The sequence below is a fragment of the Nitrosomonas limosa genome (assembly GCF_054188085.1).
Genome location: NZ_CM135180.1, coordinates 403,700 through 461,370 on the forward strand (window position 1 = coordinate 403,700; position 57,671 = coordinate 461,370).

The 57,671-nt window shown below is 48.0% G+C and carries 54 protein-coding genes and 3 tRNA genes (1 of these 57 cut by a window edge); 30 read left to right on the forward strand and 27 right to left on the reverse strand.

All coding sequences use genetic code 11. The features are described 5' to 3' along the window. The 10 genes from ACV7NC_RS01755 to djlA form a co-directional block, all read left to right on the forward strand. Positions 1–150, forward strand: the final stretch of a protein-coding gene (locus ACV7NC_RS01755) for an alanine/glycine:cation symporter family protein (protein ID WP_458153723.1). 1,299 nt of this gene lie to the left of the window's left edge; the window shows 150 of its 1,449 coding nt (coding positions 1,300–1,449); its start codon lies beyond the left edge, outside the window; its stop codon occupies positions 148–150. A gap of 169 nt (positions 151–319) precedes the next feature. Next, positions 320–1,132: an ABC transporter ATP-binding protein gene (locus tag ACV7NC_RS01760; protein WP_458153725.1), complete on the forward strand. Its 813-nt coding sequence runs from the start codon at positions 320–322 to the stop codon at positions 1,130–1,132. Further along, positions 1,125–1,922 (forward strand): lipid asymmetry maintenance ABC transporter permease subunit MlaE, encoded by a 798-nt coding sequence (mlaE, locus tag ACV7NC_RS01765; protein WP_458153726.1) that lies wholly within the window; start codon positions 1,125–1,127, stop codon positions 1,920–1,922. Before ACV7NC_RS01760 ends, mlaE begins: the two co-directional genes overlap by 8 nt. Beyond that, positions 1,922–2,389 (forward strand): outer membrane lipid asymmetry maintenance protein MlaD, encoded by a 468-nt coding sequence (gene mlaD / locus ACV7NC_RS01770; protein ID WP_458153727.1) that lies wholly within the window; start codon positions 1,922–1,924, stop codon positions 2,387–2,389. Before mlaE ends, mlaD begins: the two co-directional genes overlap by 1 nt. A gap of 229 nt (positions 2,390–2,618) precedes the next feature. Further along, positions 2,619–3,239 (forward strand): MlaC/ttg2D family ABC transporter substrate-binding protein, encoded by a 621-nt coding sequence (locus ACV7NC_RS01775; protein ID WP_458153728.1) that lies wholly within the window; start codon positions 2,619–2,621, stop codon positions 3,237–3,239. A 10-nt stretch (positions 3,240–3,249) separates the two neighbouring features. After that, on the forward strand, positions 3,250–3,588 hold the full coding sequence (locus tag ACV7NC_RS01780; protein ID WP_458153729.1) for an STAS domain-containing protein: 339 nt from the start codon (positions 3,250–3,252) through the stop codon (positions 3,586–3,588). A 56-nt stretch (positions 3,589–3,644) separates the two neighbouring features. Then, positions 3,645–4,553, forward strand: a complete 909-nt coding sequence (locus ACV7NC_RS01785) for an ABC transporter ATP-binding protein (RefSeq protein ID WP_458153730.1) — start codon at positions 3,645–3,647, stop codon at positions 4,551–4,553. A 4-nt stretch (positions 4,554–4,557) separates the two neighbouring features. Beyond that, positions 4,558–5,313, forward strand: coding sequence for an ABC transporter permease (locus ACV7NC_RS01790; protein ID WP_458153731.1), 756 nt, complete (start codon positions 4,558–4,560; stop codon positions 5,311–5,313). A gap of 47 nt (positions 5,314–5,360) precedes the next feature. Beyond that, a complete protein-coding gene (locus tag ACV7NC_RS01795; RefSeq protein ID WP_458153732.1) occupies positions 5,361–5,606 on the forward strand; it encodes a BolA family protein in 246 nt (81 codons plus the stop codon). 87 nt (positions 5,607–5,693) lie between these two features. Beyond that, positions 5,694–6,470 (forward strand): co-chaperone DjlA, encoded by a 777-nt coding sequence (djlA, locus tag ACV7NC_RS01800; protein ID WP_458153733.1) that lies wholly within the window; start codon positions 5,694–5,696, stop codon positions 6,468–6,470. A gap of 511 nt (positions 6,471–6,981) precedes the next feature. Here djlA and ACV7NC_RS01805 read toward each other — a convergent pair. From ACV7NC_RS01805 to ACV7NC_RS01840, 8 genes are all read right to left on the reverse strand, one after another. After that, a complete protein-coding gene (locus ACV7NC_RS01805) occupies positions 6,982–9,207 on the reverse strand; it encodes a hypothetical protein (protein WP_458153734.1) in 2,226 nt (741 codons plus the stop codon). Between the two features lie 339 nt (positions 9,208–9,546). After that, a complete protein-coding gene (locus ACV7NC_RS01810) occupies positions 9,547–9,900 on the reverse strand; it encodes a hypothetical protein (RefSeq protein ID WP_458153735.1) in 354 nt (117 codons plus the stop codon). 99 nt (positions 9,901–9,999) lie between these two features. Further along, positions 10,000–10,209, reverse strand: coding sequence for a hypothetical protein (locus ACV7NC_RS01815; protein WP_458153736.1), 210 nt, complete (start codon positions 10,207–10,209; stop codon positions 10,000–10,002). Continuing rightward, on the reverse strand, positions 10,209–10,778 hold the full coding sequence (locus ACV7NC_RS01820) for a zeta toxin family protein (protein WP_458153738.1): 570 nt from the start codon (positions 10,776–10,778) through the stop codon (positions 10,209–10,211). Before ACV7NC_RS01820 ends, ACV7NC_RS01815 begins: the two co-directional genes overlap by 1 nt. A gap of 179 nt (positions 10,779–10,957) precedes the next feature. After that, positions 10,958–11,116, reverse strand: a complete 159-nt coding sequence (locus tag ACV7NC_RS01825) for a hypothetical protein (protein ID WP_458153739.1) — start codon at positions 11,114–11,116, stop codon at positions 10,958–10,960. Positions 11,117–11,421: 305 nt separating this feature from the next. Continuing rightward, entirely contained in the window at positions 11,422–12,165 is a 744-nt protein-coding gene (locus ACV7NC_RS01830) for an abortive infection family protein (protein WP_458153740.1), read from the reverse strand. 75 nt (positions 12,166–12,240) lie between these two features. Next, positions 12,241–12,726 carry a DUF1643 domain-containing protein gene (locus tag ACV7NC_RS01835; protein ID WP_458154814.1) on the reverse strand — a complete coding sequence of 162 codons (486 nt, stop codon included), beginning with the start codon at positions 12,724–12,726 and terminating at the stop codon, positions 12,241–12,243. A 192-nt stretch (positions 12,727–12,918) separates the two neighbouring features. Further along, positions 12,919–16,314: a M20/M25/M40 family metallo-hydrolase gene (locus tag ACV7NC_RS01840; RefSeq protein ID WP_458153741.1), complete on the reverse strand. Its 3,396-nt coding sequence runs from the start codon at positions 16,312–16,314 to the stop codon at positions 12,919–12,921. A gap of 215 nt (positions 16,315–16,529) precedes the next feature. Here ACV7NC_RS01840 and ACV7NC_RS01845 point away from each other — a divergent pair, with 215 nt between their 5' ends. Then, entirely contained in the window at positions 16,530–17,567 is a 1,038-nt protein-coding gene (locus ACV7NC_RS01845) for a TolB family protein (protein ID WP_458153742.1), read from the forward strand. Between the two features lie 17 nt (positions 17,568–17,584). Then, positions 17,585–18,766, forward strand: a complete 1,182-nt coding sequence (locus ACV7NC_RS01850) for a hypothetical protein (protein ID WP_458153744.1) — start codon at positions 17,585–17,587, stop codon at positions 18,764–18,766. Positions 18,767–18,794: 28 nt separating this feature from the next. Here ACV7NC_RS01850 and ACV7NC_RS01855 read toward each other — a convergent pair whose 3' ends face one another. Both ACV7NC_RS01855 and ACV7NC_RS01860 read right to left on the reverse strand, forming a co-directional pair. Beyond that, the gene (locus ACV7NC_RS01855; RefSeq protein WP_458153745.1) at positions 18,795–20,255 is read right to left on the reverse strand and encodes a type IV pilus assembly protein FimV; all 1,461 of its coding nucleotides are present in this window, start codon (positions 20,253–20,255) and stop codon (positions 18,795–18,797) included. 19 nt (positions 20,256–20,274) lie between these two features. Next, on the reverse strand, positions 20,275–20,721 hold the full coding sequence (locus tag ACV7NC_RS01860; RefSeq protein WP_458153746.1) for a DUF4124 domain-containing protein: 447 nt from the start codon (positions 20,719–20,721) through the stop codon (positions 20,275–20,277). Positions 20,722–20,891: 170 nt separating this feature from the next. On the opposite strand from ACV7NC_RS01860, the gene guaB reads away from it, so the two are divergent. The 5 genes from guaB to ACV7NC_RS01885 all read left to right on the forward strand — a co-directional run bounded on the left by guaB (position 20,892) and on the right by ACV7NC_RS01885 (position 28,724). Continuing rightward, positions 20,892–22,355, forward strand: a complete 1,464-nt coding sequence (gene guaB / locus ACV7NC_RS01865; protein ID WP_458153748.1) for an IMP dehydrogenase — start codon at positions 20,892–20,894, stop codon at positions 22,353–22,355. 12 nt (positions 22,356–22,367) lie between these two features. Continuing rightward, the gene (gene guaA / locus ACV7NC_RS01870) at positions 22,368–23,930 is read left to right on the forward strand and encodes a glutamine-hydrolyzing GMP synthase (RefSeq protein ID WP_458153749.1); all 1,563 of its coding nucleotides are present in this window, start codon (positions 22,368–22,370) and stop codon (positions 23,928–23,930) included. Beyond that, on the forward strand, positions 23,931–24,320 hold the full coding sequence (locus tag ACV7NC_RS01875) for a hypothetical protein (protein WP_458153750.1): 390 nt from the start codon (positions 23,931–23,933) through the stop codon (positions 24,318–24,320). A 131-nt stretch (positions 24,321–24,451) separates the two neighbouring features. Next, positions 24,452–25,228: a Hachiman antiphage defense system protein HamA gene (locus ACV7NC_RS01880; RefSeq protein WP_458153751.1), complete on the forward strand. Its 777-nt coding sequence runs from the start codon at positions 24,452–24,454 to the stop codon at positions 25,226–25,228. After that, entirely contained in the window at positions 25,212–28,724 is a 3,513-nt protein-coding gene (locus tag ACV7NC_RS01885; RefSeq protein WP_458153752.1) for a DEAD/DEAH box helicase, read from the forward strand. Before ACV7NC_RS01880 ends, ACV7NC_RS01885 begins: the two co-directional genes overlap by 17 nt. A gap of 160 nt (positions 28,725–28,884) precedes the next feature. Here the strand turns inward: ACV7NC_RS01885 and ACV7NC_RS01890 are convergent, their stop codons facing one another. From ACV7NC_RS01890 to ACV7NC_RS01905, 4 genes are all read right to left on the reverse strand, one after another. Further along, a complete protein-coding gene (locus tag ACV7NC_RS01890; RefSeq protein ID WP_458153753.1) occupies positions 28,885–31,785 on the reverse strand; it encodes an aconitate hydratase in 2,901 nt (966 codons plus the stop codon). A 175-nt stretch (positions 31,786–31,960) separates the two neighbouring features. After that, positions 31,961–32,036: transfer RNA gene (locus ACV7NC_RS01895), tRNA-His, on the reverse strand. Positions 32,037–32,086: 50 nt separating this feature from the next. Continuing rightward, a tRNA-Arg gene (locus tag ACV7NC_RS01900) sits at positions 32,087–32,163 on the reverse strand. Positions 32,164–32,199: 36 nt separating this feature from the next. After that, positions 32,200–32,276: transfer RNA gene (locus ACV7NC_RS01905), tRNA-Pro, on the reverse strand. Between the two features lie 261 nt (positions 32,277–32,537). Here ACV7NC_RS01905 and dksA point away from each other — a divergent pair. Further along, a complete protein-coding gene (gene dksA / locus ACV7NC_RS01910) occupies positions 32,538–32,963 on the forward strand; it encodes an RNA polymerase-binding protein DksA (RefSeq protein ID WP_458153754.1) in 426 nt (141 codons plus the stop codon). 77 nt (positions 32,964–33,040) lie between these two features. Here the strand turns inward: dksA and pnp are convergent, their stop codons facing one another. From pnp to hemJ, 3 genes are all read right to left on the reverse strand, one after another. Next, complete coding sequence (gene pnp, locus ACV7NC_RS01915) at positions 33,041–35,185, reverse strand: polyribonucleotide nucleotidyltransferase (protein ID WP_458153755.1); 2,145 nt, start codon at positions 35,183–35,185, stop codon at positions 33,041–33,043. A gap of 115 nt (positions 35,186–35,300) precedes the next feature. Further along, positions 35,301–35,570: a 30S ribosomal protein S15 gene (gene rpsO, locus ACV7NC_RS01920; RefSeq protein WP_458153756.1), complete on the reverse strand. Its 270-nt coding sequence runs from the start codon at positions 35,568–35,570 to the stop codon at positions 35,301–35,303. 182 nt (positions 35,571–35,752) lie between these two features. Continuing rightward, on the reverse strand, positions 35,753–36,196 hold the full coding sequence (gene hemJ / locus ACV7NC_RS01925; RefSeq protein WP_458153757.1) for a protoporphyrinogen oxidase HemJ: 444 nt from the start codon (positions 36,194–36,196) through the stop codon (positions 35,753–35,755). A 114-nt stretch (positions 36,197–36,310) separates the two neighbouring features. Here hemJ and ACV7NC_RS01930 point away from each other — a divergent pair, with 114 nt between their 5' ends. After that, positions 36,311–37,819 carry a carboxypeptidase M32 gene (locus ACV7NC_RS01930; protein ID WP_458153758.1) on the forward strand — a complete coding sequence of 503 codons (1,509 nt, stop codon included), beginning with the start codon at positions 36,311–36,313 and terminating at the stop codon, positions 37,817–37,819. A gap of 9 nt (positions 37,820–37,828) precedes the next feature. Here the strand turns inward: ACV7NC_RS01930 and pbpG are convergent, their stop codons facing one another. The 5 genes from pbpG to flgA form a co-directional block, all read right to left on the reverse strand. After that, complete coding sequence (gene pbpG, locus ACV7NC_RS01935) at positions 37,829–38,656, reverse strand: D-alanyl-D-alanine endopeptidase (protein ID WP_458153759.1); 828 nt, start codon at positions 38,654–38,656, stop codon at positions 37,829–37,831. A gap of 344 nt (positions 38,657–39,000) precedes the next feature. Then, entirely contained in the window at positions 39,001–39,228 is a 228-nt protein-coding gene (locus ACV7NC_RS01940; RefSeq protein WP_458153760.1) for a hypothetical protein, read from the reverse strand. 201 nt (positions 39,229–39,429) lie between these two features. Beyond that, the gene (locus ACV7NC_RS01945) at positions 39,430–39,864 is read right to left on the reverse strand and encodes an Mth938-like domain-containing protein (protein ID WP_458153761.1); all 435 of its coding nucleotides are present in this window, start codon (positions 39,862–39,864) and stop codon (positions 39,430–39,432) included. Positions 39,865–39,878: 14 nt separating this feature from the next. After that, positions 39,879–40,172: an acyl carrier protein gene (locus ACV7NC_RS01950; protein ID WP_458153762.1), complete on the reverse strand. Its 294-nt coding sequence runs from the start codon at positions 40,170–40,172 to the stop codon at positions 39,879–39,881. Positions 40,173–40,428: 256 nt separating this feature from the next. Further along, positions 40,429–41,151, reverse strand: coding sequence for a flagellar basal body P-ring formation chaperone FlgA (flgA, locus tag ACV7NC_RS01955; protein ID WP_458153764.1), 723 nt, complete (start codon positions 41,149–41,151; stop codon positions 40,429–40,431). Between the two features lie 220 nt (positions 41,152–41,371). Between flgA and flgB the strand changes: the two genes are divergently transcribed. The 11 genes from flgB to flgL all read left to right on the forward strand — a co-directional run bounded on the left by flgB (position 41,372) and on the right by flgL (position 51,901). After that, positions 41,372–41,785 carry a flagellar basal body rod protein FlgB gene (gene flgB, locus ACV7NC_RS01960; RefSeq protein WP_458153765.1) on the forward strand — a complete coding sequence of 138 codons (414 nt, stop codon included), beginning with the start codon at positions 41,372–41,374 and terminating at the stop codon, positions 41,783–41,785. Between the two features lie 3 nt (positions 41,786–41,788). Then, a complete protein-coding gene (gene flgC / locus ACV7NC_RS01965; RefSeq protein WP_292923652.1) occupies positions 41,789–42,193 on the forward strand; it encodes a flagellar basal body rod protein FlgC in 405 nt (134 codons plus the stop codon). A gap of 11 nt (positions 42,194–42,204) precedes the next feature. After that, positions 42,205–42,873 (forward strand): flagellar hook assembly protein FlgD, encoded by a 669-nt coding sequence (locus ACV7NC_RS01970; RefSeq protein WP_458153766.1) that lies wholly within the window; start codon positions 42,205–42,207, stop codon positions 42,871–42,873. 12 nt (positions 42,874–42,885) lie between these two features. Next, the gene (flgE, locus tag ACV7NC_RS01975; RefSeq protein WP_458153767.1) at positions 42,886–44,169 is read left to right on the forward strand and encodes a flagellar hook protein FlgE; all 1,284 of its coding nucleotides are present in this window, start codon (positions 42,886–42,888) and stop codon (positions 44,167–44,169) included. Positions 44,170–44,218: 49 nt separating this feature from the next. Continuing rightward, positions 44,219–44,965 carry a flagellar basal-body rod protein FlgF gene (flgF, locus tag ACV7NC_RS01980; protein WP_458153769.1) on the forward strand — a complete coding sequence of 249 codons (747 nt, stop codon included), beginning with the start codon at positions 44,219–44,221 and terminating at the stop codon, positions 44,963–44,965. A 26-nt stretch (positions 44,966–44,991) separates the two neighbouring features. Continuing rightward, positions 44,992–45,780 carry a flagellar basal-body rod protein FlgG gene (gene flgG, locus ACV7NC_RS01985; RefSeq protein ID WP_458153770.1) on the forward strand — a complete coding sequence of 263 codons (789 nt, stop codon included), beginning with the start codon at positions 44,992–44,994 and terminating at the stop codon, positions 45,778–45,780. Between the two features lie 98 nt (positions 45,781–45,878). Next, on the forward strand, positions 45,879–46,511 hold the full coding sequence (locus tag ACV7NC_RS01990; RefSeq protein WP_458153771.1) for a flagellar basal body L-ring protein FlgH: 633 nt from the start codon (positions 45,879–45,881) through the stop codon (positions 46,509–46,511). Between the two features lie 39 nt (positions 46,512–46,550). After that, positions 46,551–47,660 (forward strand): flagellar basal body P-ring protein FlgI, encoded by a 1,110-nt coding sequence (locus ACV7NC_RS01995; RefSeq protein WP_458154816.1) that lies wholly within the window; start codon positions 46,551–46,553, stop codon positions 47,658–47,660. 18 nt (positions 47,661–47,678) lie between these two features. Continuing rightward, positions 47,679–48,686: a flagellar assembly peptidoglycan hydrolase FlgJ gene (gene flgJ, locus ACV7NC_RS02000; protein ID WP_458153772.1), complete on the forward strand. Its 1,008-nt coding sequence runs from the start codon at positions 47,679–47,681 to the stop codon at positions 48,684–48,686. Between the two features lie 79 nt (positions 48,687–48,765). Further along, on the forward strand, positions 48,766–50,667 hold the full coding sequence (gene flgK / locus ACV7NC_RS02005; protein WP_458153773.1) for a flagellar hook-associated protein FlgK: 1,902 nt from the start codon (positions 48,766–48,768) through the stop codon (positions 50,665–50,667). Between the two features lie 25 nt (positions 50,668–50,692). After that, a complete protein-coding gene (flgL, locus tag ACV7NC_RS02010; RefSeq protein ID WP_458153774.1) occupies positions 50,693–51,901 on the forward strand; it encodes a flagellar hook-associated protein FlgL in 1,209 nt (402 codons plus the stop codon). Between the two features lie 11 nt (positions 51,902–51,912). Here flgL and purD read toward each other — a convergent pair whose 3' ends face one another. The 5 genes from purD to ACV7NC_RS02035 all read right to left on the reverse strand — a co-directional run bounded on the left by purD (position 51,913) and on the right by ACV7NC_RS02035 (position 57,366). Further along, complete coding sequence (gene purD / locus ACV7NC_RS02015) at positions 51,913–53,223, reverse strand: phosphoribosylamine--glycine ligase (RefSeq protein WP_458153775.1); 1,311 nt, start codon at positions 53,221–53,223, stop codon at positions 51,913–51,915. Between the two features lie 14 nt (positions 53,224–53,237). Beyond that, positions 53,238–54,797 (reverse strand): bifunctional phosphoribosylaminoimidazolecarboxamide formyltransferase/IMP cyclohydrolase, encoded by a 1,560-nt coding sequence (gene purH, locus ACV7NC_RS02020; protein WP_458153776.1) that lies wholly within the window; start codon positions 54,795–54,797, stop codon positions 53,238–53,240. Continuing rightward, positions 54,794–55,036, reverse strand: coding sequence for a helix-turn-helix domain-containing protein (locus tag ACV7NC_RS02025; RefSeq protein WP_458153777.1), 243 nt, complete (start codon positions 55,034–55,036; stop codon positions 54,794–54,796). The genes purH and ACV7NC_RS02025 overlap by 4 nt, the downstream gene beginning before the upstream one ends. A 7-nt stretch (positions 55,037–55,043) precedes the next feature. Continuing rightward, entirely contained in the window at positions 55,044–56,048 is a 1,005-nt protein-coding gene (gene dusB, locus ACV7NC_RS02030; protein ID WP_458153778.1) for a tRNA dihydrouridine synthase DusB, read from the reverse strand. Positions 56,049–56,193: 145 nt separating this feature from the next. After that, positions 56,194–57,366 (reverse strand): FAD-dependent monooxygenase, encoded by a 1,173-nt coding sequence (locus tag ACV7NC_RS02035; RefSeq protein ID WP_458153779.1) that lies wholly within the window; start codon positions 57,364–57,366, stop codon positions 56,194–56,196. Between the last annotated feature and the right edge of the window lie 305 nt (positions 57,367–57,671).

Here is a 57,671-nt window from a genome sequence, read left to right on the forward strand (position 1 = left end):
AATATTATTCTGTTTACCGATGCGATGGTATTTGCGATGGCGGTCCCGAATATCATCGGCTTATATATGCTGGCGCCGGAGATCAAAAAAGATCTGAGGATATATTTACAACAATTGAAGCAAAAAACACAAAAATTACCCGAAAGATGAATATACCGCGATATCCTGACTAAAACTGGATTAAAATTGACAGCAGTAGCATTAGGCATATTTTATGCCTAGCCTGATAAAACCTTTCAAGACTAATCATTAATTCTAAGTAAGTAATCGTTTTATTCTTACGCATCTTCCGGGAAAAATCCATTGACTGTGCAGCATCATGGCATCTGAAAATTTAATCGAGATCAACGGGTTGAATTTCTCCTACGATACCCGCGCAATTCTAAAAGGCATCAATATGACCATGAAGCGCGGTCAAGTGGTTGCCATCATGGGCGGCAGCGGATCGGGAAAAACGACTCTGTTGCGGTTGATCGGCGGCGTGATGCAACCGTCGTCGGGATATGTCAATTTTGCCGGGCAAGTGGTACACGAGCTGGATCGCGATGCGCTGTTTAAACTGCGCCGCAAGATGGGGATGTTGTTTCAGTTTGGCGCGCTGTTTACCGATTTGTCGGTATTCGATAATGTTGCTTTCCAGATGCGTGAACATACCGATTTACCGGAATCGATGATTCGGGATTTGGTATTGATGAAATTGAACGCAGTCGGTTTGCGCGGTGCGCATCATTTAATGCCGAACGAATTGTCGGGTGGCATGGCGCGGCGGGTAGCGCTGGCGCGCTCGATCGCACTGGATCCAATGCTGATCATGTACGATGAACCGTTCACCGGACTGGATCCGATCTCTTTGAGCGTAATCGGTAACCTGATCCGCCGTTTGACCGATGCACTGGGGATGACTTCGATCGTGGTGACGCACGATGTGCAGGAATCGTTAAAAATCGTGGATTACGTCTACTTCATTGCGGATGGTGTGATCGCAGCCGAAGGAACGCCGGAGGAAGTGCGCGAATCGGTGGCGCCGTTTGTGCATCAGTTTGTGCACGGCGAGGAAGACGGGCCGGTGCCGTTTCATTACCCGGCGCAATCTTACCGGAAAGACTTGAATCTGGAGAGTGCTCTTGCCTAGACGGATTGTCACCGGTATCCGCAATATTGGCCATCGGACCATCGAAAGCATCTGGCGACTTGGTGTTGCCAGCCGTTTTTTCTTGCTGGTGCTGCTCAAATCCGGCACCAGTTTCCGCCGCTTCAATTTGGTGATCCGGGAGTTGTATTTTACCGGAGTGTTATCGCTCATCATTATCGTGGTATCCGGTTTGTTTGTCGGGATGGTATTGGGGCTGCAGGGGTACGAGACGTTGCAGAAGTACGGCTCGGAATCCGCAGTCGGCACCTTGGTGGCGTTGTCACTGGTGCGGGAGCTGGGACCGGTGGTCGCCGCATTGCTATTCGCCAGCCGCGCGGGTTCTGCGATTACTGCTGAGATCGGTCTGATGAAAGCCACCGAGCAATTGGCTGCGATGGGCATGATGGCGGTCGATCCGGTTGCGCGGGTGGTAGCGCCGCGGTTCTGGGCAGGCGTGATCTCGATGCCATTTCTGGCGGCTATTTTTTCGGTGATGGGGGTTTACGGCGGTTATTTGGTCACTGTCGTTTTCATCGGTGTCGATGAAGGTTCGTATTGGTCGCAAATGCAAAGCGCAGTCGATTTTCGCATCGATATTCTTAACGGTTTTATTAAAAGCTGTTTTTTTGGTGTCGCGGTGACAGCCATCGCGGTATTCGAGGGTTATGATGCGCCGCCGACGGCGGAAGGCGTATCGGGAGCCACTACGCGTACCGTGGTGACTTCGTCATTGGTAATTTTAGGACTGGATTTTATATTGACCGCTTTCATGTTTAGAGGAGTTAGTTAATGCAGCGGACAACAATGGATTTGTGGGTGGGGTTGTTTGTCGTGATGGGCATCGTCGCACTGATGATCTTGAGCCTTAAAGTCGGCAATCTGAATGTTTATAATCCCTCGCACAGTTATACGATTTCCGGAAATTTTGAAAACATCGGCGGCCTGAAAGTGCGCGCGCCGGTTAAAAGCGCCGGAGTTGTGGTCGGACGTGTCACCGATATTCAGTTCAGCACGCAAACATACGATGCGGTCGTGACCATGAGCATGGATAGCCGCTTTCAATTTCCCAAAGATACCTTTGCCAGCATTTTGACCTCGGGGCTGCTGGGGGAGCAGTATATTGGCCTGGCAGCGGGCGGTGATGAGGCGATGCTTCAAGAAGGTGATAAAATCATGAAAACCAACTCGGCCATGGTGCTTGAGGAATTAATCGGACGTTTTCTATTTAACAAAGCAGCGGAAGACGATTCTTTTTAAGCAAACTGATTAATTGCTTGCGCAAGCGATCTGTTGCGTTGGGTGGTGCTCAGAAACTCATCTATCATATTGATATGTTTCGTTTCTTGTGCTCCATCCGCTCTGCATAGCATCTTGCTCAGCGAATTAATCAGCATTTCCTTAATCATCCGGCAAGCGAACGGATATTTGTTATTTTTATTCTGATTGGTTTAGTATTGCAAACAATTTATAACTTGGTGAGGGGACAATGAAAAGAATAATTGGAGTTATTGGGTTGATTTTTTCGTGCCTGCTGATTTCTCCGGTATGGTCGATGGAAATGGCGCCGGATAGGCTTGTCGATCAAACGGTGAAAGAAGTTATCGATATCATTAATAAAGATGCGGATCTGAAGAATGGCAACAAAGAAAAAATGCTCGATCTGATCGAGACCAAGATTCTGCCGCATTTCAATTTTACGCGCATGACGCAACTGGCGATGGGGCAGCACTGGACCAAGGCCGTGCCGGAACAGCAAAACAAACTGGTGGATGAATTCCGCACGTTGCTGGTGCGCACTTATTCCAATGCGTTGACGAGCTATTCAGATGAAATCATCAAAGTCAAACCATTGCCGGCATTAGGCGATAAAACCGAAACGATGGTACGCACGGTGGTTATTCAAGGCAATGGCAAAGAGCCGGTACCAATCGATTACAGCATGGAGAAAAAGCCTGATGGCTGGAAAGTGTACGATGTAACGGTTGCCGGCGTCAGTCTGGTGACCAATTATCGCGGCACGTTTAATAGCCAGGTTCGCAAGGGCGGTGTTGAAGGGTTGTTAAAGGCGCTTTCCGATAAGAACAAGTCGCTGGAAGGCAAAAAATAAATTCACATCGATGAACGATTCGAAAATCCCGGCTCCTGCTATTTTGCGCGAAGGCGGCCGCATTGTATTGCAAGGGCCGGTAACGATCGATCATGTCGCGGATCTTACTCGCCGGGGGATTGCATTGTTTGACAGTCAATCCCTGACGGTCGATTTGGCAAATGTAACCGACGTCGATTCCACGATTATTAGCATGCTGCTGGAGTGGTTACGCGCGGCTCAAAAAAACAAGCGGTCGTTGCAGTTTATTCACTTGCCAGAGAATCTCAGAAGCCTTATTCAATTATACGGAGTTGCGGAACTGATTCCGGCGATTTCAACCGAAACGCCGGTACCCGTCATTGCCTGATCCGGTAACATCCGGTTATTGCTACCGCAACAGTACATTCTTGCTTGATTCGTCCCATGTTACCCGCCCTGGAAGTTCAGCACGTCAATAAGCATTTCGGTCAGATTCATGCGTTAGCCGATGTGAATCTGAGCATCTATCCCGGAGAATTTTTTGCATTGCTGGGTCCGAATGGCGCCGGAAAAACCACCCTGATCAGTATCATTGCCGGGTTGACGCTGGTGGATAGCGGCGCCGTGAAAGTCATGGGGCGTGATGTATTGACCGATTACCAGCAAGCACGGTTGAATCTGGGCATCGTGCCGCAGGAATTGGTGTTCGATCCGTTTTTCACAGTGCGCGAAATCTTGCTGATCCAGTCCGGTTATTATGGTATTCGCAACAACGGGCGCTGGGTCGATGAAATCATCGAACGCCTTGATCTGAGCGATAAAGCCAATGCCAATATGCGTGCTTTGTCCGGTGGCATGAAACGCCGCGTACTGGTGGCGCAAGCGCTGGTGCATAAACCGCCGGTGATCATACTGGACGAACCGACCGCCGGTGTTGATGTAGAATTGCGCCAGACATTGTGGGAGTTCGTCAAGCAGCTCAACCGGGATGGGCACACCATCGTATTGACCACGCACTATTTGGAAGAAGCGGAAACATTGTGCAATCGTGTGGCGATGTTGAAGCAAGGCTGCATCGTCGCGCTTGATAACACGCACAATCTGATTGGTAAAATGACAGCAGGCAATTCGCTGCGGCTGCGATTGTCGCAGGATATTTTGCCGGAAGGGTTGCGCGATCGACTGCTGAAGCACGAAGCTGGCATCCATGAATTGCGCATTGATCATTACGCGCACATCGAAACTGTTTTGGCGGCATTGCGAGCCGCGAATATCGAAATCGTCGAAATGCATTTGCAACAGCCGGATCTCGAGGATGTGTTTATCAACATCATGAGAGGAAATAAGAATTAGTGAAATGACAGGATTCTTCACATTGTTTTACAAGGAATTGCTGCGCTTCTGGAAAGTCGGCTTCCAAACCATCGTGGCGCCGATGGTATCGACGTTATTGTATTTGCTGGTGTTTTTTCACGTGCTGGAAACGCATGTGGAAGTGTACCCGGACATTGCTTATACGCATTTTCTGATTCCCGGCTTGGTGATGATGGCGATCATCCAGAATGCCTTTGCCAATTCATCGTCCAGCATGATTCAATCGAAAATCAGCGGCAATATCGTGTTTATCCTGTTATCGCCACTGTCGTACCACATGATTTTCCTGGCGTATGTCCTTGCCTCGGTCGTCAGGGGCATTCTGGTCGGTTTAGGTGTGTATATCGTTACTTGGGTATTTTTTGATATTCCTTTGCTACTGCCGGTTTGGTCGATCGTTTTCATGCTGCTCGGCAGCGGCATTCTGGGCGTTTTAGGATTGATCGCCGGAATCTGGGCGGATAAATTCGATCAATTGGCCGCTTTCCAAAATTTCATTATCATGCCGCTGACGTTTTTATCAGGCGTGTTTTACACCATCCATTCGTTGCCGTCCGGTTGGCAATATTTGTCGCACCTCAATCCGTTCTTTTACATGATCGACGGCTTCCGCTACGGCTTTCTGGGCATTTCGGATATCTCGCCTTATATTAGTCTGGCAATTGTGGCATCATGCTTGATCGCCATTTCCCTACTGGCGATACGGATGCTTAAAACCGGCTACAAATTAAGACATTAACCGGCGAATATCACTTTGTCTGCAACCCATCTATAAGGAGAACAACCATGCTGACCGCAGAGAATTTAAAAACCTATATCGAATCGTCATTACCGTGTGAACATGTACAAGTCGAAGGCGATGACGGCCGTCATTTTCACGCGCTGATTGTCAGCGCGCAGTTTCAAGGAAAAAGCATGCTTCAACAGCATCAATTGGTTTATAAATCACTCGGAGACCGGATGAAGCAAGATATTCACGCGCTATCGATGAAAACGCTGACCCCGGAACAATGGGCCAAACAATCGCAGTAATCGGACCTGCGGCAACCTGCCGCACAAGCCGGGTTTTGGTTTTGATCCAATTTACAATCATCGTCTTACCGCTCATCTGAATTAACCATGTTCAAGATACTGGGTGCGCTTTCAGGGTTTTTGGTGCTGGGTTTTATCGGTCTGATTATCGGCCTGATTGCTGGCAGTTTCATTGACCGGTTGCTGGCTTATGGCCCCGGTGGAGTGAATCCATTCAACGCGACGCGCCGCCAATCGGTCTTTCTGGAGACCGTATTTATCCTGATGGGAAAATTGGCCAAGGCCGACGGGCGTGTTTCCGAAAGCGAAATTTCCCACGTCGAACAATTCATGCAAAAACTGCGCATGACCCAGGAACATCGACTCAAAGCGATTGCTTTGTTCAAGCAGGGTGCAGCCAAGGATTACGATATCCACCCGCAGCTCAACGAATTTTCAGCGGCTTGCGGTTACTCGCCCGAGCTAAAGCAGATGCTGCTGGTGTATCTGATTATCATGGGGCTATCTGACGGCAGTTTGAATTCAGCGGAAGAAGAATTGCTGCGAGCTATCGCCGGCCGCTTGGGCTATCATCCGGCGGCATTCGAGCAATTGCTCGACATGGTGATGAATCAAATGCACTTTGCCGCTGGCAACGCCGGCTCCGCGAACGCACTGGAAGATGCCTACCGGGCCCTGGGTGTCAGTAAAGACAGCAGTGATGAAGAAATCAAACGCGCCTACCGCAAGCTAATGAGCCAATACCATCCGGATAAATTGATGGGGCAGGGCGTGCCGGAAGACATGATCGCGGTAGCCACCGAACAAGCCAAGGAAGTCCAAATTGCCTACGACTTAATCAAAAAAAGCCGAAATTTGAAGTAACCGGCGGCTCCGCCAATACAGGCAACGGGATCGCCGCATCAATAGTAAGCATCGGAATCAATTTGATATTTATTGATCTGCATCAAAGAATTCCATTTAAATTTATTTCAGAATGCAGCTTCCACTAAAACTTTTTTTCTTGGAGGAAATTATGCATATGCTAGACGAAGTGGATGTTGTCGCTTTTAAAAAATTAGGCATTAATTTAGTGATCATTGGTGCAGTAGCAGTCGCCTTGATCTTCGTATCGATGTACTTTTCTTAGGCAATTTAAATTTCGGCTTAATGGCTCTTAAGTCCTGAAATTTCATTAAACCGCCTCGCCACCAAGGGCGAGGCAACAAACCTTCCTATCGGATTCCTACTATACAAGAACACGGATTAATGCGTGTGAGCTTGCCTAAACGTATCCTGCTGGTTTCTCAGAATGCTCGCATGATCAATTGAGGGCTGTCACAAATTTGCTTAAAAATTCAGCAAATCAGCGACAGCCCCTGTGTTTCAACTCATACTAAACTGCAGCTCTCGACAATACAAACGCACGAACGGCGCTGGCGTCGTAACCGAGTTCGCTGGTCCAGCCGTCGGTTGCCATTGCATCGACATACAGATTTTCGCTGAAGCCAGCGACCGGGCAGCCGTCGATCGCGCAGCCCGGTGGCAAGTTGTCATTCAGCAAATTCGATACCGCGCGGCTGGTTGAGAACGAGCCGGTACCGACCGGATCCCACCCGCCGGGAGTTGGCAATTGCAGCACCGAATTGGCGCCGCGAACCACGCCGAAGTGATATTTCGCGAATCCATGCGGATGTTTCGCCTGCCATGTCATCGTGACAGAATCTTTGGCGGCATAATTCAACACGCCGCAGCAAGGATCCGCTGCCGCAGCGCCGATGGTTGGTGCATCGATACCGGCAAAGCAGTGATTGTTATCGACGTGCAGCGTTACAATCATGCTATTGCCAACCACCAAACCGAGGGGCGCTGCAGCGGTGGTATAAATCGTGCCGGTCAGATCGGGCACATCCGGCACCACGTACTGAATGCCCAAAGCTGCGATATTGACGAGCTGACCGTTGGCATTGAACAAATCCAGCTTGAGTTGATATTTGCCACCGTTATCCGTTCCAACGGTATTGCCATTGGCATCGTAAGTCATGCCAGCCGCCAGTTCCTGCGTCGGGAATTTCGCATTGCCGAAATGCTCGACGATCTCGCTGATATGCGGCGGTGCATCCCAAACTCCTTCGGGCGCGACCGATGGGTAGGGAATTTCAAACAGATTGGGCACCATGTGGCCGGTACCGTCATCAGCGCTCTTCGGTCCGAGCAAATACGGTGTCCACGCCGGCATCGGTCCGGTCGGCGTATTCACGTCGTGGCGGTAGTAATGATAAACCGCGCTGGTCAGCGGCGCGAAATCGCCGCTATCGCCCTTGCGCCAGGAAATCCGGTAATACTTCACGCCGAGCGCTTCCAATGCATTGGAAAACTCCAGGCGCGGCCGCAGCAAACCGCCCCACGGCGCACCGCTATCGGTCAAACCGCGATTGTCATCGTTGGTGCTGCCTTGCAGCGCCGGTGCGGTGCCGTAAATGTGGCTTAGCGCATGCGCGCCGATGGCAAGAAACGCCACCCAATTAGCAGGGCCGATGACCGGCGGGCAAGGCGAACAAATTTGCGCCAGCGGATGCTTGGTGTAGAGCGTGACTTCAGTGCCGCACACGTAATCCCAATGCGTATGGCACGAAACCGGTTTCGGTTCGTAAATCGTCACATCCAGAAAACCGAACAAACGCTGACGCGCTTTGAAATACAGATCGGGAATGTCGGTATCGTTGCAACTGCGGAAAAACACCGTTTGAAATTTTCCGCAAGCATCGGTGGTCGTGGTCGCGACTTTTTGCTTGGTGACCAGCAGCGGGAAGAAGCGGCAGAGCAACGGGCGGATAATGAACGCATGGTCGATCAGCGCCTGCTGGAATTGCAACCGGCTGCCGGCTTTAGCGATGTATTTCAATTCCGTCGCATTCGCGATTTGATCGAACGCATCGGCGGTGTCTTCCGCCGGAACGGCTTCCTGCGCGGCGCCGGAAGCCGCCAGCATCATGCGCCGCTCAAATGGCGCGGGATCGGGGCCCGGGCCTGGCCACGGAAACGGCTCAGGGGGACGCGGCAGATCAATAACCGGCGGCCAAGGGCGCGGCCGGACGATCACCTCGCGTAACCGGTCGATAATGGCATCCGGCAGCTTCGGAATCAAAATATGCAACGGATCAACCTCAAAGACCTCGACCGTCGCATTGCACACCGGATATTCCACCGCCGTGCCGCCGACGGTAATCCGTTTCATCAATTTTCCGTGCACGAAACATGCGCGTAAAAACCAGCAGTGCCAAATATCCGGAAATACACGGAATCTCAGTTCTTTGATCGGATCTTTGGGATCGACAAGCAAAAACTGCTGCTGCGCGCCGCGGCGCATCAAATCATCGTATCCGGCGTCTTTATCCTCGGATGCCGGACCAACGAGGATACGCACCCGGTCTTTACTCGCCGTCACGGGTATGCGCAATGCCGCTTTACCGCCCTCTTTAGCCGGAGCGGATGTCAGCATTCGTCCATCCGCCGAGAATGCATACGCAAAAACTTCAGGGGGTTTGGTGTCGCCTTTAGCGTCAATCAATTCAGTGACGACGACAAGTTCGTAGAATCTGGGATTGTCTTTTATGGCCATGATGTTCTCCTTATCAACGTAGTGTGGGCAGGCTAAGTGCTAACAGCCTGTAGAGAATCAGAATTTGGAGCAAACGACAGATTTAAACGCTGCTGGCCGGTTTCGCCGATTGCAGCAAAACTAGCCTAACAGAATTAACCGCACACGAATGTGACATTTCGCACTACGGCTTAAAGAATTTTATCAAATTGATCTGATAGTACTTTGATGTGGCTCAATATTTTGAGATTAGGTTATTCACAACGTTAAGGAAACCAGTGCCGGAGTGCGTAGTGCGGAGGGAATCCCAACAACATACTGTCCGGAAATCCGGTTGACAGTGGGTTAGGGAGGAAACTATTAACACACACTGGCTCCCATTATCGTTTGGTTTGCAATGTCGATTGCGAATGAGCATTCGTACTCTTTTCCATCCTCGGAGCGAAGGCACTGCATTGCTCCCACGGTCTTTATCGTGGCCCCGTTGCCGGCACATTCGTCAGGTTTTGGGGCGACTTTCATTGCGTTGTATAAGTCTCGCGCGGCAGCGCCGGACAACGTGAGGTGTAAATGCGTGTCCTTGGCCTCGGATGGCGGCGGATCAATCACTGTTTTACCCGCGATGCGGTATTGGCCGGAAAGCGACTGGTACTGCCAGGCAGCAACCGGCAAGGCAGCAAGCAGCAAGAGTACGGTAATAACGCTTCGTTTCATGTGATCCCTCATGTGGAGCTAACCGGACTGCGTCATGCTTCGCCAAATTTAGCAAGAGCTCTGAGCCTCCGATGATGTATAAGAAGGAGGCGAAGTAATTTAAAAGCTTTTGTCAGTCTCGCAACTGGCAGGATTTTCCGATACCTTCGGCGCATCCTCGCCGATCATCACCGGCTTGCCATCACGACAGACTACGGCATACTGACCCAAGCGGCGTTTCTTTTCAAGCGCCTGTGTTACGGCCTTTTGCAGCGAGCTTAGGATTACTTGACCTTTTTCGGAGAGCTTTGCTTTTGACGTTATTTTCATTACATGACTTCCATTAATAACTGCTGATAATAAATTTCATGGAGAATATTACGACTATTGCCAGTTTGTTCAAACACGGGAATTGGTATTTCACCATCATTCATAAAACAAATGCAATGATCAACTGTGTAGCTGAATACTTGGAGCAGATTGCCAAGGCTTCGCGGGAAACGCCGCTCGATGTCGCGTAACGGGATATTGTGACCGCCATGCGCAACTCTTTCCGCGACACGCATTTCCGATATTCTGGCGCTGGGCAAAGCAAGATAGATCAACTCCACTTGCCAACCATCATGCTGCAGCCGATTGATCAAGCGTAGATAACTACGACCTGAAAGCGTGGTTTCGAATGCAAAATTCTCGCGGCGGCTGATGTTTTCTTCGATCTCGTTCAAAAAGATACGGCTTGCCGCAATCAGTCCGCGTTCCGGCGCCAGCGGAGAAAGCCCCGCCGCGATCAAATCGGCATTAACAAAATGAGAACAGTCTGCCACCCTGGACAAATATTCCAGTGCGAATGTGGTTTTACCCGCGCCGTTAGGGCCGGCAATGATCCAGCAGGTGGGCATTACACAATCTCCCCATGTTGTTTTTGTGCCCGTATAAGTTCAATGATCGTGATAGTCATGCAGTTTATAAGAGTGAGCCGTGGATGACGGATATAATTTTGTCAATCTGTGGCTTGAATGCAAGTTTCTTGCAGTAATTTTGCTGCTATATCCTGGTACCGTGGGTTTTTCATGGCTTGCTAGAGTGCTTTGACAATGGGTTCCGGTTCTGTCAGTGGGCAATAGTGCGTAATGAACGCCGCTTTTTCTTCCTTTGATAGCCCCAACAATCCTTCAAAAAAACACGAACTGTTCTTAATCAGAATTTCCTCGGTATCGGTGACAAGACCCTCAGCCATTTCTCCGTCAGTGCTGCCAGACCACAGTCGCAAGAAAAGCGTAACATCGTTGAAATTCTGGCATTTCTTGGCTTTGGCTGCGGTGTGATGGTAGATATTTCACCATTGCTCGGCATCTTCTTGATGCACCTGAAGCGAGTTTTTTACCAAGCATTCATAAACTTCCGGGCATGTGCTCGATGCCGGGAGGGCAGGAATTGACTGGATTAGAAAAGCCAAGAGAAAAAAGCGGAGGAATCGCATGAGGTTAATGTGGAGTTGAGGTGACTGCGCAGCAATTTCGGAGGTCGCCTGCGAAAGCAGAGTTAGGTTGTAGTTTCACTTCGTGCTTCCCAAGTGGCGAGCAAATAGATAGCAAGCGCGCCCGCTAAATTAACTGCCAGTTCTGCATGCCGGGATGCTGGTTTTACACCGATCTTTCCTTTGCCATGAGAGTCGCTGAGGCGATTGCGAAGAGCTCCAAGCCCTTCAACCACGGCGGTGCAGTCACCAAGTATTTGTTTGAATACTTGCTCGGTATGTTGAGAAGGCGCAAGGTTTAGGCGCTCAGCGGTTTGACGGTACAACTTGTTGATATCAGGGCTATCTTCATACGGCACTGCGGCTTCTTCCAAGATATGTTTGCAAACCGACTCCAGAAGCGTTCGAGCCATAGTAATGGCACCCTCTGGATCAGAAGCGCGCCTTTCTAGTGCCTTTGACCAAGCAGCTTGAACGTTTGCGGCATCAAATTTCTCGATTGCTATGGAAACAACTTGATCAGATGGTGCAGTACCGCCGCGTTCAAGAAGCTCAAGCATGGGACGAAACTCATTCCAGAGGTATGTTCGCCGTTCAGCGTATGTTCCGAACTTGCGCTTAATGAACTGCCAGAACTGGGCGAGGCTGCGGCACGTGCGAAGGAATCTTGGAATGTGTGGTTCTAATGCCGCTTGAGAAAGAACTACCTGACGGAGGCGCATAAATTCCGCATCGTCCTCCGTGCCCCCTGTTGCCTGAGATACTAGGAGGTTTTGCAGTGCCTCAGTCTGGTCAAATAGCTCGTGCATGTCCATGCAACCTAACGTTCAGCTTGTGAGGTGCGGAGCCGATTCATCGGCAGAGCGTCCCTCTCGAAGCGCTTGCTAGGTACGAAATGGTAGAATGAAACCATCATAAATAACCCTTGAAGGATGCCTACTTGTTTGGAGCAGTGTTTTCCCTTTTTTGGCACGAACAATGTCCAAAATTCGTTTTTGGCGCCGTATAAAACCATTTTTCTTGCCCCAAGCAATTAGGACTATTTCTGACTCATCAAATGCTCTGTTAATTGCATGATCATTTCTTTCGCCAATCTGATCGTCAGTGCCAATGAAGTCTTTGGTTTGTATAAAGGCGAATTGATTCACAACTATCAGACGCTCGATTCCATTGAACTCGACAAACCCTTTCTCAAAGACTACTCGCTCAAGTACTTGGACAGATCTGTCAGCTATCTCATCAGATGCATAGCTTGGATTTTGCATAACTGCACATACAGTTCTCGGGTTGTTCGAAGCCGCGTCTTTTCTTGCTTCCAACCGATACCTAAAAATGGGCTTCTCCTCGGAAGAAAAGTCCGTGCTTATCATCAAATTCGGGCGATGTAGGTAAGTTTGTTTCACGGAACACCTAACGCAATATATAAGACATTTTATCCAATAATATTGCCGATAATGCCATATAGGCACGGAGAAAAACTAATATTTCATAGACTAACACTCTATTATTTATGCTGCCAAGGCTCAACCGGCAACTCGGTTGCAGCTCTGGCAATCTAGCTGTTAACGCTCCACCAACACAACCTCGGTTTCCAAAACCGCATCATCTCTTCGATATTTCAATTCCACTTTGTCTCCCGCTTTCAGAGACCGCAAAATCGCCGCGTACGATGCCAAGCCGCTAACCGGTTGCCCGGCCAGTTGAAACAGAATGTCGCCCGGTTGCAATCCGGCTTGTTGCGCCGGGGAGCCGGGGAGGGTGTTGTCGATGCGCACGCCTTCGCCCTGAAAAGTAAAATCCGGCACTGTGCCGAGACTGGCGGTGCGTTTTTCTTTGGGCTTGTCGGATTCTACAGGGGCTGGGACTGACGATAGCGTCACCGTGAGCGGTTCGATACGGTTGGCGAGGTATTCGCTGGCTTCTTTCAGAATGGCGGCGACTTTGACCAGTCCGGCGGTGTCGATTTTATCGGCGGTATCGCCGGGGGCGTGGTAGTCCTCGTGCGCGCTGGCGAAGAATTGCACGGCGGGCACGCCGGCCTGGATGAATGCAGCCTGGTCGCTGGAGCCGAAGTCGTCTTGTACGGGGTTGACCGGAATGCCGGTGACGAAGCTCGCGCCGCGGAAGATGTGCACCAGCTCACGCGCAGTGCCGGTGCCGAATACCGTGACCGGGTTGTTTTCCAGCCGCCCGACGGTGTCCAGATTCAACATCGCGATAATTTTCTCAACCGGGAATTTTTCGCTGCTGCGGACATAATGTTTGGAACCGAGCAAATTGGCTTCTTCACCGGTGAATGCGACGAAAATAACGGTGCGCTCCGGTTGCCATTTCGGCACGATCTGGCGCGCGAGTTCCAGCATCACGGCGATGCCGCTGGCGTTGTCGTCTGCGCCGTGATGGATTTTGCCTTGATGCGCAGCGCGCACGTCCGGCCAGCCGGTGCCGAGGTGGTCGTAATGCGCGCCGATCACCAGACTTTGCCCGGCGAGTTGCGGGTTGGTGCCGGGCAGAATGCCGACGACGTTACGCAAAGCGATGTTGCCTTTCGGCAGACCGACATCCTGTTGCCAGGTCTGGAAAAAACTGCCGCTGTCGCCGCCCGGCAGCAGGCCGATTTGTTGAAAATGCTTGGCGATGTAAGTGGCGGCTTCGTCCAGTTCCGGCGTACCGAGTTCGCGGCCTTTGTACGATTCATGCGCCAGGTGATTGATATCGTCCATCATGCGGCTTTCGGAAAATACCGGCGGCAGTTCCGCCAATGCCCGGCGTGGCTTGGTGATGCCGGCATGCGCCGCATGGGCGGCGTCGACCTTAAATCCGTCTTTTTGCGCCACCGACTGCGACAGCGGCGATTGCAGAACCGGCCATTGGCCTTTGTCGATATTGGTCAGCTCATCGCCTTTGAACACTAAATAGCTGTATTTGCGGTAGTGCGGCAGTTTGATGGCAAGCTCGGTGACTGCTTGCGGCGTGTCGGCGGCGGCCCACAGCAAGGTTTTATCGGGATGGGCGGATTGCCGCGCGCTTAACACGATCGCATGACCGTTCTGCGGGTAGCGTTTATGGTTGAGCTGTAATTGGCCGGATTGATACGACACATCGCGTTCGGCAAGATTTCTCAAGATGTTGTTCGCAAACCGGTTTTGCCAACCGAGAATCCAGACAGTACGATTATCGGGGAGTGTCTTTAATTGATCGTCGGTGACGATTTCCAGCGGGCTTGCCTGGGTTTTCTGCCAATTGGCCGCCAACGTGCGGTAAGCTTCCAGCACAGTCTTTTGCTCTCTCGCTGGTAAGATCAGCAACGGTTTTTCCGCGCCGAATCCCTGCGACAGCGCCGAAGGAATCTCGCGGCTATCCAGGCGGCGGAACACATCGAAACGCGAATCGAGGTCGATGCGCACCGGCCGGTTGGCGAATTCCAACTCGAACGTTTGTTTTTTCTGTTCGAGGCCGATGTGCGATTCGACGGCCATATCTTCGCCGTGCAAAGTGATGGTTAATGGTATTTGCAAGCGATACGGTTCGCCCGCTTGAGTTTGCTCGACGGTCAGCGTGAGTTTATAACCATCGGCGTGCGGTTCGGTCTCGGCGCTTCGCAAAACAAGATCCGGCGCACCGGCGCGATGCACCCATTGTTCGAACTGCTGTGACAAATCTTTGCCGGTGACGGTGTTGAACGTGGCGAGCAAATCGGCAAATGTGGCTTGTTGGAATTTGAATTGCTGATAAAACCGCCGCAGCACTTTGGTGAAGGTATCGTCACCCAATTCCAGCCGCAACATGTGGAAAAATAGCATGGTCTTACCGTAACCGACCGCTTCCGAGCTGGCGCTGTGACGCGACACGAAACGAATGATCGGGAAATCTTTTTCGTGGTTGACGAAATCCGCGTATTTTTGCAGCACGTCGCGACGGTATTCCTCGCCTTTGCCACGCTGTTCGTTAACCAGATGATCGGCCAGATACGCGGTCAATCCTTCCGCCCAATTGCCTTTGGTGTAATCGACGAAGACGCCGTTACCCCAGTAATTGTGCAGAATTTCGTGCGGGTACGACGAATGCAAGATGAACGGCAGACGGATCACCTTGGAGCCGAGCAGCGTGAACGACGGCATGCCGTAGCCGCTTTCCCAGAAATTCTCGACCAACGCGAACTTGCTGTAAGGGTAGGGGCCGATCAGCTTGTTGTACATCGCGATGTACTGCGCGGTTGCGTCCAGGTACCGCTGCGCCAGCGGTTGATCGGCGCTCCGCAGATACACCAGTGCATTGACCGCACCGGCGGATTGCGTGTACCGGTGGAATTTAGCCGCGATCAAGTAGATATCGTCCTGTGGCTGTTTTTCCTCCCAAACGATATGCTGTGCTTCACTGGTTCCGTTTTCGCGCACGAGCGATCCCTGACTGACCACATCCCAACCGGCAGGCACCTGAATATCCAGATGAAACGACACCAAAGCATTGCCAAATTGCGGATACCATGCGCTGGCGCTCGCCAGAAACACGCCTTCCGGCGAAATCACGCCCGGTGTCGAGCCGAAACTGCGCGAATATTCCTGCCCTGGGCCTTGCACGGCATGATGGATCTGGCCGCCGTATTGCAGCGTGAATGCTTGTTGGCCGGGCGGCAGCGTGATCGCATACTGACGCACCGAAATCGGACGGGATTTGAGTGCAATCTCGTCGTCATCCACTTCGATAGTCGCATCCTGCACGCCAGTGACCGTTAGCGCAGCATGCAAATAAAAAGCCAGTTTTACCGGTTCGCCTACATTATGAACCTGCTCAGGAATTTGAATCCGATCCTTGACGCGGATCTCAGAGGAATCCGGCGACAACTGGATTTGCATGGTGTGGTGGAAGGTGGAGGCGGTGGCGGAGACGATCCGGGCTCCGAACAATAAGGAGAAAAAAAGAAAAAACGCCGTGACGAGTTTTGAGGGGGTGTGCATTCTTTTGGTAATCCGGAAGATAAGTTTTTGATTGGGAATTTGCGTCGATACAAAGTCTATTACTGTCAGCGATCTATAATAGCGTATGTTTACTTTCCTTTTGCGGGTGTGTTTAAATGCTTTTCATCATTTGTACAAACTTCTTTTAAATTTCTATGAAACTAATCAAACAGAATTTTACAATTTTTTCACTTAGTGGTTTTTTATTGCCATGTATGCTTCTAACTGCTTCTTTAGTTAATGCCAGTGATTTCATCACCGACGAACATCAGCTCTCCGTCAAGGAGAAACGCGCCGGGGAAGCGTATTACCGCGCGGATTCGAAGTGGATGATTTATCAGGCGGAGGTGGCGGATGAGAATCCGTTTTACCAGATTTTTCTGAAAAATATCGAATCCGGGTCGGTGACGCGGGTATCGCCGGGCAGCGGCAAGACCACGTGCGCGTGGGTGCATCCGGCACAGGAAAAAGTGCTGTTCTCGTCGACGCACGACGATGCGCAAGCCAAAGCCAAGATGATCGAGGAAATCGAACGCCGTAAAGCCGGTGAGCAGAAGTCGTATGCATGGGATTACGATGAATATTACGATATTTACGAAACCGATTTCGATGGCAAAAATATACGGAATCTGACCAATACGCTGGGTTACGATGCCGAAGCATCGTGGTCGCCGGACGGTAAATTGATCGCGTTTGCTTCCAATCGCCGCGCGTATAGCGGCGAGTTATCCGAAGAAGAACAAGCGCTGTTCAAAGCCAATCCGGCATCGATGATCGATATTTACATCATGGACGCGGACGGTTCCAACGTGAAGCGATTGACGCACACCAAAAGTTACGACGGCGGGCCGTTTTTCAGTCCCGATGGCAAACGCATCGTGTGGCGGCGTTTCTCGGACAGCGGACGGGAGGCGGAAATTTTCACGATGAATATCGACGGCAGCGATCAGAAGCAGATTACCCGCTTGAACGTGATGTCCTGGGCGCCGTTTTATCATCCGTCCGGCAAATACATTATCTTTGCTACCAATTTGCACGGTCATCGCAATTTTGAACTGTATATCGTCGATACCGACGGCACCAAAGAGCCAGTGCGCGTGACCGACAAGGATGGTTTCGACGGCTTGCCGGTTTTTACGCCGGACGGCAATTACATCACTTGGACCAGCGACCGCACGCCGGGCAAGAAAGGGCTGCTATTTCATGGCAAGTGGAATCATCAAAAAGCGCTGGAGAGTCTTTCATTACAATGATTTAGAGTAATCAGAAAATGCCTCGCAATATGGACTTATTTACCGACGAGACCTCTGAGGTCAATCAACAACCACAGACAAGTCCTCCGACTTCGCTCAAGCTTACGGTGCAGGACAATCCGTTGTCACCAGCCCAGCAACAATTCAATAAGCTGCTGGAACGTATTGAAAAATTGAAAAAACAACTGAATGCGTTGCAGCAGATGTGTGACGCTCACCGGCCGGTCTATTTGCAGAAGATGACGCCGCTTCGACAACAATACCATGAATTAATGCGGAAAATGGTGCTCTGGCTGGATCAGCGGCTGCAACGCAAAGGATGGACTGCGGCGCAGAAACGGACGGCTGTCATGATTCTTTGCGATTTGAGTTTTCAGTTGGCGGTGCAAGGCGATGTGGAGATGAAGGCATTTCATGACAAACATAGCGCTGAAAATTTCGACGAGAAAGAACGGGCTGCTGCTAGTGAGTTGCACGATGCGATGAAAGAAATGTTCGGTGAATCATTCTTTGATGAGGAATCGATGGATTCATTCGAAGATGTTTTCAGGGCGGGCATGGAACGTGCGCGGGAAATAGAAGCTGCCGAGCAAGAGGCGCATCAAGACCGGAAACGGAAAAAGAAACCGAATGCCGCTCAACTAAAGGCGCAGGCTGAGCAAGCGGATGCACAATCCACTTTGCGCATGATTTTCCGGCAATTAGCGAGCGTTTTACATCCGGATCGTGAAACGGATCCGGAGCAACGTGCCCGGAAAAACACGCTGATGAGCGAAGCTAATGCGGCTTATGAGCGCTCTGATTTGATCGAGCTATTGAAAATTCAATTACGCATTGAGCTAACCAGCACCGACGCAATCGCCAAAATGGCGGAAGAAAAACTGAGTCCGCTGACGTTATTGCTGAAGCAACAGATGCACGGTTTGCAAAATGAACTACACAATGCTCGCCAAAAGGCGCGGCAAGAATTCGGACTCGATCGTAATGAAATTGTGAATGTTTATAACTTGAGCCGCAAGATGATAGTCAGCGCCAGTGTTCTTGAGCGCGAATTGGATTCCATGGAGTACGATTTTCAGCACATTAATGACGACAAATATTTCAAGCGCTGGCTGAAAAGTCAGGAACGATCAATGGCCGACTTGCATGCTGAGACCATGCTTTCCGGTTGGCCGTTTGATCCATTTGAGCAGGAATAATCACCGGAAAGGAGGCGCACACACGGCATCATTCAGCCGCCGATGCGTCCGAGAAAAACTTTTCCTTACGTTTTTGCTCGTCAAAATAAAGCGGTTCGCTGGGTTCCAGTTTGTTACCCAAGCTTTGGATTTGCATCCAGATATCCGGATATTGGTTGAGGCGTTTGAAGCGGCGCGCGTTTTTCTTGAAATCCCGCTTATTGTTGGCTTTATAGAGCAATTCAAATAATAGCAACCAGCCCGGAATATTCTGCTGGTTAGTTGCCAATTGTTTTTGCAGCGTCTGAACGGCCTCGTCGGTTTTATCCTCTGCGATCAGGGCGCGCGCCTCCGCTATAACCTGACCGTCCGGAGCGGGTGGGTTTTCCGGCGATTGTCCGGTATTTTCGCTTTCGCGCAGAAAAAGCGCTTCATAACGTCGGCGTTCATCGGTGTCGAGAATGGTGACAATGTCGGAAGCGTGTGCGTGTCTTTCCTTGATCTTGCGATAACTTCGCAGCATGATCAGAACAATCAATATTGTCAGCAGGATTCCAATAAGTAAGATGTTATCCGCCGAAATCATGTCTTCCAAAGCGATATCGGGGGCTTCCTCCGAGCTGATATTCGGCGCATGCTGCGTACTGTCGAGTTGCTGAGAGGGTGCAATATCATCGTGTGCGATACTTTCGTGAGGATCCGCTTCCGCTGCAATGGTTGGCTCTGTGGCGGGCGGTATCACTTCTGCTAAGAGTTCATTTTCAGTTGGAGAACCAACATTTTCCGGCGGCAGGCTGGACTGTTCGACCGGTGGTGCAATTTCACCAGAGATTAGCCCAGTTTCCTGTACGGGCTCAGAGTCAGAATTATCGTTGGGCGGTGCCTCGGTTGCAGCGGTGGTGGGTGAATTGCCGACGTGCAGGTTTTTTGCCTCCAGCAGCGTTTGAAATTCTCTGAATCGGGCTTCCATCGATCCTATGTGCTGGATAAGTGTGCTCAGTTCATGGGATTCCGTTTCGGCTTCATGATCGAGCCGCGCAATCATTTGCGTTAATTGCGGGTCATGATCTGTCTTGTCAATCGCAAGTGGTGGAGCGGTTTGCGGTTGAGGTTTTGGTGATTTTTTTACTGGTGATGTTCTGTGCGATTTTTTTTCGGTTTTCGCATAAGCCCCAATGGTTCTCAAATCCGGAAAGTGAATAATGGTACCGGCTGCCAGCGGTTGATAACTGCTGCCGGGAAAATGCTGCGGATTGGTCCGGATGATGGCGCGGATCAAATTGTTCCGGGCTGCGGAGTCTTGAGGATAGATCAGCCGCGCGGTTTCGCGGATATCCTCACCGGGGAGTATCTGCCACATTATTCCCGGTCTGGCAGGGTTTTGTGTGGCAGTTTTTGGTGTATCGGATGCGATACGGTGATTGTCAGAATCGGAAAGAGCTGCTTCGGCACACACGCCTGTGAGTAAAAGGAGAGCGGCAAATAGCAATTTGCCGATAGGAGCAGTCATCTAGTCGGTTGTTATCTTATTATTTACAATACTTTGCGATTGCTTTATTGGCATCGTCAATTCTTCTTTGTCTCAAATCATCATCGACATAAACAACACCACCGGCGCCATCGGGGATCGTCAAGCGAGGGGAATCCGCGTACATTCGCAGTTGCGTTTGAGCTTCAATACATTTTTTCTTGTCTTCTGCAGATTTAGCTTGCTGCTTGGTTTCTTCTTCGCGCCGTTCTTGCCGGCGCTTGTCGAATTCTTCTCTTTCATCGGATACATTCTTTGTTTGACCATGACCGCCAGACATCGGTGAAGAATTGATTTTCAGTCGTTTACCTTCAGCCTTCACATCGGGTGGCGGTGGCCGGTCGGTATATTGCGTCTTGCCGTGTTCGTCGACCCATTTGTAAATTTGCGCATCGGCTGTTGCAGCAATTAACAATAGTATAAATCCTAACCACACTAAAACTTTCATTGCATGCTCCAAAAACGAATAATCCGCGTCCATCGGTATTGCATTTATGCAACTTAAAGATTTTGCACATTTAATCATAATCCACGGAAATATGCTGTATTCTTAGTGGATTTGACGCTAAATTCGCCGTCGAATTTGGCTATAATGTCACTTTGCCAAGGATTGTTATCATGCAATTGATTCAAAAAGCGCTCACCTTTGATGATGTTCTGTTGATTCCAGCCCATTCGACGGTTTTGCCGCGTGACGTCAGTCTGGCAACGCAATTGACCCGCACCATCACGCTTAATATTCCGTTAGTGTCCGCTGCCATGGATACCGTTACCGAAGCGCCGCTGGCCATCGCGCTGGCGCAGGAAGGCGGTATGGGGATTATCCATAAAAATATGTCGATCGAAGCTCAGGCGGCGCATGTGGCGCAAGTCAAGCGATTCGAGAGCGGCGTCGTGAAAGATCCGATTACGATTCAGCAAAACATGACTGTCCGCGAAGTGCTGGAGCTGATACGTCGGCATAAAATCTCTGGATTGCCGGTGGTGAATGGAAATAAGGTTGTCGGTATCGTGACTAACCGGGATTTACGTTTTGAAACCAATCTCGATCAGGCGATTAAGCATATCATGACACCCAAAAAGCGGTTGGTTACGGTCAAAGAGGACACGCCGCGTCATGAAGTGCTGGCACTGTTGCATAAACACCGATTGGAACGGGTATTGGTGGTCAACGATCAGTTCGAGTTGTGCGGATTGATTACGGTTAAAGACATCGTTAAAACATCGGAATACCCGCTTGCTTGCAAGGATGAGCAAGAACGCTTGCGGGTCGGCGCAGCGGTCGGCGTCGGCGAGGGTAGCGAAGAACGTGCGTTGGCACTGGCGGAAGCGGGCGTTGATGTGATTGTGGTCGATACCGCGCATGGTCATTCGCAAAGCGTGCTGGATCGGGTTGCGTGGGTTAAAAAGAATCTGCCGTCGGTGCAAGTGATTGGCGGGAATGTGGCCACTGCGATGGCTGCGAGGGCTTTAGTCGATCACGGCGCGGATGCGGTGAAAGTCGGTATTGGTCCCGGTTCTATTTGTACCACGCGCATTGTGGCGGGTGTCGGAATTCCGCAAATCACCGCTATTCATGACGTTTCCGAAGCGTTAAAGGGATCTGGCGTTCCGATGATTGCCGACGGCGGCATCCGCTATTCCGGGGATATTGCCAAAGCACTGGCGGCAGGCGCCAATTCGGTGATGCTCGGTGGTTTGTTTGCTGGAACGACAGAGGCGCCGGGCGAGATTGAATTGTTTCAAGGAAGGTCGTACAAAAGCTACCGTGGCATGGGGTCACTGTCTGCGATGCAGCAAGGTTCCAGTGATCGTTATTTTCAGGATAAAGAACAAAAAAATAACGACAAATTGGTTCCTGAAGGCGTGGAAGGCCGGGTGCCTTTCAAGGGCAATATGTCGGCGGTTATTCATCAATTGATGGGCGGCGTGCGCTCCAGCATGGGATATCTGGGTTGCGAATCGATAGCTGCAATGCACGAGCGTGCGGAATTTGTCGAAATCACTTCCGCCGGTATACGGGAATCACACGTTTACGATGTGCAGATCACCAAAGAAGCGCCAAACTATCACGTCAAATAATTATTCTTCATCATGCATCAGAAAATTCTGATTCTGGACTTCGGTTCTCAGTACACGCAGCTGATTGCCCGTCGCGTGCGCGAAACCAATGTGTATTGCGAACTGCATCCATATGATACCGACCCGGAATTTATCAAGGCTTTCGCACCCAAAGGTATTATCCTATCAGGCGGGCCCGCATCGGTCATTGAAGCGGAAACACCACGAGCGCCACAAATTGTTTTCGAACTCGGCGTACCGGTGTTGGGCATTTGCTATGGCATGCAGACAATGGCTGCGCAGTTGGGAGGTACGGTCGAAAATGCTTTAGTGCGCGAATTCGGTTATGCCGAGTTGCAGACGACGCAACAGGGTGCTTTATTTAGGGATATTAAAGATCGCACGAATCAGGATGGCGAGAACATTCTGGAAGTGTGGATGAGCCACGGTGATGCGGTCGTTGCTTTGCCCGATGGATTTGAAGTGATGGCTTTTAATGCGGCCACACCGATCGCAGCAATGGCGGATGATAATCGCCGGTTTTACGGTATCCAATTCCATCCTGAAGTAACGCATACGTTGCAAGGCAAAGCGATGATCGATTGTTTTGTGCACGATATCTGCGATTTGGGGCGCGATTGGAACATGCCGGACTATGTCGAAGAAGCCATCGGCAGGATTCGTGCAACCGTCGGTAACGAACGGGTGATCCTGGGGCTGTCCGGCGGCGTTGATTCATCCGTTGCGGCGGCGTTGATACATCGTGCCATCGGCGATCAATTGACGTGCGTATTCGTTGACAATGGTCTATTACGGGCCAATGAAGCAAAGCAAGTCATGGAGACTTTTGCTAGCAATCTTGCTGTCAAAGTCATACACGTTGATGCCAGTTATGATTTCTTCCTGAATCTCAAAGGTATTAGCGATCCGGAGATGAAGCGCAAAATTATCGGACGGGAATTTGTCGAAGTATTTCAACGAGAATCTGAAAAAATCGGCGACGCAAAATGGCTCGCGCAAGGTACGATTTATCCCGACGTGATCGAATCTGCAGGCGGTAAAACCAAAAAAGCACACACTATCAAATCGCACCATAATGTCGGTGGCCTCCCGGAAACATTGCATCTGAAACTGCTCGAGCCTTTACGGGAGCTATTTAAAGACGAAGTCCGTGAATTAGGACTGGTGCTCGGTTTGCCACGTGACATGGTTTTCCGTCACCCGTTTCCAGGGCCTGGGTTGGGGGTACGTATCCTGGGTGAAGTGAAATTCGAATATGCCGAGCTGTTGCGTCATGCCGATCAGATTTTTATCGAGGAATTGCAACGTTCCGGATGGTATGAAAAAACCTCGCAGGCATTTGCCGTATTCTTACCGGTTAAATCCGTCGGTGTGATGGGGGATGGCCGCACTTATGAGTACGTCATCGCTTTGAGGGCGGTGCAAACTCAGGATTTCATGACCGCTAACTGGGCCGAATTGCCATATTCGTTACTCAGTAAAGTTTCCAATCGCATCATCAACGAAATCCGCGGGATCAATCGCGTGGTTTACGATATTTCCGGTAAACCACCAGCGACGATTGAGTGGGAATGATTGCGCGTCTGGCATCGGCTGGCACCTGATTGCACGAAAACACCCGTAAGCCCCGTCACTGCTGGATTTTTTGTATTTTTTGGCAACCAGAAGCTGGTTGAAATCACTCACGAGGACTTGCGAGCGTTGACCGATGCCATCTCGTGGAACGCGGCGCACCGGCTACAAGCCGTCCATTCCCGTGAGGTGATCCTGCAGGTGGTCTATCGGTGGGCCATCGAGCGAGCCCAGAAGGTCGGCTTCGGCCATCAAATTGAATGGTCCGTCTGGCTGTCCGATCTGCCATATGTCCGGGCATCCGCGCCTGACCTGGCCGACACGAAGAAGGTGCTTCGCAAGCGACGAGAAAGCCGAAGGTTATCGCAAGGACGGTCCTGTGTCGGTCGCTAAGTTCGAGCTGGGCGAAGGCGACGAGCCAGAGCAACGTGAGGCGAGGATGTTGCGGCAGCGACAGGCCTGCGACGTGATCGAACAACTCCTTGCTCGGATCGAAAAAGAACTTTAAGGGAGTGTGAAACGTGGTGCATTTCAACGACTGGTGCCTCTCGGTAGACACGCCGGTAGGGAACCATTTCTGCAGGGTAATAACCGCGCAGGGGGCAAACCTTCCGACTGCGATCCAGGCAACTGCGGCCATTGTGCCGACGCACTATGCATCGGAAGAGCAAGTCGCGCGAGCACTGGCACGGCTTGGCAAACCGGAAGCGGCTGCGCTAATTCAGGGCAAGCTTCCGACTACAAAGGCGATCCGTTCCGGAGATCTCGGAGAGATTTACGCTACTGAATGGATCGATGCGCATAGCGGAGGTTATCGCGCTCCGATCAAGCGGCTGCGATGGAAAGACCATCGCAATATGGCAATGCGTGGCGACGACGTTATCGGCATCCTTCAAGACCCTCAGACTCAACGTCTTCACTTTCTTAAGACGGAGGCAAAGAGCCGCGTCGCACTGACCGCTCAAGTCCTTACCGAGGCGAGGGCCGGTCTGGACAAGGATGGCGGCCTGCCATCCGCGCATGCGCTGTCCTTCATTTCGGCGCGCCTGTTCGAATTGAACCAACTACCGCTCGCTGACGCGATTGATGACGTGTTGTTGAAGCACGGCATTCCGCCGCAGAACGTCCGCCATCTGCTTTTCACCTTTTCTGGCAACGCACCGGATGTGTTATTAGCAGCGTCTCTTCAGGCCTATCCTGGACCGATAACCCAGTGGGGCGTCGGCCTGCACGTAGATGGGCACGCAGCCTTTGTCGGAGCAGTCTACGACCGAGTAATTGCCAATGCCAACAACGCCTGAAGCAATCGCGGCTGACATCACGGAGGCGGCGACTGTTGGTTTCCGAGGCCGGCTCATCGCGCGCGGTCAGGCGCGAGCAATCATCTGGAGAGACGGGGTTCTGCCGCCAGACGCTCCTGCTTTCGCAGCGCAGCTTAGCCATGACTTGCATTCCTATGGCTACGCCCTTTTCGGGCTAGGTCTGCGCCTACGAGATCTCGGCGGAGACGCAGCACAAGCCAGGACCGCCTTCGAGCTGGCAGCCACAGCCCTGGAAGCCGTGATTGCAAAGGGCAATCGCCAGAAGATCGATCGCGACTTCCACTTTATCATGGCAGCAGCGAGTTATCACCTCGCACATCTGTCCGCGCGTGCCTATTCACTATTGGCCCTCGTCGAAGCGGATGAGAATTTTGCGCCTATGGAGCGTGTACTCGCCCTGTTGATGAGGCGGAACTTCGACTCGCTGCGCGCTACCGTGCTTGATTTCCGGGCCTCGGGCGAAGGTAGCGACGCTCGAATCGCCGCCAAAATCCAGGAAAGCCTCAATCAAGCTGAAGCGGCGGTCAATCTCGCAGGCGGCGAAGACTTCGTCTTCGATGGCCTTGACATTGCGCTGACCGACACCTTCATGGCTGCGATAGCCCTGTTTCTGCTCGCGCTTGAACGTGGTGAGCGACCATTGCTAGAACAAGCGTTGGAGCGACTCCGCACCGGACTGGCCATCTGCAGCGAGATGAATATGCTCCCGCAGTGGTGGTCATATCGCATCACCATCCACCTCCTATCCGATCTGTGGTCAACTACCTTTCATGAGAGAGTTCCGCATCAACCGGCAGGCGGTGAGGCGAACGATTGGCCCAGACTTCGCGAACTATTCATCGCGCTGATGCTACGTCGCCCGAAAGCCGAAGTGGATCTCTGGCCTTCGCAGATTGATGCGGCAAACCGCGCGGTTGATCAAGCGGACGATCTGGTTGTCTCCTTGCCTACCAGCGCAGGCAAGACGCGCATCGCTGAACTATGCATTCTGCGCTGCCTCGCCGGCGGCAAGCGCGTAGTCTTCATCACACCGCTGCGAGCACTGTCCGCGCAGACCGAAACAACCCTTCAGAGAACCTTTGGCCCACTTGGCAAAACGATCTCAGCACTCTATGGCAGCATCGGGGTCAGCGGCTTTGACGAGGATGCGATTCGGGAAAGTGACATTGTCGTCGCGACACCAGAAAAACTCGACTTTGCGCTCCGTAACGACCCCTCTCTCCTCGATGACGTTGGCCTCCTTGTCTTCGACGAGGGGCACATGATTGGCTTGAACGAACGGGAAGTCCGGTATGAGGTTCAAATCCAGCGGCTTCTCCGGCGCGCTGATGCACATGAGCGGCGCATCGTGTGTCTGTCGGCGATTCTTCCTGACGGCGATCAACTCGACGACTTCGCCGGATGGCTACGTCGAGACCATCCTGGTGGCTTGATCAAACATGACTGGCGTCCAACACGGTTGCGGTTTGGCGAGGTGGTCTGGGCGTCCCCCAATGCGCGCCTGAATCTGCGTGTCGGCGAAGAGCGCCCTTGGGTTCAGCGCTTTCTCACGGGAGTGGCGCCGCCAACGTGGGTGCCGCCCAAGCGGCGCCGAACCAGGCTCTTTCCAGACGATCAACGAGAACTCTGCCTAGCGACAGCTTGGCGACTGGTAGACGACGGGCAGACCGTCCTCATCTTCTGCCCGGAACGACGTAGCGTCGAACCGTTTGCGGACGTGATTGTCGACCTTCATGAGCGCGGAGCGTTGCGGTCTTTGCTGGAAGCAGACCCTGCTGCTCTCGCTACTGCAATAGCGCTTGGTGAGGAATGGCTGGGGCCGGACAGTGCAATCCTCAAGTGCCTGCGTCTCGGAGTGGCGCTCCATCACGGGGCTTTGCCAACGGCCTACCGGAAGGAGATCGAAGGCCTGTTGCGTAGCAATATCCTCAAAGTCACTATCTCGTCGCCGACCTTGGCTCAAGGCTTGAACTTGTCCGCTACCGCTGTGGTCATGCACTCCCTCCATCGTGCCGGAACCAGGATCGACATCTCCGAGTTCAAGAACGTGATCGGGCGAGCTGGCCGGGCCTATGTCGACGTGGAAGGCATCGTGCTCTTCCCCATGTTCGACGAGATTCCGAGAAAGCGGAGCAATTGGGAAACGCTCATCAATGATCTCGGCGCTCGCAATATGGAGAGTGGGCTGGTGCAACTCGTCGCGGCACTGCTGTCCCGCATGGGAGCCCAAGTCGGTGGTGATCTGGATCAGCTTATCGACTATGTCGCGAACAACGCCATGGCGTGGACCTTCCCAGAAGTCGCGGACGAGAGTCCCGAAGATCGCGAACGCGCCCTTGCGGATTGGCAGAAGCATGTTGCAACGCTCGACACGGCCGTCCTGAGTCTCATTGGCGAAAACGACATTCCGGACGATGGGGTTGCGGCGGCACTGGACGACATCCTCCAGTCCTCTCTGTGGCATCGCCGTCTTCTGCGGCAGAACGAGAAGATTCAGCAGGTTCTAAAGGCCGGCCTGGTTTCACGCAGCCAGCATATCTGGAGCCAATCGACTGCAGCGCGCCGCCGAGGCTACTTCCTGGCTGGCGTGGGGTTGGGAACTGGGCAGGCGCTGGACGCCATCGCAGAGGATGCGAATCTTCTACTGATTCAGGCCAACGGCAGCGTTCTCAATAGTGATGCCGAGGCGGCGATAGCCGCAATTACAGCGATCGCGGAGCGCGTCTTCGTCATCTATCCATTCATACCAGATCCAATGCCGGAAAATTGGCGGGACATTCTCCGCGCCTGGCTTCTCGGCGAGCCTCTCTTCGCCATCGCCGCCGGCCAGGAGTCGGAGACGCTGCAGTTCATTGAAGGAGGTCTTGTCTACCGCCTCCCATGGGCGATGGAAGCTATTCGGGTGCGTGGGGTTGCCAACGGCGACACCATTGACGGCCTCCTTTCTCTTGAGGACTATGAGCTTGGCTTCGCGGTGGCAGCCGTTGAAACCGGAACGTTGAATAGGTCGGCTGCGATCCTCATTCAGGCGGGGTTCAGCTCTCGACTCGGCGCTATAAAGGCTGTCACGGACAGTGGGGCAACCTTCCAAACAGCTCAAGAGCTTCGGCACTGGCTCGGTTCGGAAGAGCTTGCGGCGTGGAGCGCAAGACCTGATTGGCCGACACCAGAGACGAGGGCGATGTGGATGGAGTTTGCGCAAAGCTTCACACCGCGCGCAAACCGCGTCTGGGCAGACCGCCGGTACTGGGCGGGTGTGGCGTGGTTCGGAGTATCACCACCGTCAGAAACTCCAGTTCAACTCCATTATTGGGCAGGTCAATCTCTGGTGCTTGCTGCTGACGGTGCGCCGCTTGGGACACTGCAGGCGGCACTTGCACCCGGAAGAGCTGGTCTAATACGCGCTCAAGTGTCTCGAGAAGCAGATCGGATCGACATTTTCTATTTTGGGCCAGACGACCTTGTTAGCATCTGACGAGGCGTTTTTCATGGCATCAAATTCTGTATCCGATATAAATTATCGTATTTAAACGATTTTATATTTAATTGATAACTGGGTCGGAACAGAGTTATGCGAAAATAACTTGATAAAATAGTTTTGTCGAGTTCTGCAAAAAATCACTGGCATAAGAAATTTAGGCCATTAATTCCCTTAAAACGTAAGGCAAAATTCCGCCGTGTTTGAAGTAATCAATTTCAATAGCGGTATCAATGCGGCACAATAATTGAACCGATTGACTACTGCCGTCTTTGCGGTGGATGATTAAAGTGACATCTTGTTGTGGCTGGATGTTGTCGAGGCCCAGGATGTCGAATTGCTCATTTCCTTTGATGCCGAGCGACTCGATGCTGTCGTTTTCTTTGAATTGCAGCGGCAAAACACCCATGCCAATCAAATTACTGCGATGGATGCGTTCGAAACTGGTCGCAATGACGGCTTTGACACCAAGCAGTTGCGTACCTTTGGCCGCCCAATCGCGGCTGGAACCGGTGCCGTATTCCTTACCGCCGAAAACTACGGTTGGAATCCCGTTTGATTGATATTTCATGGCCGCATCGTAAATGCTCATTTGTTCCGGTTGAGCGCCAGTCGTACCCTGATAGAGCGTGATGCCGCCCTCGCTGCCCGGAATCATCAAGTTCTTGATACGAACGTTGGCGAATGTGCCACGCATCATGACTTCATGGTGGCCTCGACGAGCGCCATAGCTATTGAAATCCGCTTTGGTCACATGATGTTCCAGCAGATAGCGGCCAGCTGGAGATGTTTCCTTGATCGAACCGGCCGGACTGATGTGATCGGTCGTTACTGAGTCACCGAAAACGCCTAGGGCATAGGCACCACGAACGTCATTGCTGCTGGATGTAGCCGGTTGCAATGAGAATCCTTGGAAGAACGGTGGCTCGGCAATATAGGTCGAAGGCGGCCAGTTGTAGGTTTGCCCGGTTACCGATGTGACGCGATTCCACAGTTCATGGTCTTTGGTGAGATTGCTGTACAAGCTGCGGAATGTATCAGCATTGGTGGCATATTTCATCAAGGCATGAATTTCCGCGCTGCTCGGCCATATGTCTTTTAGCCAGACGGGTTGATTGTTTTTACCGATGCCTAGCGGTTCGGTAGTTAAATCTTTCAGAATGGTGCCGGCAATGGCATAAGCGACAACCAGCGGCGGCGACGCCAAGAAGTTGGCCCGGATATTCGAATGGATGCGGGCTTCGAAATTACGGTTGCCGGATAACACCGCGGCACAAACCAAATCGTTCTTAACGACGGCTTCTTCGATCGGTTCGGCCAAAGGTCCAGCATTGCCGATGCAGGTGGTGCATCCGTAACCGACCAGATTAAAACCCAACTGTTCCAGATATGGTAGCAATCCGGTAACGGTCAGATAATCGGTCACTACCCGCGACCCGGGTGCTAATGATGTCTTGATGTGTTGTTTGACCGATAAACCTTTATCAACCGCTTTTTTAGCGAGCAATCCGGCAGCCAGTAACACGCTGGGATTGGAGGTATTGGTGCAGGAAGTGATTGCAGCAATCAGCACATCACCATGACCCAGTTCGATCGAAGAATTGTAGATTTCAGTATCGCAGTGATCGCTGGAGTTCAGGCTCGGGCGATTGTTGCTCATTTCTGCGATATTGCGGGAAACCATGCGCCGTTCGACGCTTCCTACGCCGGGTACGTTGGCGGATTCCGAGATTCCTCGGCGGTTTTCATCGACGGTGATGGAATTTAAAGGGCTGTACTCATCTGAATCTTGGCTGTAACGATTGCGTAAGGGATAGCGTTGATTGATTTCATCTTGCTGCTTGCCATAACCGCTTTCTTTAACCGGCTTGGAAAAGAGCTCTGTAAATTTAGCCTTAATATCCGTCAGTTCAATTCGATCTTGCGGTCGTTTGGGACCGGCTAAGGAAGGAACGATCGATCCTAGATCCAGTGTCAGTTCGTTGCTATAGTCAATGTCGCCTTTGCGAGGAATTCCAAACAGTCCTTGCGCTTCGAAATACGCTTGGAATGCGGAGATTTCCTCATCACTGCGCCCAGTACCTTTGAAATAGTCGATGGTTACATTATCAACAGGGAAGAATCCCATCGTCGCACCATATTCCGGTGCCATATTGGCAATTGTTGCGCGATCGGGTAGTGCGAGCGAAGCTGTACCCTCACCAAAAAATTCGACGAATTTACCAACGACATTCGCTTTACGAAGCATTTCAGTGATTGTTAGTACTAGATCGGTTGCAGTGACACCCTCACGTAACTGTCCAGTAAGGTTTACACCCACAACATCCGGAGTTAGAAAATAAACCGGCTGTCCCAACATACCGGCCTCTGCTTCGATTCCTCCAACCCCCCAGCCGACGACACCGATGCCGTTAATCATGGTGGTATGAGAGTCGGTGCCAACCAGCGTATCAGGGTATATCAATCCATCTTTGCGATGTACACCACGGGCAAGATATTCGAGATTGACTTGATGTACGATACCGATCCCGGGAGGAATGACTTTAAATGTATCAAACGCTTGCATACCCCATTTGATAAATTGATAGCGTTCGTTATTCCTGGAAAATTCTATTTCCATATTGCGCTGAATAGCATCACTGGTGCCGTAGTGATCGACCTGAATGGAATGATCGACTACCAGATCTACAGGCACTAATGGTTCGATGAGTTTTGGATTTTTCCCGAGTTTGACTGCAGCGCTGCGCATGGCAGCCAGATCCACCAATAATGGTACGCCGGTAAAATCTTGCAAAACGATGCGCGAAACAACAAACGGTATTTCATCGACTCTTACAGCATTCGGTTTCCAATTGGCTAATTGCCGAATATGGGTTTCGGTAATTTTCTTGTTGTCGTAATTGCGTAACACCGATTCCAGGATGATACGTATCGATACCGGTAAGCGAGATATGACTCCAATGTCATTCTGTTCCAGCATTGGAAGGGAGTAATAAGTTGCCGAATTGCCGGGCGCAATAGATAGTTCTTGCAAACTGCCGAATAAATTGTGATTCATCGAAAAATATCCTAAGAGAAGTGCTTACTGTGACACGAATCAGCATCTGAATATGCGTTTGCGAATACTATATATTTTTGAGCAAACAAAGTCACGTCTAGGCTGAATGGATTTGCGAAGCCTGAGGAATTTGAAAAAAATAAATTGCTGATGTTTGGAATTTGTTGTCAGCAGATGGGGTGGCTGATGGGACTCGAACCCACGACAACCGGAATCACAATCCGGGACTCTACCAACTGAGCTACAGCCACCATAAAAGATCGAAGCGATGCGTACTGTTATTCCGCTAAAGAAATATTTATGGCGTGCCCGACAGGAATCGAACCTGTAACCCCCAGCTTAGAAGGCTGGTGCTCTATCCGATTGAGCTACGGGCACCAAGTCGGGTTTACCGTTAAATATTAGAGCTGAAATTGGTCGGGGTGGAGAGATTTGAACTCCCGACATCCTGGTCCCAAACCAGGCGCGCTACCAGGCTACGCTACACCCCGAAAAAGGCGACACTATACCTTCTTAGCTTTGAAACGTCAATTTCTTCGTGGAATATCACGACCCAGACTTTAATTTCCATCAGACTCATGTTTCATTTCCCTTTAATGAGTGCTGTTAATAAACGAGAAATATTTGTAAAGTCTAATGTTGTTGTGAATTCGAGTTGGTAATAAGCTGGTAAAATATCTTGTTGTAAAATGCATTTTCTGGTAATACTATAAGTTTTTATACACGAGCGGAATTAATTAGGAGCCTATTAGATGCCACAAGAGCTACATAGTAAAGATGTAACTCCGTATGAACCAAAAGCAGGCGAGGATTACATGAGTCCTGGCCAACTGATGCATTTTCGCAAGATATTGGAAGGTATGAAAATTGAGTTAAGCCAAGATATCGATCGAGCAGTTCATACGATGCAAGACGAAGCAACGGTTTTTGCAGATCCTAACGATCGCGCCAGTCAGGAATCTGATATGACACTTGAATTGCGAAACCGCGATCGTGAACGAAAACTTATTAAGAAGATTGATGAAATTATTGCCAAAATTGATTCTGGTGACTATGGCTATTGTGAAAGCTGCGGTGTTGAGATTGGATTGAAGCGACTTGAAGCGAGGCCAACAGCAACTTTATGTATTGACTGCAAAACACTCGACGAAATGCGGGAAAAGCAAATCGCCAAGTAGAAATGTGCGGATTCAGATATAGCTTAAAGTATCCCCTGTAGGCATAGGATTTTCAGGGGATCCTTTTAGATTCGAATTTAAGATTCTTCCTCGGTTGAAGGTGTAGAATCATCATTATCGTTAATGTCGCCTTCATCAACTAATACTGCTTTCATGCTCAGGCGAAGCCTGCCTTTATCGTCCGCTTCGAGTACCTTGACACGAACCTGCTGACCTTCCGCTAGATGATCATTCACATTATTAACACGCTCGTTCGCAATTTGCGATATATGTAATAAGCCGTCTTTTCCGGGAAGAACGCTAACAATGGCACCAAAATCAAGCAATTTTAGAACTACGCCATCGTAAATTTTGCCCACCTCAACTTCGGCAGTGATATCTTCAATACGTTTTTTAGCAAGCTCTCCGCCTTCCGCATTCACGCAAGCAATGGTGACTTGTCCATCATCTGTAATATCAATGGTCGTGCCGGTTTCTTCTGTGAGTGTGCGTATTACTGCACCACCTTTTCCAATCACGTCCCTAATTTTTTCTGGATTAATTTTAAGTTTGATGATACGTGGCGCATGAACCGAGATGTCTTCACGGGTAGATGGCATGGCTTGCTTCATGATTTGAAGGATATGCATACGTCCTTCATGCGCTTGTATCAATGCAGCATGCATGATTTCTTTGGTGATGCCCTGAATTTTGATATCCATTTGTAAGGCGGTTATCCCTTTTTCGGTGCCGGCAACTTTAAAATCCATATCACCCAAATGATCTTCGTCACCCAGAATATCGGTTAGCACTGCGAAGCGATTTCCATCTTTAATCAATCCCATGGCAATACCGGCAACATGCGCTTTTAATGGCACGCCGGCATCCATCAATGCGAGACAACCGCCGCAAACTGAAGCCATGGAACTGGAACCGTTGGATTCAGTAATTTCCGATACTACCCGCAAGGAATAACCAAATTCTTCTGGAGAAGGCAAAACAGCGGCAAGTGCACGTTTTGCAAGGCGTCCGTGGCCTATTTCACGGCGCTTAGGGGTACCGACACGGCCGATTTCTCCGGTAGCATAAGGCGGCATGTTATAGTGCAGCATAAATCGTTCATTATAATCGCCTTGGAGGGAGTCTATTTTTTGCTCATCTCTTGCCGTTCCCAGTGTTGCAACAGCCAGTGCTTGAGTTTCTCCGCGGGTGAATAATGCAGAGCCGTGAGTGCGTGGCAATACACCGTTACGGATGGTTATAGGTCTGACGGTTCGGGTGCCGCGACCATCGATCCGTGGTTCGCCATCCAAAATTTGATTACGTACTATTTTGGATTCTAAGAAGAAAAAAGCTTCTGAGAATTTTTGCAAATCATCGGCTCCATCTTCAGAATTTATTCCAAGTTCTGTAGTAACACGCTGGCTAATGGCTGCTATAGCTTCAGTGCGTGCTTGTTTTTGTTTAATTTTGTATGCTTGACGTAGTTCTGTTTCTGCCAAGCTAGCAATCTTTTCTTCAAATGCGACGTCTTTCTCAGGTGGTGACCAATCCCATGCCGTTACTCCGGCTTCATCGGCAAATTCATTGATGGCAGTAATCACAGCTTGCATTTGTTCATGGCCAAATGTAACCGCACCAAGCATCACTTCTTCCGATAACTCCATGGCATCGGATTCGACCATCAGAACAGCTTGTTGTGTGCCGGCTACGACTAAATTTAATTGAGTATCTTTAAGTTCTGAAGTGGTTGGGTTCAATACATATTCATTGTTGATATAACCGACTCTGGCGGCACCCAGCGGTCCATCAAACGGGATACCTGATATTACCAGCGCTGCGGATGTGCCGATAATCGAGGGTATATCCGGATCGATTTCATTGTCCGCGGACATCACAGTCGCTACAATTTGTACTTCGTTATAAAAACCTTCCGGGAAAAGTGGGCGAATAGGGCGATCGATAAGCCGGGAAGTTAGCGTTTCCTTTTCTGAGGGGCGGCCTTCGCGCTTGAAGAAGCTACCGGGTATGCGGCCAGCCGCATATGATTTCTCTTGATAGTCAACAGTTAGCGGAAAAAAATCCTGCCCTGGTTTGGTGCTTTTTGCGCCAACAACGGTAACAAGTACAACTGTATCGTCCATTGTGACCATTACGGCACCATGTGCTTGTCTTGCTATTTCTCCAGTTTCTAATGTTAGTTGATGTCGTCCGTAGGTAATGCTCTTCTTAATAGGCTTCAATTAACAATCCCTTTTTCCTTTTGATCAATATTTTAGCTTCAAATACCACACTGCAAACGTTATATGCGGAAGTTTCTATAAAAATAAAACCTTAGTGCTGATGACAATAAGGTAACTATTTACGCAAACCAAGACGCTCGATCAATTTTTGATATGCATCATTATTCCGGCGTTTCAAATAATCAAGGAGCTTGCGGCGACGACCTACCATCCGAAGAAGGCCGCGACGGGAGTGGTGATCTTTTACATGAGTTTTAAAGTGACCGATCAAGTCATTGATTCGCGTCGTTAATAGTGCAATTTGAACTTCGGGAGAACCGGTATCCCCTTTAGCCCTTTGATAGTCTTGCACTATCTTTGCCTTTTGTTCGATTGTGACAGACATAAGTTTCTCCAAATAATAAAATTACCCAATGCAAAAACCCGGAATTTTACTCTTTTATGGTGTTCTTGTCCAAATCAGAACAAAGAGTAGTTGCATCATTCGCAATAAGAATGGGAGAATTCAGATAGAATTTATATAATTTTTATGTATAAAAGCTATGCTTCAACTCGGTACATTTCATTTCATTGCATGTAATCGGAGATAAGCGATACTAAATCCGGTTTGATCACAACCAGAATGACAACAGCGAATAATATCAGTACCGGAAATTCATTAAACCAGCGATAAAATATGTGGCCGTGTCGATTATTGTCATTTTTAAAGGCTGTAACGAATTTTCCACAATAATAGTGATATATCACCAGTACAATCACTAACGCCAATTTAGCATAGAGCCAGCTGCCGGAAAAACCATAACCAAGCCACAGCCATACGCCAAAAACGATCGTTAATACCGCACCCGGTGTCATGATGCCATAGTAAAGTTTTCGTTCCATAATCTTGAAACGCTCTTTACCGGGTTGATCGTCGCACATCGCGTGATAAACAAACAGGCGAGGCAAATAAAATAATCCTGCGAACCAAGTGACCATGAAAATAATATGAAATGATTTTATCCAGAGCATAGCGGCGAGAAAGTTTACAATTTAAAACGTAATGATACCGGCCTTATAATTTTGGCGCTATCCTCAGAATGCCGGGGTGGCATTGAGTTTTTCAAGAGACAAACGATCAATGATATGAATCAGCACTATAAAAATTTAGTTCAAAGACTGGAAGAAATCGCGCATTTGAATGGCGTCATGAGCACTCTCGGTTGGGATCAGGAGGTCATAATGCCGATTGGGGCCAGTGAGTCGCGTGCTAAACAGATAGCGGCACTTGCAGGGATTATTCACGAGCGTACGACAGATCCGGCTTTGGGCGATTGTTTGCATGAGTTACACGAAACCAGCAATACAAGTGATTGGGGAGCAATAGAACGCTGCAATATCCGGGAGGCGCTGCGCAATTATGAAATGGAAGTCCGGATTCCGAAGCGATTGGTGCAGGAGATTGCTGAACTTAGCTCTCGTGGCCAAGGCATCTGGGTGGCAGCGCGACAAGATAATAAATTTTCTGATTTTGCTCCGGTACTCAAACAATTCTTAAAACTTAAGATAGAGTGGGCGCAGTGTGTTTTGCCAAATTTACAGCCTTACGATGCAAACATCGATTTATTTGAACGCGGTACCACGATGGCTATGATCACACCGATATTCGAGCGTCTAAAACTGGAATTGATTCCATTGATACATACCATTCAAGACCATTCGTATAAACCCGATACATCGTTTCTACGAGGTAAGTTTGGTCAGGAGAAGCAAGAGCTTCTGGCGCGTAAATTGAGCCGGGAAATCGGTTTTGATTTCGATCGAGGCCGCATAGATGTTTCTGTTCATCCATTTTGTGGCGGCGGTCACCCCACTGATGTAAGAATAACAACCCGATACAGTGAAAGTAATTTCATTGAATCGCTGTATTCCATTATCCATGAGACGGGCCATGCTTTGTATGAGCAAGGCCGCCCGCATCAATTAGGAGATTTACCGGTAACAGAGTCGTCTACGATGGGTATCCATGAGTCGCAATCATTATTCTGGGAACGCATGATTGCACAGAGCAAATCTTTTTGTATGCATTATTTCCAAGCGTTTCGTGAAGCTTTTCCGGAGAATCTGCAGGCGGTCACGGTTGAGGAATTTTATCGTGCAATTAACAATTGCAAACCCGATTTCATTCGGGTGGAAGCAGATGAAGTAACATACCCGTTACATGTTATTTTACGTTATGAAATTGAGCGAGAGTTGTTCGATGGCTCCGTAGCGGTTGATGACTTGCCGCAAGTATGGAATGAATTGATGCAAAAGTATCTTGGAATTAAGCCTCCGACCGATACATTGGGAGTGTTACAAGATTCGCATTGGAGTGGAGGGGCATTTGGCTATTTTCCTTCCTATACCTTGGGCGCATTGTATGCATGCCAGTTTTATCAAGCGTTATTGAATGAGCAACCCGATACGGAAAGAAATGTTGCAGTAGGGTATTTCACCCCTATCAAGCACTGGTTGAACGAGAAAATCCATCGTCATGGCAAGCTGTATTCTCCGCAGGAGATAGTACAAAATGTAACGGGGGGATCTTTGAGTCCGGATTATTTTATTACCTATCTCAAGACAAAATATCGTGAGATTTACCAGCTCACTTAAGTTGAAATCTCAGACTTGTTTGCGTCTTTGGTTATTTTCAAGCCATTTTTTAACGCGATTGGCATCACCGATGCGCGTATTTTTGCCCCATGAATTCAGTAAAACAATGACAACCGGCTGTCCTTTTATTTTTGCATGTAAAACCAGACACCGGCCAGCTTCGCTCAAATAACCCGTTTTAGAGACATCAATTTCCCAATTCTGGTTGCGCACCAAGCTATTCGAATTGACAAATTGCAGTTGTCCGTGTCTTTTTAAGGGAGTCACGACATGCTGCGGTGTAGTGGAAAATTTTCGAATCGTTAAGTAATTATGGGACGCAGCAACCAGCTTGGATAAATCACGAGCTGTTGCGACATTTCCGCTGCTCAATCCGGTGGAATCCACAAAGCGACTGCTCGACATCCCGATTTGCTTTGCTTTGTTATTCATGGCGTGGACAAACGCTCGTGTGCCACCGGGATAGGTTCTGCCAAGCGCTGCAGCGGCCCGGTTTTCTGACGACATTAAGGCCAATCTGAGTAGCTCTTGACGCGCATAACTGCTGCCGACAGGTAATCGTGAGGAAGTATTTTTGAGTTTATCGATGTCCGCTTTTTCAATGGTGATCACTTCATCAGCGGGTAAGCGGGCATCCAGAATGACCATCGCCGTCATCAGTTTGGTGATTGAAGCGATCGGCATTACTATATCAGCATTTTTGTCATAAACAATTTGCCCTGTTTGAGCATTCACAACCAAGGCTGCATGAGACTTGATACCCGGATCACTTTGTTGCCCGAAAGCATAATTTGTTAAAAGAATTAAAAAGCAAAATAAAACAACTTTCTGCTTCATACTTTTTCTTTTTGAGGAAAAAACTCTCTGATTCTTAAAGAAAGAATGTTTCTTATGGCTGGCAATAAGTTTGCGCTTGAGATGGCATCCCGGCCCTTGATTGACAATTCTTTTTCAGAAATCACAAGAATATCGAAATAATTTTAATTTTTACGTTATACGAACAAAAAACGCTGTAGTCTATGTGGAAGACTAGAATTTAGAAGTATTGCTTAGGGAAGCTTTAGAAAATAGGCCAAGCAGTTACCAAGTTACTTTTCCTCATCAGATTAAAAATACTAAGACAGAAAAGTGTAAGAACTCAGCTTGACCTATTGATCAGTTACTTTCAAGTAACTGGATTATTATTTACCAAAATTTGGTTGTTTAACTTTTGCCGGGCAGGTAACCACTTCGCCATCAATTCGATCTTTGATTTTTTCACCATCTTTTTTACCTTCGCAAGCCCATTTGTTCAGGATGTCTTGCGCTGACATCGGTGGCATTGAAGATTCTTTATTTCCACTCGCCATGCTCAGCGACGATCCAAACAAAAAAACTAAACTGATTGCAGCAATAATAAATTTATTCATTCTTAACTCCTATAATTAACGTTATTAAGGAAGCCATCTTTTTCACCTGACTTGCCGAGTCAGGAATTTATCACAATCAAGGCAGTTATGGCCATTTCTTTTTGATATAATCTACTCAGTAATGCTGATATTACAACATATTTATCCCATTCAATTCAGCGTATAAACATCAAACTGAATTTGATAGCGTAGTAATTATAACTATACCAATAATGCCGCGGCAATATGACGCCCTTCTTCCGCAAGGATGTTAAAAGTGCGGCAAGCAGCTCTGGTATCCATTATTTCAATTCCAATCCCGGTTTTGGTTATTTGAGCAAATAAGGAATGGTTCGGGAAAATATGTTTAGGACCGGTGCCAAGGAGAATTATTTCCGGAGCCGCAGTTATTAATGCATCAAAATGATGAAACTCCAACTCTGTAATCGAGAAGACTGGCCAATTTTCAATTAATTGATTAGGCAAGACGATCAAGCTTTTTTCATATCGAATCTGGTTTACTAAAACAAATCCCTCATCATATCCGGTAAAAAAAAATTGATGAGCATAGTTAGCTGGATGAAGTTTCACTGTTTTGCGCCTTATTGACTTTAAATCCTGCACCTTTGTCGATCTCTCGGAAATCAACACAGTCATTGAAAATTAGGTCCCTAAACGAGACTGTTCTGATGATAATTTTCTGTATTAATAGTTTTATTAGCAATAAATTGAACTAAATTCCCAAATGTTTCAAATGTTTTTGCGCTGATTTCATCATCGTTTATTGTAATTGAAAATCTTTTTTCAATCGCGAGCAAAATTGCTACTACAGCAACAGAGTCGAGCTCAGGGATATTGCCGAGTAAAATAGTGTTCAGCTCTAACGAGTTTACGCGTTCATCAAGACCTAATACATCTTTGAGAATTTTTTTTAGTTCGATTCCAATTTGATTAATATTAACCACAGTAAAAAATTATTTAAATAAGTTGAAACTGGCGTGCATTATAAATCGTTTATGCCATGCAATTACTAGAGAAACGTGATTAATTAACTACGCGAGCAAATTGCATCGTTGCGCAGTTATCGCTTCTTCGCCTATCGGATCGATATGCCTGGTTATTGCGTTGCGAACACTTCGACTTTCATTACATTCATTGAATTAATCAGCATTTCCCTAGCTTGTATTCCAAATTCAGGATACCCGCAAAGCAGAGATACTTCTATGGTTGTATTTCGACAATAGAATTAAGGCGTGCTAAGCCACGAATGATTTTTCCTGATTTATTCCGCACCTGAACCACTTGCCCTTCGGTGGCATCGGTTAGAGCTTGTCCTTCCGAACGAATACTGAAACCGCGACCTTGAACAACCAGATTTACAGTTTGACCGCGTAATATGACATAAGGTGCGCGAAGCATTTGTGGGCGAATTGGTTGTCCAGCCGAGAGATTGCTGGTCGCCACTTTACCAATCACTTGCGCAGTATCAGTAACAATCCCTTCCGGCATTTGAACGAGATTTACAGTTTGCAGGGCGACATCCTCGAAAGAGAGCGTCTGTCCACTTGAAACAGGGCGGGCAATATGAAGCACTTCTGTCATTACACTTACTTCCGCCTGAACATAGATAGTCCAAGATTCAGGTTGATTATCGCAACGTACGCCAATTGAAGTTTTTCCCCATAAGCGGCTACCTGCTGGAATAAAAGTTTCTAAGTTCGAACATTGCGGTAATACAAGTTGCCGATCAATCTGGCCAACATTCACGATTACCTGCCCGGGTAAATTTGCAGTATTGCTATACAAAAAGTGCTCAACCGCATTTCTGATAAGCGCAATTTCCTGATGTTGACTCCGCTTGTTGTTCGGAGCAGCAAAGGTCTGAGCCGTTAAAACAACAATTAATAGAAAGCATCGCACTAAAACCAAGCATGGTTTGTTCATTTAAATGGTCCGTTCATTATTGCCGCATTCGGCAAAGATTGCCGTCCTAAAACACGGCTTTGAATTGCACTTCGTGATCAATCGAAAAAGTATATTCAAAGGATAACATCCATTTCTTGCTTTAATCAGGGAATAGCTTGCCAATCTTAGCATTTATGATAGTTGGCATATTAAATGCTATCAGAAGAATGGAAATACTAACTGCTAGGTTAAACAGAAAATGATCAACAAACTGGATAAAGAATTAAATTACCATCATCAAGCCTTAAGTTTACGAGTGGCACGGCAAGAATTACTTTCAAGCAATGTTGCAAACGCTGATACGCCAAATTTTAAGGCAAAAGACATTGACTTCAACAGCCTGCTTAATCAGAAGCTGTCATCAACTTCCAATCTGCAAGGAAAGTTAGCTTTGAATACGACATCTACTATGCACATAAATTCAAGTGCTGCCGGAATTTTCGGTGACAACATTTTGTATCGAGTTCCATTGCAGCCGAGCGCGGACGGAAACACGGTCGACATGGATATGGAACGTACTAGATTCGCAGATAACGCGATTAAATATGATGCGAGCATCACATTTCTGAATAATGAATTTAGAAACTTGGTTTCAGCAATGCAGGAGAGATAGAGAATGTCTTTATTTAATGTATTCGGTATCGCAAGTTCAGCCATGTCGGCACAATCACAGCGGTTAAATGTGGTTGCAAGTAACCTATCCAATGCCGACAGTGTAACCAGCTCAACAGGTGAACCATATCGGGGGCGCCAAGTGGTTTTCAGCACATTACCGTCTGACGGGAATGGCGCGAGCGGAGTAAAAGTCGCGGGCATCGTTCACGATGCATCACCGATGCGTCAAATTTTTGATCCCAAGCACCCGATGGCCGATAAAAGTGGCTATGTGACGATGCCAAACGTCAATGTTGTCGATGAAATGGTGAATATGATGTCAGCCTCACGCTCGTACCAAAATAGTGTCGATATGATGAATACGACGAAATCATTGTTACAAAAAACCTTGACAATCGGTCAATAAAGGAGAGGGTGATGGAATCAGCTCAACCAGTTAACTTGCAAACAATTGCATCGACTGTTACGACAGGGATTACAAACAAAAAGGACGCGGAGAATCCACAGGATCGGTTTCTAAAGCTTCTGGTTACCCAGATGAAAAATCAAGATCCGCTGAAACCGCTTGATAATGCAGAAGTTACCAGTCAGATAGCGCAAATCAGCACAGTTTCAGGTATTGATAAATTAAATTCCACCTTACAGAAATTGGTTTCCAGTTCGGAAGAGAACCGATCTGTTGAAGCGCTCGGAATGATTGGCCATCATGCATTTGTTCCCGGCAAATTAATAACGCTGGATAAAGATGGCGCGATCGCTGGCGTCAATTTGGAACAAGCGGTTGATCAGCTCAATGTAACGATCCTCGACAGCTCAGGCATCGAGGTCCGCAAGATGGAATTGGGCGTGCAGCCATCCGGAATCAGTACGATCGCATGGGATGGTATGACCAATAGCGGCTCGAAGGCGGCGGATGGTGATTATACCTTTGCTGTTACCGCAAAACAGGGTGGTAAGGATATTAAAGTTGATACGCTTTCATTTGGTCTCGTGCAAAGTGTGACGCCTGGTAAAGACGACACGCTGCTGGATATGGGAGATGAACTGGGAATGGTTAGCTTGGGAAATATTAAGCAGGTATTTTGATAGGAGAACACAATGGGCTTTCAACATGGTTTAAGCGGACTGAACGCTGCGTCAACGAATTTGGATGTAATCGGTAATAATATTGCCAATGCGAACACGGCCGGGTTTAAGCAATCCATTGCGCAATTTTCTGACATTTTTGCGAATTCGATGGAAGGCTCAGATAACGCACAAATCGGTATCGGTTCAAAAATTTCGTCAATCGCACAGCAATTCGGCCAAGGAAATATCACGCCTACCAGTAACCCGCTAGACATCGCAATTCAAAGTCAGGGCTTTTTCCGGATGAGCGATAACGGAGCGGTCAGTTACAGTAGAAATGGGCAGTTTCATGTTGATGATTCTGGTTTTATTGTCGATGCTTCCGGCGCCAATCTGACCGGTTATATGGCAGATGAAAATGGCGATATTCAAGCGGGCAGTATTCCTACAAGTCTAAAATTCAGCACTGCTGATCTGGCGCCGCAGGCGACCACGACGTTCGATGTCGGGTTTAATCTGGATGCTCGCAAGGTCGGGGTTGCAACGGTTTTTAATGCGACCGATCCTAAAACCTATGAAAGCACCACTTCCGGCACCGTCATTGATAGTCTCGGCAATTCCCATGTTCTGTCTTTGTTTTTCAAGAAATCCGATACTTTAGCGAATACCTGGACAGCTTATGCAACGATTGATGGGAAAGTAACAGACCCCGGCGGCGTGCCCATAGGTGTTACTATCGAAGGAAATCCTTCTCAGTCTATGGTATTTGATGGCGAAGGTGTGCTTGATGATAGTGTTACACCAAATGCTACTAGTAAATTAGATGTTGAAATTGATTTCAGTGCAATTGATCCGCTTTTCGGCGGCGTATCGCCACAAACCATCACATTGGATCTCACCACGGCGACGCAATTCGGTTCTCCTTTTGGAGTCAATGCACTCACGCAAGATGGCTATACATCCGGTCGCATGTCTGGTTTTACCATCAGTGCGGACGGCATCATTCTCGGCAATTATAGTAGCGGTCAAACCAAAACACTGGCTCAAATCGTTCTTGCAAACTTCGTCAATCCTCAAGGATTAGTACCGATTGGAGATGGGCATTGGGCTGAGTCACCGGCATCTGGTGAGCCTCTGGTCGGGGTGCCAAAAACCGGAAATTTAGGATCCTTACAATCCAATGCCATCGAAGAATCGAATGTTGATCTTACAGCCGAGCTAGTAAAAATGATTTCAGCACAGCGCATGTATCAGGCCAGTGCAAAACAAATTGAAACTCAAGATCAGATTATTCAAACCATTACTCAGATTTAGTATTGATTTTGTGATGCAAACATCAGAATCATTTGGAGTTGCATAAAAAATGGATCGGCTAATTTATACCTCGATGACCGGCGCTAACCATACGCTGAATCAACAAGCAACAGTAGCTCATAATCTCGCGAATGCCTCAACCACCGGATTTCGCTCTGAAACAAACGCATTCCGCGCGGTACCCATATTTGGTGACGGCTTGCCAACACGTGCTTTTGTTGTGGATACGACGACGGGCGCCGACTTCGCATCTGGACCGCTGGAGACGACCGGTCGTGATCTGGATGTTGCGGTTCGTGGTTCCGGCTGGATTACCGTGCAGCTCGATAATGGTGAGGAAGCTTATACCAGGAATGGCAGCTTGCAAGTGAGTCCTAACGGTTTGTTATTAACGCACAATGGCTTGAAAGTAAAAGGAGCAACCGGTGGTTTTATTACAGTACCACCGGATTCACGCATTACCATCGGTGTGGATGGAACAGTATCCACGGTTCCATTGAACGCGCTACCGAATACTGTCGCGACGGTTGGGCGGATTAAATTGGTTGACCCGCCGGAGACTGATCTTGTTAAAGGCAACGATGGATTATTTCGCCGGAAGGATGGCAAAGAAGCGCCAGCGGAAGCGAGAGTGCGCTTAATCGACGGTACATTGGAGGGGAGTAATGTGAATGTTGTAAACGAGATGGTGAGCATGATCGCTTTAGCGCGTCAGTTCGACATGCAGATGAAGATGCTTGATAACGCAGAGAAGAATGCGCAACAGGCAAGTCAGATTATGTTGGTAAGAGTTTAAGTCAATCATATTGAGGTCTATCATCAATGATACGTTCGTTATGGATTTCTAAAACCGGGCTGGAAGCACAACAAACCAAGTTGGATGTGATTGCCAATAATTTGGCAAACGTCAGTACCAATGGTTTTAAACGATCTCGTGCAGTATTTGAAGATTTACTGTATCAAACGATTCGGCAGCCAGGCGCGCAATCGTCGCAGCAAACACAGTTGCCATCGGGGTTGCAAATTGGTACCGGTGTCAAGCCGGTAGCGACAGAAACCATTTTTACCCAAGGTGTACCGCAACATACAGATAATCAAAGAGATGTTGCAATTCGTGGAGTTGGTTTTTTTCAAGTATTGATGCCCGACGGCACAACTGCTTATACCCGTGATGGAGCTTTTCAACTCGATCTCAACGGACAGCTTGTTACTTCCAGCGGGTATCCGGTGCAACCGGCCGTTGTTGTACCTCCTAATGCATTAGGTATTACGATCGCGCGAGATGGGACGGTGTCTGCCACAGTTCCCGGTGGTACTGGAACACAACAGATTCAATTGGGTAACTTTCAGCTTGCGAGTTTCATTAATCCGTCGGGTTTGCAAAGAGTGGGAGAAAATTTGTACTTGGAAACAGCATCCAGTGGCACACCAAATCAGAATGCCCCTGGAACCAATGGCTTAGGTGTGTTGGATCAGAATTATGTCGAAACATCCAATGTCAATGTTGTAGAAGAATTGGTGAATATGATCCAAACGCAACGTGCCTACGAACTGAATTCCAAGTCAGTAGAAACATCCGATCAAATGCTGCAAAGATTGGCCCAGTTATGATGCGATTAATGGTCACGATGGATAAGTGTATACAAGCGATGATTTGTAGCGGGTTTTGGGTTGCACTTGCAATCGTGACATCGCTATCTGGATGTGCTATGACGCCAGCTACTTCTACTTACCAACCTAATACATTGCGCCCATTTCACCAAAGTTTAGCAGTTACCCAGCCGAATGGATCAATTCTTCAAGCACTCAATAGCACCACGGGGGGGGTTCGCTATACACCGTTATTCGAGGACAGGAGAGCTCGGGGTGTTGGCGATACGATCATCGTTACATTGAATGAAAGAACCAACGCCAGCAAAAGCTCCGGAAGCAATGTCGACCGATCCGGCAGCATTGACTTTTCAGTACCCAGTTTGCTAGGGGTGCCGTTAAAACTGTTGACCAAACATGCAACGATGGAAGCAAAAGCCAATAACAAATTTGATGGTGGTGGCGAAAGTTCGAGTAAAAATGATTTCAAAGGCACGATTACGGTCACAGTCATCGAAGCATTGCCGAATGGAAATCTTGTGGTAAGTGGAGAAAAACAAATCGGTATTAATCAGGGGCAAGAGTTTATAAGACTTTCCGGAGTAGTCAATCCAATTCATATTATGGCAAATACCATCTCTTCAACCCAGATTGCGGATGCGCGCATTGAGTATCGGGGTAATGGATATATCGATGAAGCGCAAACAATGGGGTGGTTGTCCCGATTCTTTCTTAATGTATCACCATTCTAATTTCATACGAACGCTTATCTATTTGAACGAAATTTGATTATGAAAAGAATTAATAAAGTCTTGGTTTGGATACTGATACTCGGTTCATTGCTACCAAGTATCAGTATCGCTGATCGTATTAAGGATCTGGCGTCCATCCAAGGCGTTCGTAACAATCAGTTAATTGGATACGGTCTGGTTGTAGGGTTGGACGGTAGTGGTGATATGACAACGCAGACACCCTTTACTGTTCAAAGTGTGATTAGCATGCTGGGTCAACTTGGGATCAATTTGCCTCCCGGAACAAATTTGCAGTTGCGGAATGTTGCTGCAGTCATGGTAACTGCAACACTGCCAGCATTTGCAAAACCTGGGCAACAGATTGATGTAACCGTTTCATCAATGGGAAATGCTAAGAGTTTGCGTGGAGGTACTTTGTTGATGACTCCATTGAAAGGTGCAGACAATCAAGTGTACGCGATGGCACAAGGGAGTATTTTGGTTGGTGGCATTGGCGCGGCTGCAGGAGGAAGCAGTGTGCAAGTCAATCATCTCAGTGTAGGTCGAATCAGTGGTGGCGGAATAGTTGAGCGAGAGATTCAGACATCTGTTGGACAAGGTGATTTTGTCAATCTGGAGTTGAATTCAACAGATTTCTCAACAGTGAATCGAATCGTCGAAGCGATCAACAAAATCTATCCATCGGCCGCAGCTGCAGTCGATGGGCGAGTCGTGCAAGTGAGAGCACCGGCTGATAATAATCAGCGGATTACTTTTATCTCTCAAATTGAAAGTATTGATGTGATACCGGCGAAGGCGCCTGCCAAAGTAATTGTCAATTCGCGTACTGGTTCTGTGGTGATGAATCAGTCCGTAACTCTCGAAACGAGTGCAATTGCACATGGAAATCTATCGATTATCATCAATACAGAACCGGTTATTAGTCAACCCGGACCATTTGCGCAACGAGGAGAAACGGTTGTTACCCAACGTTCCCAAGTTGAGATTCGCACGGACGAGGGAAATTTAATGTTGCTACCAAACGGGGCTGATTTGGGTGAAGTTGTGAAAGCTTTAACAGCAATCGGCGCAACAACACAAGATCTTTTGTCAATCTTGCAAGCTTTAAAAGCAGCAGGTTCACTACGTGCTGATTTGGAAATTATTTAACCTATTGATTAAAATCATATGATTATCTCTCCCGATATTTCGAGCAAGCTTGCTATTGATACCAAAAGCCTCAATGATTTAAATGGCATGGTCAAGCGAGATCCAGATCAAGCATTGCACAAGGCTGCGCAACAATTTGAAGCTTTATTTATGAATATGCTTCTTAAAAGTATGCGTGACGCTACCCCGAAAGATGGTTTATTTGAAAGCCGGCAGACACAATTCTTTACGCAGATGTATGACCAGCAACTTGCACAGCAATTGTCGACACGTGGAATAGGGATTGCCAGTATGATGGTTAAACAATTAAACAGAAGTGCTGAGCAACCGGCCTCAGCTCAGGCGATAAACCAAACAGATACGATCTTGTCTTCCTTGCACACTATCAATCAATCATCTTTAACCAAAAACGGGCACCCTAATGACAAATCGGAAAGCTTATGGCCAGGTGCTTCAAATTCTATGAAGCCGGCTGCACCGGTAAATAGCACAAATTCTATCAATGAGTTTTTCAGTAATCCTGTCAAAAGAGGTTCTTCATCAGGGAATCCATCGAATGCATCTGCTAATTTTATTGAAATGCTGCTTCCGCATGCAAGAACAGCTTCACAATCAACAGGAATCCCTCCGCATTTCATGCTGGCTCAAGCTGCGCTTGAGAGCGGCTGGGGTAAGCATGAGATACGATATGCTGATAACAGTCCTAGCTATAATTTATTCGGAATTAAAGCCGGCGCGAATTGGAAGGGTGATGTCGTTGAAACGGTGACCACGGAATATATCAATGGCGTGCCACAAAAAACCGTAGAAAAGTTTCGTGCATATAGCTCATATGCGGAAGGGTTCCATGACTATGCGAGGTTACTATCCGATAATCCGCGTTATGCAAAAGTCTTGCAATCAACAGATGCCGTATCATTTGCTAATGGTCTTCAGCGTGCCGGTTATGCGACTGATCCTAAATATGCCGAGAAACTGATTCGAATACTTAATAGTGAAAAGTTGCAAAGCCGTGAATTCATTTAGCAAGCAAGCTTATCAATTCTTTTATGATCTTGCCGATATCAGTTCAATATTAATTAATTTAAAGAATTAGTTATAAATTATGGGAAACAGTATTCTTGATGTTGGATATTCGGGGTTATTAACGTCACAAAATCAATTGTTGACGACAAGTCATAATATTAGTAATGCAAATACGCCCGGTTTTAATCGTCAGAAAGTGATACTAACCACGAATACCTCGCAATCCACTGGCGCGGGGTTTGTTGGGCGTGGTGTCGCTGCAGCGACTGTTCATCGCATTTATAATCAATTTCTGGTTGGTCAGTCATTGCAAATACAAACGCAGAGTCAAGCGCTGGATAGCAATTATAATGAGATAAAACAACTGGATAATATGTTTGCTGAAACTACATCCGGACTTTCCCCAACGCTGCAAAACTTTTTTACTGCCATACAGGACGTTGCTACAAATTCATCGGTGATACCTTCAAGGCAATCGATGTTAAGTAATGCAGAGGCGCTTGTTTCGCGTTTTCACAGCATGGATCAGCGTATTACGCAGATTAAAGATGGCGTTAATACACAGATAACCAGTGCGGTTACAGAGATTAACTCTTTGGCTGAACAAATTTCCCAGATTAATCAGCAAATAATTTGGGCGGAAGGTGCTGCAGGCGGCCATCCAGCTAATGATATGCTGGATCAGCGTGATGATCTTATTAATCAGTTAAATAAAATAATTAATACCGATACAGTTCGCCAAAGTGACGGTACTGTGAATGTTTATGTCGGATCAGGACAAGCACTGGTTGTGGGTGCGCAAACACTAACGCTTCAAGCGATGAAATCACCTGATGTTCCCGAGAAATTAACAATAGGGTTGATGAATGGTTCAAGTGTAATACAGCTACCGGAGAAACAGATTTCTGGCGGGACTTTGGGTGGACTCTTAGCGTTTCGTAATGACTCACTCGATAAAGCCCATAATGCACTGGGAAGAATCGCAATCAACTTGGCGCAAACATTTAATGCGCAGCATCAGTTAGGCATGGATCTGAATGGTGACATGGGCGGTGCATTTTTTAATTTGCCGACTCCTAAAGTAATTTCTGCATCAATCAATAACATCGCTTCGAATATTACTTCACAAATCACCGACTATAGTGCTTTAACAACAAGCGATTATCAGTTTTCTTTTGATGGTACGAATTACACATTGACCAGATTATCCGATAACACCTCGACAACACCGACGAATGTGTTTCCTATAACCCTCGATGGAATTTCGGTATCCGCTGCTACGATGCTGGCGAATGAAAGATTCCGTATACAACCGACCGTCAATGGTGCTAAAGATATTGGTGTCAATATTACCGATACCACTAAAATTGCGGCAGCTGCTCCAAATCGCACCAGCGCAGCTTTAACCAATACTGGCACCGGAAAAATTAGCGCTGGATCTGTCAATCCCTTACCTCTTGACACTAATCTACAACAACCGCTCACCATAACATTTGGAACTCCACCGAGTACCTTTAATGTAGCAGGTATTGGTACTGGATTGCCGGTGACTGGTCAAGCATATTCTTCTGGCACTGACATCAGTTTTAATGGCTTTACCTTCCAAATTAGCGGGAGCCCAGCGGCGGGGGATGTTTTTACAATAACACCCAATAACAGCGGCGTTTCAGATAATCGCAATATCCTGCAACTGGGGGCATTGCAATCCACTAATACCATTCAGAATGGTACTGCGACTTACCAATCTGCCTATGGGCAACTGGTCAGCGAGATTGGAAATAAAACTCGAGAATTAGAAGTTACGAGTAAAGCGCAAGCCAATTTATTGACACAAACACAGAATTCTATCCAATCGGTTTCAGGTGTTAATTTGGATGAAGAGGCAGCAAATTTGCTACGATTCCAACAGGTTTATCAAGCCTCGAGCAAGGTCATTGAATTAAGTAAGACTTTGTTTGATTCGATTCTTCGATTTGGTTAATTTCGATTGATGGGAAGGAAAGGCGATGCGTATCAGTACGAATACAATGTACGAAAGTGGCACCAATATGATGCTGCAGCAGCAGGAGAAGCTGATGAAAACACAACAACAGCTTTCCACTGGTAGAAGAATTCTTACACCCTCCGATGACCCAATCTCTGCAGCTCAAGTATTAAATATTGCGCAATCAGCATCGCTTAATGAACAATATTCCGTGAACCGGACCAGTGCCAATTCGTCGCTGGCGTTAGAAGAAAACGTTTTGAGAAAAGTAACGACGGTGCTTCAAGATCTGCACAGCGCAGCAGTATATGGTGGAAATTCATCGCTAACCGATAATGAACGGAAAATCCTGGCGACGGAATTACGCAGTCATTTGGAATCTCTTGTTGGTCTGGCAAATACCACTGATGAGAAGGGGCAGTATCTATTCTCGGGATATCAGGCGCATACCAAGCCCTTTGTACAGACCGGGCTCGCTGTTGCTTATGCTGGAGACCAAGGACAACGAATGAATCAAGTCGGTCCTGCACGTCAGCTTGCTGTAAGTGATTCAGGGACGGATATTTTTGAACGTATCAAGAATGGTAACGGTGTTTTCTCAACGGCTGCCGATTCTTTAAATACCGGCACTGGCGTTATCGATGTGGGTTCGGTGATAACTCCAGCAAGCCTTACCGGCGATAGTTACGAGATAACTTTTAATGTGTCTGCTGGCGTGACTACTTACGATATTGTGAATACCACTTCCCCAGCAACAGTTTCAACCGGAAATCCTTACACGAGCAACAGCGCCATTAGTTTTGCTGGCATGCAATTGAGTATCAAGGGTGATCCAGCCAATGGCGATAAATTTACTGTTTCGCCAAGCCAGAATCACAGTATTTTTAATACCGTGAGCGATTTGATTACAGCGCTTGAAACGCCAGCGAGCGGTCAACCTGGGGGAACACGGCTGGCGAATAGTCTGAAATCGGTACTACAAAATGTTAACAATAGTTTGGAACATGTTCTCGCGAAGCAAGCGTCAATTGGCGCCAGATTGCAAGAAATCGAAACACTTGAAAGTGTTGGCGATGATCAGAATATTCAATTTCAACAATTACTTTCAAGCCTGCAGGATGTGGACTTTGCGAAATCAATCTCGGATCTGAATAGACAGCAACTTTATTTGGAAGCGGCGCAACAATCCTATGTTAAGGTATCCGGTTTGTCACTGTTTAATTATATTTAGCGCTGCTTTATCTAATTGTTTTTCCGTTGAAAACTAATCCCTTGGTTGCCGATATCCTGGCGGATTTGACAGCCGTCAAAATGAATTTTTTCAATGAGCTTATAGGCGGATTGCTGAGCGAGTTTAATATTTTCGCCTAACGACGTTACACATAGTACGCGGCCGCCAGCTGTAACAAATTCATCGCCGCCTTGTCCTCCAAAAGCTGTACCGGCCTGAAAAATATGAAAATCGTCGGTATGTTCTTGTGCGGTAATTAATTCTTTCAAACCACTAATGACATCATTCTTTCTTGGGTTTTCAGGGTAACCTGCTGCTGCCATGACTACGCCAAGCGCCGTTCGGCGATCCCACTCGATATCCGCAGTATCCAAAGTGCCGTTAACTGCGTGCTCAATGAGCGTTAGCAAATCACTTCTTAAACGCAGCAGTATCGGCTGAGTCTCAGGATCACCGAGGCGGCAATTAAATTCCAATACTTTAGCCTGATTCTCAGGTGTAATCATTAAGCCTGCATATAGAAAGCCGGTGTAGGTGATTCCTTCCTTCTTCATGCCACTGATCACCGGATCAATAATATTGCGCATGATTTGGGCGTGCAAGCTGGGAGGTACAAACGGCGTTGGTGAGTAGGCACCCATGCCACCCGTATTGGGTCCAAGGTTTTCATCCAAGAGACGTTTATGATCCTGGCTGGTTGCTAAGGGTAGAATGTGGATACCGTCGGTGACGACAATAAAGCTGACTTCTGTTCCTTCAATGTATTCCTCAATAATAATCTCGTTACCGGCGGCACCTAGATGATTCTCAACGAGTAGCGTATTCACCGCAGCATGGGCTTGATCAGCGGTTCTGGCAATGATCACGCCTTTTCCTGCCGCCAAACCGTCTGCTTTAATAACTAAAGGCGCGCCATGCTGATCGATGTAGGCATGCGCTAGATCCGGTTGGTTAAAACAACAGTAAGCAGCCGTTGGAATGTGATGCCGCATCATGAAGTTTTTTGCGAAAGTTTTCGATGTTTCAAGCTGTGCGGCTTTTTGTGTCGGGCCAAAAATTTTTAAGCCGGCAGCTTGAAATTCATCGACGATTCCGGCAGCCAGCGGAATCTCTGGTCCCACGATTGTTAACGCGATTTGTTCCTTTTTTGCAAATTCAATTAACTCAGGAAAAGAAGTTATCGGGAGATTCTCGATCGCTTGTTCCAATCCGGTACCGGCATTTCCCGGAGCAACATAGACTTTATGTACTCGCGGCGATAAGCTGAGTTTCCATGCTAACGCATGTTCTCTGCCGCCACTGCCAATCACTAATAATTTCATGGATTTAATATCACTTAATGTCTGAAATGCCGGATGCCGGTGAATACCATTGCGACGCCGTGTTCATCGGCAGCGGCGATAACTTCATCGTCGCGGATACTGCCGCCCGGTTGAATGATTGCTGTGGCGCCAGAATCAATCACAACATCGAGTCCATCGCGAAATGGAAAAAATGCATCCGATGCAACGACTGATCCCGAAAGCGAGAGCTGAGCCTGTTGCGCTTTGATTGCTGCGATGCGAGCGCTATCGACACGGCTCATTTGGCCGGCGCCGATGCCGACGGTTTGACCATCGCGGCAGAAAACAATAGCGTTTGATTTAACGAACTTTGCAGCGCGCCAAGCAAATAATAAATCATCCAATTGCTGTTGTGAGGGTTTTACTTGCGTAACGACGCGAAGGTCGGAAGCGATGATGTTGTGGATGTCCGGTGTTTGAACCAGTAAGCCGCCACCCACCTTCTTCAAATCGTAATTATGATGTCCGGCATGGAGCGGCACTATCAGTAATCGGATATTGTTTTTTTGCGTAAAGATTTGTTGTGCTTCCGGCGATATCTCTGGCGCGATGACAACCTCGACAAATTGTTTCAGAATGGTTTCAGCGGTGGCGACATCGATCATTCTGTTAAATGCAATAATACCCCCAAAGGCGGATACCGGGTCAGTGGCAAAAGCGAGCTGATAAGCACGCAATACAGTCTCAGCAATCGCTATCCCGCAAGGATTGGCGTGTTTCACAATCACACACGCGGGTTTATCAAAAGTCTTGACGCATTCCAACGCCGCATCGGTATCAGCGATATTGTTATAGGATAATTCTTTCCCCTGCAATTGACAGTAATTCGCCAGACTGCCCGGGGTTGTAGTTTCGTCTCGGTAAAAAGCTGCCTTCTGATGAGGGTTTTCACCATAACGTAAATGTTGAGCGATCTTGAAGTTTAAATTCAGAGAATCAGGAAAATCTTTGCGGTGATAGTTATCATCCAAAGCAGTTAGAAAATTACTGATAGCGCTATCGTATGACGCCGTGTGTGTAAACGCTTTTTTTGCAAACATAAAACGCGTCGTCAGACTGGTTGATCCGCGGTTGATTTCCAGTTCCTGGCATAATAAAGGATAGTCTTGAGGATCAGTTACAATGGTTACTTTTTGATAATTTTTAGCCGCAGCACGGACCATGGTAGGGCCGCCAATATCGATATTTTCGATAGCTTCTTCCAGGGTGCAATCGGGATTTGAAATTGCCTGCTTGAAGGGATAAAGATTAACAACAACCAGATCAATATTCGGAATTGATCTTGCTGTAAGTGTCTCCTGATGCTCCGGAACATCATTCCGCGCTAAAATCCCGGCATGAATCTTTGGATGCAAGGTTTTGACTCTACCATCCAGCATTTCCGGAAAATCAGTATATTGACCGACTTCAACCACGGGTAATCCGGCTTCTAGCAACAATTTTGCAGTGCCGCCGGTTGATAGCAGCGTAATCTCATACTTAATTAGTTGTTGCGCAAGCGAAATCAGTCCAGTCTTGTCTGAGACGCTGATAAGTGCATATTTTATTGTCATTTAATTTGATATTGTTTCATTTTCTGACGTAGCGTATTACGATTGATTCCTAGTAATTCGGCTGCTCGTGTTTGGTTTCCCTCTGTATGTTGCATCGCGATTTCAATTAATGGTTTTTCAACACTGTGAATGACCATGTTATAGAGATGCCCAGGTTTCTCACCATCTAAATCTTTGAGATAACTACCAATGGCTTTACGTATACAGGATGCAATTTCGTTTTCTTTGATTGCATTCATAAACTGATCACTCCCCCTCTCTGATGTATCTCAATCTGTGTCCGATCTCAGCTAATTTCGAGAAAAATGCGTTGGTTTCCGAAATTTGTTGGTTACTCGATTGCAATTGGTTCATCGATTGACGGAAGTTTGCAGAACCCATCAATCCTTTGGTATACCACGAGATATGTTTCCGGGCGATGCGAACTCCCGAATACTCACCGTAGAATTCATAAAGATCATATAAGTGCTTAATCAGCACTTGGTGTATTTCGGCTACTTCGGGTGCCGGAAGCTTTTGCCCGGTGGAGAGGAAGTGGTCAATTTCACGGAAAATCCAAGGCCTGCCCTGTGCAGCACGTCCAATCATAATTGCGTCAGCCTTGGTATACGCCAGTATTTCTTGGGCTTTTTCGGGAGTGGTTATATCACCATTCGCGATAACCGGGATGCTGATGACTGCTTTAACCGCTGCGATGGTGTCGTACTCGGCAGTGCCGGTATATGCGCATGCGCGAGTTCGACCATGAATTGCCAGCGCTTGCACGCCGGAACTTTCTGCAATGCGTGCAACGGATAATGCATTTTTATGCTGTTTGTCCCAACCGGTGCGTATTTTAAGTGTTACCGGCACGTCAACAGCATTCACAACAGAATCAAGAATACGCCCGACTAATTTCTCGTCTTGCAACAGCGCCGATCCAGCCATTACATTACAGATCTTTTTGGCGGGACAACCCATATTAATATCAATAATTTGCGCGCCATTGTCTACATTATATCGGGCTGCGGTCGCCAACATCTGTGGATCAGCACCCGCAATCTGGACAGAAATGGGCGAAACTTCGCCATCGTGATTCGCACGTCGTTGAGTTTTTACCGAGCCCCAGAGTAAAGAGTTGCTGGATACCATCTCCGATACAGCCATACCAGCCCCCATTTTTTTGCATAGCTGCCTGAAAGGGCGATCAGTTACACCAGCCATCGGAGCAACAATCAGCTTGTTTTTCAATAAATGAGGACCAATTTGCATAACGAAATATAAGTGCGAATGATTGTAATGTTATGATCAGTAATAAGATTTCTATGAAAATAATTTGATTTGTTGATGGCTGTAGTTTGCTTCTGCTTTCCTTCTCACTAACGCTAAGACGGTAATAAGGAGCTTTGACATCAAATTAACCACGCAACCCGAATATCATTCGACGCGCCACGAAATGCTTGAGCGAAGGAATGCAATCCAGGGTGCTGAGTCCTAATCCGCATGCTTGCTGTAACAATTTGTTATTATTTGAGAAAATCTTTATTAGGGAATCTGTGAAAATGCGGCCGCCGCTGCTATCGATTATTCGATTCTGACGAAATTTACTGAGCATTCCAGCCGAGCCGATGTCTTGCGACCGGCCCGGAGCACTAATGATCTCTCTTGCCAATTCATAAGCATCGCGCAAACCAAGGTTAAATCCTTGCCCAGCGACGGGGTGCAAGGTTTGTGCCGCATTTCCGATCAATGCAACTCTTTGCGCAGTTGTAGTGGAAGCGTATTTAAGAGTTAACGGGAAAGCTGAGCGTTTTCCTGCATGAATTAATTTTCCGAGTCTGTCACCAAAATGTTGATGTAGGCGAATCAGAAAAGTAGGGTCATCCAGCGCCATAATCTCTTTAACGGCTTGCGGGGAAACGGTCCAAACTAACGCGAAATTTTCCCCATTGGGAAGCATTGCGACAGGACCATCCGATGTGAAGCGTTCATAAGCAATGCCCGTTTGCTTTTGGGCGGCTTGGATATTCGCTACGACAGCCCATTGATGGTAATCATGAATTGTGTATGTGAGCTCTGGAATTTGCTTAGCCAAATGACCGCCATCAGCGATAACAATAAGTTTTGCATTGATGGTTTGTTCTGCATTTTGATGGGTAAAAAAAACTTTACCTTGGTTTTTAGTTGTTTCAAGCTGATTAACGGTTGCTCCGGTGAGATAAACAGAATTATTTTCTAATAAAAGCTGATGCATCGCACAAAAGAGATCATGAAAATTCACGACAAAACCAAGTGCAGGTACATCGGCGTCGTCAGACGTTAATATTGTTTCGCCAAAAACGCCGCGATTGGAGATATGAATCGTTTTAATCGGTGTGATTTGAGTAAGGTTGCGCCATACTCCAAGTTTATCCAGTATCAGTTGAGTTCCATACGATAATGCCAGCGGTCTTGGATCATCATCTTTCTGAGGAATATTGCGCGCTTCGAGCAGGATACTTGAAATATTTGTTTGCCGAAGAGCCAGCGACAAAGCCATACCTACCGGACCACCGCCAATAATAACGACATCGTAATGATCAGCGATCATAAATTCGCACTTTTGAAAAATTAACAGCGTATCAACAACAGATAACAAACTTTAGACGATGATATTCAAGGAGATCGCTAAGGCAGCTTACCAGCCAAAGGCCATATCAGCAAAGTAAGCCCGCCACTAAGCCGCAAGGATATCATAGAGCATTTAATGTTGGAATCAGAGATGTTGGCATTGATAGGTGAATCACAAGACGTAAATGTTGCTAAGATTGTATAATCCTGCGACTTATCCAAAGATTCCAAGCCATCAAACCTGGTGATTAAATTGTACCGATTAATCGATGGTATTGGACATAT

Excerpts from the sequence above, each read along its gene's own strand:
- ACV7NC_RS01760 (WP_458153725.1), top strand. The coding sequence starts at position 320 with ATGGCATCTGAAAATTTAATCGAGATCAACGGGTTGAATTTCTCCTAC.
- mlaD (WP_458153727.1), top strand. The coding sequence starts at position 1,922 with ATGCAGCGGACAACAATGGATTTGTGGGTGGGGTTGTTTGTCGTGATG.
- ACV7NC_RS01775 (WP_458153728.1), top strand. The coding sequence starts at position 2,619 with ATGAAAAGAATAATTGGAGTTATTGGGTTGATTTTTTCGTGCCTGCTG.
- ACV7NC_RS01780 (WP_458153729.1), top strand. The coding sequence starts at position 3,250 with ATGAACGATTCGAAAATCCCGGCTCCTGCTATTTTGCGCGAAGGCGGC.
- ACV7NC_RS01785 (WP_458153730.1), top strand. The coding sequence starts at position 3,645 with ATGTTACCCGCCCTGGAAGTTCAGCACGTCAATAAGCATTTCGGTCAG.
- ACV7NC_RS01790 (WP_458153731.1), top strand. The coding sequence starts at position 4,558 with ATGACAGGATTCTTCACATTGTTTTACAAGGAATTGCTGCGCTTCTGG.
- ACV7NC_RS01795 (WP_458153732.1), top strand. The coding sequence starts at position 5,361 with ATGCTGACCGCAGAGAATTTAAAAACCTATATCGAATCGTCATTACCG.
- djlA (WP_458153733.1), top strand. The coding sequence starts at position 5,694 with ATGTTCAAGATACTGGGTGCGCTTTCAGGGTTTTTGGTGCTGGGTTTT.
- ACV7NC_RS01805 (WP_458153734.1), bottom strand. The coding sequence starts at position 9,207 with ATGGCCATAAAAGACAATCCCAGATTCTACGAACTTGTCGTCGTCACT.
- ACV7NC_RS01810 (WP_458153735.1), bottom strand. The coding sequence starts at position 9,900 with ATGAAACGAAGCGTTATTACCGTACTCTTGCTGCTTGCTGCCTTGCCG.
- ACV7NC_RS01815 (WP_458153736.1), bottom strand. The coding sequence starts at position 10,209 with ATGAAAATAACGTCAAAAGCAAAGCTCTCCGAAAAAGGTCAAGTAATC.
- ACV7NC_RS01820 (WP_458153738.1), bottom strand. The coding sequence starts at position 10,778 with ATGCCCACCTGCTGGATCATTGCCGGCCCTAACGGCGCGGGTAAAACC.
- ACV7NC_RS01825 (WP_458153739.1), bottom strand. The coding sequence starts at position 11,116 with ATGGCTGAGGGTCTTGTCACCGATACCGAGGAAATTCTGATTAAGAAC.
- ACV7NC_RS01830 (WP_458153740.1), bottom strand. The coding sequence starts at position 12,165 with ATGCACGAGCTATTTGACCAGACTGAGGCACTGCAAAACCTCCTAGTA.
- ACV7NC_RS01835 (WP_458154814.1), bottom strand. The coding sequence starts at position 12,726 with ATGATAAGCACGGACTTTTCTTCCGAGGAGAAGCCCATTTTTAGGTAT.
- ACV7NC_RS01840 (WP_458153741.1), bottom strand. The coding sequence starts at position 16,314 with ATGCACACCCCCTCAAAACTCGTCACGGCGTTTTTTCTTTTTTTCTCC.
- ACV7NC_RS01845 (WP_458153742.1), top strand. The coding sequence starts at position 16,530 with ATGCTTCTAACTGCTTCTTTAGTTAATGCCAGTGATTTCATCACCGAC.
- ACV7NC_RS01850 (WP_458153744.1), top strand. The coding sequence starts at position 17,585 with ATGCCTCGCAATATGGACTTATTTACCGACGAGACCTCTGAGGTCAAT.
- ACV7NC_RS01855 (WP_458153745.1), bottom strand. The coding sequence starts at position 20,255 with ATGACTGCTCCTATCGGCAAATTGCTATTTGCCGCTCTCCTTTTACTC.
- ACV7NC_RS01860 (WP_458153746.1), bottom strand. The coding sequence starts at position 20,721 with ATGAAAGTTTTAGTGTGGTTAGGATTTATACTATTGTTAATTGCTGCA.
- guaB (WP_458153748.1), top strand. The coding sequence starts at position 20,892 with ATGCAATTGATTCAAAAAGCGCTCACCTTTGATGATGTTCTGTTGATT.
- guaA (WP_458153749.1), top strand. The coding sequence starts at position 22,368 with ATGCATCAGAAAATTCTGATTCTGGACTTCGGTTCTCAGTACACGCAG.
- ACV7NC_RS01885 (WP_458153752.1), top strand. The coding sequence starts at position 25,212 with ATGCCAACAACGCCTGAAGCAATCGCGGCTGACATCACGGAGGCGGCG.
- ACV7NC_RS01890 (WP_458153753.1), bottom strand. The coding sequence starts at position 31,785 with ATGAATCACAATTTATTCGGCAGTTTGCAAGAACTATCTATTGCGCCC.
- dksA (WP_458153754.1), top strand. The coding sequence starts at position 32,538 with ATGCCACAAGAGCTACATAGTAAAGATGTAACTCCGTATGAACCAAAA.
- rpsO (WP_458153756.1), bottom strand. The coding sequence starts at position 35,570 with ATGTCTGTCACAATCGAACAAAAGGCAAAGATAGTGCAAGACTATCAA.
- hemJ (WP_458153757.1), bottom strand. The coding sequence starts at position 36,196 with ATGCTCTGGATAAAATCATTTCATATTATTTTCATGGTCACTTGGTTC.
- ACV7NC_RS01930 (WP_458153758.1), top strand. The coding sequence starts at position 36,311 with ATGAATCAGCACTATAAAAATTTAGTTCAAAGACTGGAAGAAATCGCG.
- pbpG (WP_458153759.1), bottom strand. The coding sequence starts at position 38,656 with ATGAAGCAGAAAGTTGTTTTATTTTGCTTTTTAATTCTTTTAACAAAT.
- ACV7NC_RS01940 (WP_458153760.1), bottom strand. The coding sequence starts at position 39,228 with ATGAATAAATTTATTATTGCTGCAATCAGTTTAGTTTTTTTGTTTGGA.
- ACV7NC_RS01945 (WP_458153761.1), bottom strand. The coding sequence starts at position 39,864 with ATGACTGTGTTGATTTCCGAGAGATCGACAAAGGTGCAGGATTTAAAG.
- flgA (WP_458153764.1), bottom strand. The coding sequence starts at position 41,151 with ATGAACAAACCATGCTTGGTTTTAGTGCGATGCTTTCTATTAATTGTT.
- flgB (WP_458153765.1), top strand. The coding sequence starts at position 41,372 with ATGATCAACAAACTGGATAAAGAATTAAATTACCATCATCAAGCCTTA.
- flgC (WP_292923652.1), top strand. The coding sequence starts at position 41,789 with ATGTCTTTATTTAATGTATTCGGTATCGCAAGTTCAGCCATGTCGGCA.
- ACV7NC_RS01970 (WP_458153766.1), top strand. The coding sequence starts at position 42,205 with ATGGAATCAGCTCAACCAGTTAACTTGCAAACAATTGCATCGACTGTT.
- flgE (WP_458153767.1), top strand. The coding sequence starts at position 42,886 with ATGGGCTTTCAACATGGTTTAAGCGGACTGAACGCTGCGTCAACGAAT.
- flgF (WP_458153769.1), top strand. The coding sequence starts at position 44,219 with ATGGATCGGCTAATTTATACCTCGATGACCGGCGCTAACCATACGCTG.
- flgG (WP_458153770.1), top strand. The coding sequence starts at position 44,992 with ATGATACGTTCGTTATGGATTTCTAAAACCGGGCTGGAAGCACAACAA.
- ACV7NC_RS01990 (WP_458153771.1), top strand. The coding sequence starts at position 45,879 with ATGACGCCAGCTACTTCTACTTACCAACCTAATACATTGCGCCCATTT.
- ACV7NC_RS01995 (WP_458154816.1), top strand. The coding sequence starts at position 46,551 with ATGAAAAGAATTAATAAAGTCTTGGTTTGGATACTGATACTCGGTTCA.
- flgJ (WP_458153772.1), top strand. The coding sequence starts at position 47,679 with ATGATTATCTCTCCCGATATTTCGAGCAAGCTTGCTATTGATACCAAA.
- flgK (WP_458153773.1), top strand. The coding sequence starts at position 48,766 with ATGGGAAACAGTATTCTTGATGTTGGATATTCGGGGTTATTAACGTCA.
- flgL (WP_458153774.1), top strand. The coding sequence starts at position 50,693 with ATGCGTATCAGTACGAATACAATGTACGAAAGTGGCACCAATATGATG.
- purD (WP_458153775.1), bottom strand. The coding sequence starts at position 53,223 with ATGAAATTATTAGTGATTGGCAGTGGCGGCAGAGAACATGCGTTAGCA.
- purH (WP_458153776.1), bottom strand. The coding sequence starts at position 54,797 with ATGACAATAAAATATGCACTTATCAGCGTCTCAGACAAGACTGGACTG.
- ACV7NC_RS02025 (WP_458153777.1), bottom strand. The coding sequence starts at position 55,036 with ATGAATGCAATCAAAGAAAACGAAATTGCATCCTGTATACGTAAAGCC.
- dusB (WP_458153778.1), bottom strand. The coding sequence starts at position 56,048 with ATGCAAATTGGTCCTCATTTATTGAAAAACAAGCTGATTGTTGCTCCG.
- ACV7NC_RS02035 (WP_458153779.1), bottom strand. The coding sequence starts at position 57,366 with ATGATCGCTGATCATTACGATGTCGTTATTATTGGCGGTGGTCCGGTA.